Below are 57,671 nucleotides of genomic sequence, written 5' to 3'. Positions count from 1 at the left end.
GGACCGGCCGCACGGCGCGGCTGCAGGGCGTCTGCGCGCTCGATGAGCTCGACCCGGGCGCCGAGGGCGGGCGCATCGGCGTGGTGGTGCTGGCCGGCGGCCACGTCCGGACGCGGGCGGTGGACCGGATTCGGGATCTGGCGGCCGCCTCGGGCTGGCACCTGCTCGGCGTAGTCGAGGACGGGGGCGCGCGATGACCATCGCGACGACCACGGCGGTGCCCTTCTCCGTCCCGCCGTTCACCGGCGCCGCCCGCGAGGCGGCCGTCCGGGTCATCGACTCGGGCTGGATCACCACCGGCGCCGAGTGCGGGGCGTTCGAGGCCGAGCTCGCCGCCTACCTCGGCCAGCCGCACGTGGTGACCGTCGCCACCTGCACCCAGGCGATCGAGCTGAGCCTGCGGGCCTTGCGGCTGGCACCAGGCGCCCCCGTGCTGACCCCGAGCCTGACGTTCTGCGGCGCCGTGGCCGCGATCGTGCACGCCGGGTGTCGCCCGGTGCTCGTCGACATCGACGAGGACACGCTGGTGCCGAGCCCGGCGACGGTCGCCGCGGCGGTACGGCGGGCCGGCCGGTGCGCGGCGATGGTGGTGTGCCCGCTCGGCGGGTACCCGGCCGACCACGCCGCGCTCGCCGACGCGGCCGGGCTGCCGGCCCGGCGGATCGTGGTCGACGCCGCCCACGGGCCCGGCGGCGCGATCGGCCGGGCCGACGACCCGGCGAGCGCGCCGTACGCGACCTGCCTGAGCTTCTACGCGACCAAGAACCTGCCGATCGGCGAGGGCGGCGCGGTCGCCACCCATGACGGTGACCTTGCGGCCTGGCTGCGCTCGGCCCGGCTGCACGGGATGAGCCGCGACGCGTGGCGGCGCTACCTGCCCGGCGGCTCGTGGCGTTACGACGTCGTGGAGCTGGGGTTCAAGGCGAACCTCACCGACCTGCAGGCGGCGATCGGCCGGACCCAGCTGGCCGCGCTACCGGGATGGCATCGGCGGCGGGCCGAGCTGGTGGCGGGCTACGACGCGGTGCTCGCCCCGCTGGTGCGGCTGCCGCGGCGGCACCCCGGGCACTCCTGGCACCTGTACCAGGTGCGGGTCCGCGACCGCGACGCCGTCATCGCCGGCCTGACGGAGGCGGGCATCGGCACGTCGGTGCACTTCATCCCCGTGCACCGGCTGACGGCGTTCGCCGCGCTGTTCGACTCCGACGAGCGCGCCGCGCTGCCGGTCACCGACCGCGTCGGCGGCGAGCTGCTGTCGTTGCCGCTGTACCCCGACCTGACCCCCGCCGCCGTCGACGTCGTCACCGGCCGCTTGGCCGAGCTGCTCGCATGACACCCAACTGGAGGTACCGTTCGTGAACTGGCGCAGAACATCGACGGCCCGCCCCGCCGGGCTGGCGACCCTGGTCCTCGGGGCGGGCCACGCCGGCCGTGCCCTCGTCGGGGCGCTGCGCACAGCGCCTGGATATGGGCTGCGCCCGGTGGGATTTCTCGACGACAACCCAAGGCTGCGACGGGCCATGGGACTGCCGGTGATGGGCCGGCTGGACGACGTGGCCCGAGCCGCCCACGTCACCGGGGCGCGCGCCGCACTGGTGGCCATCCCGTCGCTGCCGTCGCCGCGCATCGCGCAGCTGATCGACCGGACGGTCGCCGCCGGGCTGCTGGTGCGCCACCTGCCGTCGTTCCTGGCCGCCGTCGAGCGCGACATGCGCCTGTCGGACCTGCGCGGGGTACACGTGGGCAAACTGCTGGGCCGCGACGAGATCCACGTCAGCTCCCAGCGGGCGCGCGCGCTGATCCGCGGCCGGCGGGTGCTGGTCACCGGCGCCGGCGGCTCGATCGGCTCGGAGCTGTGCCGGCAGATCCACGGCTTCGGGCCCGCGGCACTGTACCTGCTCGACCACGACGAGTCGAACCTGCACGGGCTGCACCTGGAGATCACCGGCTCCGGCGTCCTTGACTCCAACGAGATCATCATCGCCGACATCCGTGACCGGCGCCGACTGGAGCAGGTGTTCACCGAGACGCGGCCGGACATCGTCTTCCACGCCGCGGCGCACAAGCACCTGCCCCTGCTGGAGCGCCACCCGTGCGAGGCGGTGAAGACCAACGTTCGTGGCACCCAAGACCTCGTGGACCTCGCGGTCCGGCACGGCACGTCGCGGTTCGTGCTCATCTCGACCGACAAGGCGGCCGACCCCGCCTCGGTGCTCGGCGCGACCAAGCGGCTGGCCGAGATCATGGTGCAGGCGGCGGCCGGCGGCCCGACCTGCGTGGCGTCGGTGCGGTTCGGCAACGTGCTGGGCTCCCGCGGTTCGCTGCTGAGCGTGCTGGCCGACCAGCTGGCCAAGGCGCAGGCGGTCACCGTCACCCACCCCGAGGTCACCAGGTTCTTCATGACCATCGAGGAGGCGGTCGGGCTGGTGCTCGAGGCGGTGGCGATGGCCGAGTACGCCGAGACGTTCGTGCTCGACATGGGCGACGCGGTGCCGATCGTCGACCTGGTGCACCGCTACGCCGAGGCCGTGCACCTGCCCGAGGTGACGATCCGGTTCACCGGCCTGAGGCCGGGCGAGAAGCTCAACGAGAAGGTGTTCTCCGACTCCGAGACCCGCCTGGCCACCGCGCACCCGAAGATCTGGGCCACCCGGACCAGCGAGGTGCCGTCGGGCCTACCGGCCCTGCTCGACCGGCTATACGCCGCGGCCGACGACAACGACGCCCCGCAGACCCTGGCGCTGCTGCAGCAGCTGCTGCCGGAGTACCGGCGCACGCTGCACCCGCAGACCGCCGCGAGCGTCGCCGGCCCGTACCCGGACGGGTTCTGATGCGCTACCGCACCGCCGGCGAGGTGATGGACGTCGACACCGAGCTGCCGTGGGCGGCCCGGCTGGTCGCCCGAGCGCTCGGCGTCCCCCCTGGTGCAACCCCGCCACCGGACCCGACCGGCCCGCCGACGATCCGGCTGCGGATCGACGCGGGCACGGCGCTGCCCCTGCACGGCCTGCGCCCGGTGACCCGCGGCACCTGGTCCGACGGGGTCACGACCGCGCTGGTCAACGCCGGCGGATCCGGGTTCGACCTGAAGGTGACTGTCGGCGAGCCGCTGGAGATCCTGGCGCGGTACCGGCCGGGCGGGCCGCTGCGGGCGGCCAATCTGCTGCTGGGCGCGCGGTTCGGGCTGCTCGCCGGGCAGATCCTGGTGCACTACCCGGTGCTGTGGCGGGCCGGCTGGCGGGGCCGGGTCCCGTTGCACGCCTGCGTGCTGCGCGGCGGCCCGGCGACGCCGCTGCTGGCCGGGCCCGGCGGGGTGGGCAAGTCGACCCTGCTGCGCCAGGCCCTCGCCGCCGGGGCGGTGGCCACCGCCGACAACCTGTGCTGCGCCGACGCTTCGCGCTGCTTCGGCGTCGCCGAGCCGCTGCGCCTCGACGGGCCCGCCGCGCGCGGCCCGCGCGCCGGCACCTCGCACGGCCGGGTCGAGCTGCCCGTGGCTGCCCGGGAGCCGGTGCTGGAGCCCGACCGGCTGGTGGTGCTCGAACGCGGCCCGCGGACCGAGATCGACCGGCTCGCGCCCGACGAGGCGGCACGAGCCCTGGTCGCCGGCACGTATGCCGCCGGCGAACTGCGCCGGTTCTGGGCGTTCGCGGCGACCCTCGCACTGGCGACCGGCCTCGGGCCGGCGCACCCGCCGATCGAGGCGATCGCCGAGGGCTACGCGCGGCGGCTGCCGTGCCTGCGGGTTCGCGTCGGCGACGGCGATTCGGCGTCGGCCGCCAGCCTGTGCGGCCTGGCTACGTGAGGGGGACTGATGGGATGACAACGGGGGAGCTTGAAGTGGAGGGCGTACGGCTCAAGGTCGCGACGGTGATCACGCGCATGGCCGCCGGCGCCGGCGGGGTCAGCCTGCGCGGGGCGCTGGCCCTCGATCCGGACCGGTACGACATCACCTTCATCGCCGGCGGCCAGGGGATCACCGCGGGCGCGGCGCACGGCTCCGCGGAGGCGGAGGTACTCACCGGCGCCGAGGCGGTGAACGACGCGCTGGAGGGCGACCTGCTGCTCGACGCGTTCAAGGCGGGCATGCAGGTGATGCGGATGCCCAGCCTGGTACCGCAGATCTCCCCGCGCCAGGACGCCGCCGCCCTGCGGACGCTGACCCGACTGCTGAGCGTGGGCGGCTACGACATCGTCCATACGCACAGCGCCAAGGCCGGCGCGCTGGGCCGGATCGCGGCGTCGCGGGCCGGCGCGGCCCGGATCGTGCACACCTATCACGGCTTCCCGTTCCACGAGTTCCAGGCGCGCTGGCTGCGGGCCGCATACGTGCGCGCGGAGCGGCATCTGTCCCAGCGTACGCACGCCTTCCTCGCCGTCGGCGGCGCGGTCGCGGCGCAGGCGATCCGGCTCGGGCTCGCCCCGCCGGAGCGCATCCGCACCATCCCGCCGGCCGTCGCGGGCGCCGACGCCGGGCCCGGCTCGTGCTGGCGTGGGCTGGCCCGCCGCCGGCTCGGGCTGCCGCCCGGCGTCCGGCTCGTCGGCACCGTCGGCCGGGTCGACTACCAGAAGGCGCCGGAGGTGTGGATCGACGCGCTCGCCGAGACCGGCGACGACGTGTGGGGCGTGTGGATCGGCGACGGGCCGCTGCGCGGGCGGCTGCTGGCACGGGCGGCCAAGCGCGGCGTGACCGGCCGATTCCGCCTGCTGGGCCACCGCGACGACGTCGCCGACCTGCTGCCCGCCTTCGACGTGTTCGCGCTGGCCAGCCGGTATGAGGGGCTGCCCTGCGCGCTCATCGAGGCCGTCGTCGCCGGGGTGCCGGTGGCGGCGACCGCGGTCAACGCGGTGCCCGACGTCGTGGTGCCCGGCGAGACGGGCCTGCTGGTCCCGCCGGAGAACGCCGGTCTGCTCGGCCGGGCCATCCGGTACCTGCTGGAGGAGCCGGCCGAGGCCGCACGAATGGCCAGCACGGCCCGTGACCGGCTCGGCGGGCGGTACACACCCGAGGCGCTGGGCGCCGTACTCGATCACACCTACCGCTGGAGAATCGCGTGGAACTGAACCTGATCGGCCGGGCGCCGACGGTCTTCGACGGCCCGGACCTGCCGGCCGACGAGGCCGCCCTCGCCGAGGTGATGTCGCGGGTCGGCGGGGCCGACCTCGCAGCGGCCCCGGTGGTGCTGCCAGACTTCCACCACAAGTCGACCATGGAGCTTCCCTCGTCGGTGGCGGTCGCTACGGCCGGCACCATCCGCCCGACGCTCACCTCGGCGTCGGTGAACTGCGGGATGGCGTTGTTGACGCTGGACTGCGAGCGGCCCGGCCCGTCCGGGGTCGCCGAGTTCTACCGGCGAGTCCGGGAACGCTACCCCTATCCGGCCCGCAACCTGCGCGAGCTGTCCGCGCGCGAGGTGCGGCGGGCCGCGGTGCACGGGGCGCACTTCGCCGCCGAGCGGTTCGAGGTCGACGCCGCCGAGCTGACCCGCGTGGAGGAGTCCGGCCGGCTCGACCTCGACCGCTACGGCGGCGCCGACCGGCTGGCGCGGGAGCTGCCGGGGCTGGCCTACCAGCTCGCCCGGCTGCGCTTCGGCACGGTCGGCCCGTCGAACCACTTCGTCGAGCTGCAGGTCGTCGAGGAGGTCCTCGACGAGCGGGTGGCTGAGCTGCTGGGCGTGCGGCAGGGGCAGCTGACGCTGCAGTACCACGCCGGCGGCGGCGTGCTCACCGGGGAGATCGGCGCGCTGTTCGGCCGCCGCAAGCACTACCCCCGCCAGCTGCGGATGGCGATGGCGGTGCAGAAGCCGCTGTTCCACCTGGCGACCGCGCGCTCGTACCGGCAGCTGCGGGAGCGCCTGTCGCTGTACTTCTCCGGCGGCTGCCCGCCGGTGGACCGCGACAGCGACGAGGGGCAACGGCTGCTGCTGGCCAACGCGGCCGCGATGAACTACGGCTTCGCCTTCCGGATGGCGACCTACGCCGCGCTGCGCCGCATCGCCGCCACGGTCTTCGGCGGCAGTGGCGGCCGCCTCGTCGTCGACTCGCCGCACAACTCCATCTATGAGGAGGAGGTCCAGGGCGCGCCGGCGATCGTGCACCGGCACAACGCCTGCCGCGCGTTCCCGGCGTGGCGCTGTCCGCCCGGCACGGTGTTCGCCACGACGGGCCAGGCGGTGCTGCTGCCCGGCACCCACCGTACGTCCTCGTACCTGGCGGTGGCCGGGCCGGATGCGGCGGACAGCCTGCACTCGGCCTGCCACGGCGCGGGCACCCTGGTCTCCAGTTTCGCCGAGCGGGGGCTCTCCGGCCCGCACCCGGCCGGGCACGAGACCCTGCGGTTCAGCTACGACGGTGCTGCCCCCGCGCGGGTACGCCACCTCGACGACAACGGTGTCAACGCGGCGCTTGACGTGCTGGTCGACCACGGCCTGGTCCGGCCGGTCGCCCGGCTGCGCCCTCTCGCGGTACTGAACTGAGGAGGTCCGATGCCGGGCATGCGACATGACGCCCAGAGCGGCAGTCAGGGCGGCGCGCAGGCGCTCGAGCAGCGCTGGCGCCTGCTGGTGCCGCGCGGCGCGGTGGTGGTGCCCGTCGAGCGGCGCCGGGACGCGGTGCGGCGGGTCCGCGCGCTGCCCGCCGGCACCGAGGTGGCGCTCGTCGGCGGGCGGCGGCTGCGCCGGGTCGCCCGGCGCGCCGGGGTGCGGATCCGCGCCGAGTACGTGGCCCTGCCGTCGCTCGCGGAGCCGGTCACGCTGACCCAGGTGACCCCGGGCTCGCTGCACTGGACCGCACGCGCCGTGCTCACCGTGCCCAGCGGCGTGCGCCGGCTGCACGCTCCACTGTGGACGGCGGTACGCCTGGTGCGGCGTTTCCCGGGTCTGCTGGCCCGGGTGCCGGTCGGCGAGCGGCTCGTGGTCGGGGCCCGGTGACGGCGCCGACCGCGCGGGACGCCCCGCGGATTCCCGTCCGGCCGGTGCCCAGGCCGCCGCTGGAGCGGTTGCTGCGCCGGCCGGGCACCCGGGCGGTGCTCCTGGCCGGCTCGCGCGACCCGAACGCGAAGCTCACCGTGGTCCTGATCGACGACTACGGGCCATCGTTCGTCGTCAAGGTCCCGACCACCCGGGCCGCGGCCCGGGTCGTGCAGCGGGAGGGGGCGATCCTGCGGCGCCTGGCCGAGCTCGGCCTGGGCAGTCTGGCCACGACGCTGCCCCGGCCGCTGGGCTACCTCGAGCATTGCGGCCTGCCCGCGCTAGCGTGCACAGCGCTGCTCGGCACGCCGATGTCGGTCGGGTACCACGGCTGGCGCCACACCGCGCGGCGGCGCAGCGTCGGGGCGGACCTCCGCATCGCCGGCGACTGGCTGGCCGACCTGCAGCGGCGCACCGCCGGCCCAACGGCCCCGGTCACGCTGCTGGCCGACGCCCTCGACGCGATCGGGCGCCGGTTCCCGGATCATCCGGGCCTGCCGGCGGCGCTGCCGCGTCTGGCCGCGGCGGCCTGCCGCCTCGCCGCCGAGCGCACGCCGCGGACGGTGGTGCACGGCGACTACTGGTTCGGCAACCTGCTGGTCGACCGGGGACGGGTGGTCGGCGTGGTGGACTGGGAGTGCGGCCAGCCGGCCGGGGAGCCGCTGCGCGACGTCGCCCGCTTCGCCGTGAGCTACGCGCTGTACCTCGACCGGCACGTGGCCCCCGGCGCCCGGGTGCCGGGCCACCGCAGCCTGCGCGCCGACCGGTGGGGCGCCGGCATCGCCCACGCGGCGGCCGGGCGGGGCTGGTTCGGCGAGCTGGTACACGAGCACGTGTCCGGAGCGCTGGAGCGGCTCGGCGCGAACGGCGGGCGCTGGCGCGAGGTGCTGCTCGCCGGGGTCGCCGATGTCGCCGCCACGGCCGACCATCCGGGCTTCGCCCGTGATCACCTGAACCTGCTCATCGAGCTCGCGGGCGACCCGGCCGACCCGCCCGCGCCGGGCGTCGTCGCGGCCGGGGACGAATCGCCGGGGGAGGAGTCGACCGGCGTGACAGATGTGTCCGGAGACGAGCCGACCGGCGTGACCGACCCGGCCGGAGCGCTGCGGTGAGCGCCGCGAGCGCCGCCCTCGCCGGCCCGCGGCCCGCGTCGCCGACCGTCCGGCCCGGGCGCTGGCGGCTGCTGCACGTGCTCGTCTCGGCGGCCGTCGTAAGCCTGCCGCTGCTGCGCCCCTCCGGGCCGGGCAACACCGGCCTGGTCGACCTGGCGCTGCTGGCCGCCGTGTTCGTCGGCACCGTGCGGGCCTCCGCGCTGGCGCTGCCGGTGCGCCTGCCGTACGCGCTGCCGACCGGCCTGGCGATGGCCGCCGGCGCGGTCGCCGTCACCGTCAACGGCGGGCAGCCGGGCGTCGTCGGGCGCGGCGCGGTCGCGCTCGTCCAGGATCTGTTCGTGTTCGCCTGGGCCGCGGTGATCGCCACCATCGGCCGGGACCACCGGGTCCTGGACTCGCTCTGCCGCGCCTGGGCGTACAGCGCCACCGGCTGGGCCGCCCTGATGATTATCGGCGAGCTGACCGGGATCGCCTGGCTCAGCGGCATCACCGAGCGCGACGGCGTCCGCGCCTCGCTGACCCTCGGCGATCCGAACCTCGCCGCGAGCTACTTCGTGTGCGGCCTGCTGGTCATGCGGGCCGCGCGCCGGCCGAGGCACACGTGGGGGCGCCGGCTCGCGTGTGCCGTCGTCGCCACCGCGGTCGTGCTGACCCTCTCCAACGGCGGGATCCTCGCCATGCTGGTCGCCACGGCCCTGGGTGGGCTGATCACGCTGGCCCGCCGGCGCGGGGCGATCGTCGCGCTGGCGGCCGGCGCCCTGCTCGCGTTCGGCGCCGTCACCACGGTGTCCACTGTGGACGTCAGAAGCTGGGTCGACCCGGCCGGGCAGTCCTCCCCGTGGATCCGCGACTCGCTGGGCCGGGAGGCGGAGAGCAGCGGCAGCCGCTCCACGGTGGCGGCCGAGACCGCCCGGCTGTGGCTGGAGGCCCCGAACCCCTTCGGCATCGGCCCGGCGAGCACGGAGCCGACGCTGCGCGCCGCTCAGGCCCCCTACGTCAAGGAGGCCCACGACGACTATCTCGCCGCCCTCGTCGAGCGCGGCGCGCTCGGCGGGTTCGCGCTCGCCCTGCTCATCGCCGCGGTCGCCGTCCGGGCCCGCCGGATCAGCGTCGCCGACGGGGTGGGGCCGGCGCACCGCAAGGTCGTGCCCCGGCCGGAGCTGCTCGTCGCGGCGGCGGTCGCGGTCGGGCTGTCGGGGTTCATCTACGAGGTGCTGCACTTCAGACACGTCTGGGCCCTGCTCGGGCTCATCGCGGCCCTCGAGCTGTCCGGGCGGCGGCGATGACCGCGCTCGTCACCCCGGCGCCGCGGCGGGTGCGGGCCCGGCGGCTCGTCGCCGGCAACCTGGTCGCCCGGCTCGGCGCCCTGGTCTCCCTCGCCGCGGCCACCGTCCTGGTCGCCCGGGCCGGCGGGCCCGACATGGTCGGCGCGTTCACCCTGCTCCGTGTGCTACCGGGGCTGGCCGGCGTGGTCGCCGCCGCCGGGCTACCCGGCGCCGCGCCGTTCTTCCTCGGTACCCGCTCCGCCGACCCGCGGCTGCGCCCGACCCTCGTCGCGCTCACCTGGCTCGGCGCCACCGCCGCGGCGGCGGGCTGGCTGGCCCTCACCCCGGCGCTACGCCTGGTGTTCTTCCAGTCCTGGGGCGCCTCCATGGTGGCGGCCGCGGCGGCGGCCGTGTTCACCCAGCTGTTCGTCGCGGTCGGCAAGGCGCTGCTGCAGGGTTCGGGGGACCTGCCCGGCGCCAACGCGGCGATCGTCGGCGAGGAGGCCGCGTTCCTGCCGCTGTACCTCGCCCTGCTGCCGTTCGGCGTGGGCGTCTGGACGATGCTGTGGGCCCTCGTCGCGGCCGACGTCGCGGTGGCGCTCGTCATCGCCGTGCGCCTGCACCGCGTCGGCTTCTTCGCCGGCTGGGGCCGGCCGAGCCACCGGCTGGGCCGGCGGATCTGCGGGTACGGCTGGCGCGGCCAGCTCGGCGGCATCCTGGCGCTGGTCAACCTCCGCCTCGACGTGGCCGTCCTGGGCGCGCTGGCCGGCCCGGCGACGCTCGGCGTCTACGCGGTCGCCAGCAAGTACGCCGAGCTGCTGCGGCTGCCCGGCCAGGCGTTCAACTACGTGCTGTATCCGGCCTTCGCCGCGCGGGACGGGCGCGACGCCCGGGCCCGCACCCGGGCGCTGCTCGCCCCGGCGGCCGGGCTGACCGCGCTGGCCGCGATCCCGCTGGCGCTGGCTGCCGGCACCCTGCTGCCGCTGGTGTACGGCGCCGGCTTCCGCGGCGCCGTGGTGCCGGTGTGGATCCTGCTGGGCGGCCTGATCGGCGAGGGCGTGGCGGGCGTGATCACCGCCTACTTCTACGGCGTCGGGCGGCCGGGGCTCTCCTCGCTGGCCGTCGGCATAGGGGTGGCCGTGACCGTCGCCGGCGACCTGCTGCTGATCCCCCGGCACGGGGCGGTCGGCGCGGCCGTCGCGTCGAGCATTGCCTACCTGTTGACCGTCGCCACGCTGCTGGCGTGCTTCGGAATGACCCCCAGGACCCGACCCGCAGGACCTGACCCCGAGGACCTGACCCCGAAGGAGTAGACCGTGAGAAGACGGACGATCCTGTTCGGCGCGGCGGGTGCGCTGCTGGCCGCCGCCACCGGCACCGCCCTGGCGCGGCGACCGGGGACGAGCCCGCCGCGCGGGCCCGCCGCGTCCTGGGCGCCGTCGCAACAGCCGGTCGTCGGCATCAGCGGCGACCGGTACGCGGCCGCGGTGACCGCCGCACATCAGCTGGGGCTGACCGTCTGGATCGAGTCGGATCTGGTCAAGCGCTGGCTGGCCGGGCCGGACTCGTTCCGGGGTGCGGTGGCGACGGTCGCGAAGCTCGCGGCGCAGCCCGGCGTGGCCGGTATCAAGATCGCCGATGAGCTCGGCTACCACGACCGGCTCGACTCGGCGCAGCAGGTGCAGCGGTTCCTCGACGCCGCCGCCGAGGCGTTGCACGCGGCCGCCCCCGGCAAGCGCCTGCTCGTGGACCTCCTGGTACCCGAGCTGGGCTGCCTGCCGGGCCGCCCCGCGCCCCCGGGTGGGGCGGCCGCATGCGCCGGGCAGGCCCGCGCGCAGTACCCGCAGCTGACGGCCGACGCCGTTGACGGGTACCTGCGCTCCCGCCGCATCGACGTCGTGGACCTCTCGTCCGGGCTGCAGGCGCCGGCGACGTACCGCGGCTGGGGCGTCGACCAGGACACCGCCCAGCGGACGGCGTGGGCGGAGGCGAAGCGGCGCGGCTGGGACGGGCTGGCGACGCTGCAGGCGCGCAAGGCCCTGGCACATCCGGGGGCCTACACCGGGTCCGATGCCGGGCCGAGCCTCACCACGTTCGTCGACATCCCGCGCCAGCAGGGCGCTGCCGCCGTCGACGTGTGGACCTGGCGCCAGCAGTACCAGGGCGAGACGTACCGCCTGCTCGACCCGGGGCTGCGCAGCAACGCCCTGTGGGAGGGGCTGCTGCAGCGACGCGCCGCAGGCGCCCGCCTGTTCACGCACCTGTCGCCCTCGTCACTGGAGACCGACCTGCAGACCGATCTCGCGATGCTGGCCAAGGTGTTCACCGACGTGTTCCTCGCCGCCGGGACGGGGTGAGCGCCATGACGACCGAAGATCGCACCCGGTCCGCCGCGGCGCAGACCCGCCCGAGGCCCGCCCGGCGACTGCTGGACCTGTTCGTCGGCGGCGCCGGGCTGCTGCTGGCCGGCGTGCCGCTGCTGGTGCTGATGCTGGCGGTGCGGCTGGACAGCCGCGGGCCGGCGCTGTTCCGCCAGATCCGGCTGGGCGAGCGGGGGCGCCCGTTCGTGCTGTACAAGCTGCGCTCGATGCGCACCGGGGCGAGCGGGTCGGACCTCACCACGGCCGGCGACCCCCGGATCACCCGGCTCGGCGGCTTCCTGCGCCGCACGTCCCTCGACGAGCTGCCGCAGCTGTGGCACGTGGTCCGCGGGCAGATGACGCTCGTGGGGCCGCGGCCCGAGACTCCGGCGCTGGCCCGGCGATACCCGCCCGAGTGCCGCTGGGTGCTCGAGCACCGGCCGGGGCTGACCGGGCCGGCTCAGGTGCGCCTCCGCGACGCCGATGTGCTCGGCGTCGCGGAGGAAGGTACGACGGAGGGGTACCTCACCCGGATCGTCCCGGCGCGGACCGCGATCGAGGCGGCGTTCCTCGCCGACCCGACGCTGGACGCCACCCTCAGGGTGCTGGCCGATACGGTCCGGCACCTGCTGGGGCGCCCCGTTCCGGAGCGCTGACCGCGAGCGGGTCGCAGCGCGCGTTGAGGCATTCGCCCGTCTCCAGGTCGAACGCGAAGTTGTGGGCCAGGCAGTGCAGGGTCGTGCCGTCCACGACCGCGCCGAGGGCGAGGTCCTCCCCGGCGTGCGGACAGTACCGGCCGACCTTGTACACGCGGTCGCCGGCCGTGATCGTGATCCGCTCGTCGCGGTCGCGGCCGGTCTCGTACGCCTCGACGGCCCGCAGCGCCTGCTCCTCGGCGTGCTTGAGCAGCCCGATCAGGTAGTCGTTGTAGCGGTCCGGATCGCGGTGCGCGGTCAGCCGCAGCGACAGCAGGAGGTCCTCCCAGGAGATCGAGCCGGACAGGACCGCGGCGAGCCACCGCCCCTCGACCGTGAAGGTATACGCCGGCGCCGCCGCCCGGCCCGTGAGGTCGACCCGCGCCCCGTCGGCGTCCAGCCGCACGTCCCAGTCGCCGCCGTTCGGGCCCGTCACCCGGAACCGGACGGTCATGCCGATCCGCTCGAGGAAGTAGGGCGACAGCGCGCCGAGCCGCGAGAAGTGCGCGGCGAAGACGGCGCCGAAGCCGGGCCCCGGCTCGGGTGCGGCCGCGCGAACCAGCTCCAGGTCGGCGGCCCGGTCGGCGGCGTAGCGCTCGAGGTACTCGTCGAGCCCCTCGGTGTAGCTGAACCGCGCGGACACCGCGTCCGCCACCACCGCGCCGGTCGCCAGGTCGAGCACGTCGCCCGGCCGGAAGCAGGCCCAGCGCTGACCGGGCAGGTGCTCGGTCAGCCACGCGGTGGCCTGCTCGTTGTCCGGGAACACGCCCGGCTCGCGGATCGAACCGTTGAACGCCCGCAGGTCCGCGTCGAGGAAGCAGGCCGGGCCGGCGAACGGCACGGCCAGTTCCGGCCCGGTCGCCCGGACCAGGCGCAGCACCGCGCGGAACTTGCCGATCCGCTTCTCGGCCTCGATGCGGGCCCGCACCTCGGGCGGGTACGAGTAGCAGATCGGGTGCCAGGACGCGCCGGCGGTCTGCACGGTCATCACGTCGAGCCGGCCCCCCGCCAGGTGCTTGGCGCGGCGCGCCTGCGCCGCGGTCAGCCGGGCGTCGTTGCAGTCGAGGACCGCGTGTCCGTCGGCGACGATGAGCAGGGCCGAGTCGTGGCACATCGGCGACTGCTCGGGGATCGCGGCGATCCACGACCCCTGGTCGTCGAGCGGGAACGGCCGCCACGGCTCGAGCTCGATGACCCGCCCCACGCCGGCGGCGCGCAGGCGCTCGCGGAACGCCGGGCCCGGGTAGCGCGGGATGAGCACCCTCGTGTGCGGTGGCAGCCGCGACAGGACCGACAGGTCCATGTGGTCGAGATGCTCGTGCGAGACCGCGACCCAGTCCACGTCGAGCAGGCCCGGGCAGTCCAGGTGGTCGTTGCGGGGAAACTGGTGCCAGGCGCCGAGAAACGCGCCGGTACGAGCGAACCAGGGATCGGCGAGCAGCCGGAACCGGCGCGCCTGCACGCGCAGGCCGGCATGGCCGAGGAAGGTGAGCGCAGGCATACGAAGACCCTGGGTGTCCCGGCCCGTTTGGGCATCACACGCACGACGTAGCCGACGCTGCGCCGGCTGGAGGGTGCGTCACCCGCGGAACCCCGGCATCGCCCCGGGAAGCGGGCGCATGGACTAGAGTTCACGCTGGTGCAGGGTGGTGGCGCGACGATCGGGGGACGGTCGCGGAGCCCGCCGGGGGAGGAACGAGAATGGTCATGCCGCCACGATCACCGGATCGGACCATCGCGAAGACCGCGAACAAGAACGTGAACAAGGCCGCGGACAAGCCTGAGAACAGGACTGGGAACAAGGCTGGGAGCGCGGGACTGCGCACCGTCGAGCTGGAGCTCGGTGCGCCGCCGGCCGCGCGTGCGAAGCCGGGCAGCGCCGAGTGGGACCGGCTCCGCCGCCGCCGGCTCAGTCACGACATGCATCACGAGCTCGGCACCATCATGATGCTGGCCTCGCTGCTCACCACGGCGTCCGACGTCGGCGAGGAGAGCCGCAAGCGCGCGCAGCAGATCCTCGGCGAGGCCCGCTGGCTCGGCCAGCTGCAGCGGGAGTACGAGGGCAGCGCGCCGGAGTGCGACGGCCGGGACGGGCCGGCGAGCGTCCGGCCGGTCCGGCTGGACCTGGTGGCCCTCGACGTGGTCGAGGCGATGCGGTTGTGCTCGACCGCCAGCATCCGGCTCAGCGCCGAAGAGGCGTGGGCGTACGTCGATCAGCTGGCCCTCTGGCGCGCGCTACGCAACGTGCTGGGCAACGCGCTGCGCGCCACGGGCGGGTCCGGCCGCGTCGACGTCAGGATCTTCGGCACCGATGGGTGGAGCGTCGCGGAGATCGACGACGACGGCCCGGGGTTCGGCGCGATCGAGCCCGGGCTCGCCTCGCTGGGGCTCGGCATCGTGCAGGACGTCGCCACCGCGTGGGGCGGGCAGCTGGAGTGCCAGCGCGGCCGGCTCGGCGGCTGCTGCATCCGGATGCGGCTGCCGGCGACGCCCGGTGACGGGCGGCCCACATGCGGCTGCTGATCTGTGACGACCACGTGGTCTTCGCCGACGCGCTGGCCCACCTGCTGCGCACCCACGGCAAGGACGTCGTCGCGGTCACCCACCATCCCACGGAGGCGGTCGCCGCGCTTCGCGCCCGCGAGGTCGACCTCTGCCTGCTCGACGTGTTCTACGGCGCCGACATCGGCGTGCAATGGCTGGGCGAGGTGCGCGCCGCCGCGCCCCGCAGCCGGATCGTGCTGCTGTGCACCAAGACCGACGACGCGCTGGTGTCGGCCGCCCGCGCCTTCCGCGTCGCCGGCCTCGCTGACAAGCGGCAGTCGGTCGCCGAGATCGTGACGCTGCTCGACCGCGTCCACGCGGGCGAGTCCATGCTGCCCCCGCGGACCGGGGCGGCGCGCGCTCCCCGCCACACCGGCTCGGCCGAGCGCTTCCTCGCCTCCTACCTCACGCCCCGCGAGCGGCAGGCGCTCAGCGCGCTGGTCCGGGGCGTCGACACCGCCGGCGTGGCCCATATGCTGGGCATCACCCAGACGACGGCGCGCTGCCACATCCAGAGCGTCCTGGCCAAGCTGGGCGCCCACTCGCGCCTGGAGGCCGCCACGACCGCCGTCCGGCACGGCATGATCAACCCGGTCACCGGGGAATGGATCATCGCCGGTTGACCACACCGTCTGCTCGCGTCACGGCGGCTTTCCGGAGTCCGAGCTGGTCGGCGCCGCCCACGGCGCCACGGGCGTCGAGGGCTGAGCCCACGGCCCGTCGAGGTCGACGGGCAGCGGGGCGCCGGCCGGCGGTCAGCGCCGGCGGGCCGGCAGCACCAGCAGCGTGACGGAGTTGGCTGGGAACGTCGCATCGATCCGGCCCCGCCGCACCGGCAGGTCCTGACCGTGCACGATCGCGGTCAGATCGGCCGGGCTGTAGGTGAACCGCTGCGCCGTGCCGCTGCCGTTGAACCCGGCGACCGACAGCGGCGACGCCTGATCGCTGCCCGTCTTGTTGACGACCATGACGGTCACCGCGTTGTCGCACAGGCGCTGCGCACCGTACACCGCCAGCTGCCCCTGGTCGCTGCTGACCGCGGACACGCTCACGTCACCGAACCGGCTGCCCGCGCCGTCGTAGTTGCGGTACATCCGGAACGCGTAGGCGCCGGGCTGGGTCGGCTGGGGCTCGCCCCACATGGTCGCGAGGTCGAGCCCCTCCCGGCCGAAGATTCCCAGCACGTCGCTCTGCGTCAGCGCGCCGTTGATGTTGTCCAGCGCGCCCCAGTTGTACTCCGTGATGGCGATCTTCGTCCCGGGGTAGTACTGCGCGACCCACGACTTCATCGTGCGGATGAATTGCAGCGGCGGCGCGTTCACGCCGCTCGGGCCGATCCAGGACTCCTCGACGTAGGTCGGGTCCCACAGCGAGCGCGTGGAGCGCAGCCGCAGCGCATCGGCGTCAGGGTCGGTGCCGCCGCCGATCTGCGGGTAGTAGTGCTGGTCGAAATAGTTGAGGAAGCGCTTGCCGCCGTGGGCCGCGCTGAAGTCCCTCATGTTCTTCAGGTACCACTGCGAGAAGTTGAGCCCGCCGTGTGCGGCCGCGTCGGCGCCCGGTGCGCACCCGTCCAACCCGGACGCGACCCATTCGCAGTAGCCCCAGCCCGACGGGCCGAGCACCGCCGCGCTCGGATCGGCGGCCTTGACGGCGGCCGCGGTCGCGGTGCTCTTGCCGCCCAACTCGTCGTACGACACCGCGTCGGGGTGCACGTCGCGGTGCGTGGCGTTCCACAGCACCGGCTCGTTGTCGAGCTCGTAGATCGACACCCCACCGCGCGCCGCCGGGCCGAACTGGCTCACCAGATGCGACACCATCTCACCGTCGAACGAGGCGTCCACGGCAATCGACGTGTCCGTGGGCACCGCGCCGGTGAGGTTTGCGGCGTTGAGCTTACCGTTGCCGCAGTTGGGGTCCCACTGGTCGAACCCGTCCTGGGTGGGGAACCGGGTGGCGGGGAACCCGCACGCGAACGGGTGTGCGCCGGGGGAGTCCTTGGCCACCCATCCGCTCATCGGCACGGTGACGATCTGCTTGGTGCCGCGGTCCCGGTTGGTCCGGACGAACGACTCGACCGTGTTGTCGGGTCCGGCCACGATGTTCTCGAAGTACCAGTCGCTGCCGGTGTTGTAGGTGTGGTTCTTGAAGTTGTACCGAGTGCTCGCGTTGCCGCCCCAGCGGGCCACCGGCATGCCGATCTCGGCGGCGAACGCCGGGTCCGCGCCGTTCAGGCCGTAGATGTCGGGGCTGATCACGTGCCGGGCGGCGGACACGTCGACGGACAGCGTGACGCCCGTCATGGCCGCGGCGGCCGGGGCGGTCAACGCCCCTGTCACCAGCGTGAGCGCCACTCCCAGGGTCGTGGCCGAACGCAGCTGCTGTCGCCGTCCAGCGCCCATCACGGATGTCCCCAATCGACCGTCCATCGATAACAATCGACGAGCGTGACTGGGCGGCCGGGCTGCGTCAAGCCGCCCACCGCCGGTGGACGCCGGCGGCCGCGGGCCGTGAGCGTGCCGGTTGCCCTTCCGTGGAGCCGTGCCCGGCGGGATCCGGCCCGGGTGGGCCCCGGGCCGGGCCGCCGACGCAGCGGTACGACGGCCGTGAACGTTACATCCGCTGATTGGCACGTGCTGGCGATCGGCCGGCCCCTCCAAGAGACGCGGGTGGTGGACGGCGCGACGTGGCCGCCGGGTCAGCGGCTCAGGACGTTGAGGGGAAGCCCCACGCACAGGTCGGTTCCTGCGCCGCGGGGGCTGTGCAGGACGAGGTGGCCGCCGAGCGCCTCCACGCGGTCCTTCAGGCCGACCAGGCCGGTGCCGCGGGCGAGGTCGGCGCCGCCGACACCGTCGTCGCGGACCGTGACGCGCAGCACCGCGTCGGCGGGGCTCGCCTCGACGGTGACGGTGACCGCCGTGGCCTGTGCGTGCTTGGCCGCGTTGGTGAGCGCCTCGGCGACGACGTAGTACGCGCTGATCTCGACCGGCTCGGGCAGTCGCGCCTGCGTGCGCATGCATACATCGACCGGGATCGGTGAGCGCCGGGCGAGCATGCGCAGCGCCGGACCCAGGCCCCCGTCGGTCACGATGGCCGGGTGGATGCCACGCGCGATCTCGCGCAGCTCGTCCAGCGCGTCGGTCGCCCCGGCCACGGCGCTGTCGAGCTGCGCGCGGAGCGGGTCGAGTTCGGGTGGCAGCGTCGCCTGCGCCGCGCGCAGCTGCAGCGCCAAGGAGACCAGCCGCTGCTGGGCGCCGTCGTGCAGGTCCCGCTCGATGCGCCGGCGGGTCTGGTCGGCGGTGGCGACGATCCGCGCGCGGGACTCGGTGAGCTCGGCGTAGAGCTGGACGTTGTCGAGGGAGACGGCAAGCTGGCCGGCGATGAGCTTGACGCCGTCGAGCCGCTCGGCGGTGAATGCGCCGCGGATGAGGCGGTTCTCCAGCAGCAGCACCGCGCGCAGCGCGCCTCGGCTGAGGATCGGGATGGCCAGCAGCGAGCAGCAGGTGATGTCGATGAAGTACGGGTCGCGTGCGAAGCGGTCGTCGCGGGTGGCGTCGGCCACGACGAGCGGTTCGCCGGTGCGCTGGACGTATCGCAGCACGGACATCGGCACCTTGTGTTCGTGGCCGGTGCCGGCGAGCGGGATGACGCCGCCGCCGGGTGTGGGCAGCAGCCAGGCATGCCGCTCGTCGCTCCACACCAGCAGGTGCACGCCGGTGGCGCCGGTCATCGCGCTGAGCACCTCGACCAGCCGGGAGTGTAGCCCTTCGACGCTGGTCTGCGAGCTCAGCGCCTGCGTCGCGGACAGGATGCCGATCAGGTCGATCGTCCCCGCCGTGACGGTGCAGCGACGACCGGGCAGATCGCCGGGGCGGTGCCCGGCGATGGCGGTAGCCTCCGGTCGCAGGGCCGGATACGCCCAGTCCAGGTGGTCGACCTTCGCGGTCGCGCCCCACGCGAGGTACTGCTGGCGGGCCTCGGCGAGCAGGTCGCGACCGGCCTGTTCGAGGTCGTGGGCGAGGTAGAAGCGGGCCGCGTGCTCGGTGATCAGGGCTTGATGCCATGGCCGCCGGCCCTGGCCGACCTCGCGCCGGGCGGCGTCGAAGGCGACGGCGGCGGCGCGGAAGTCGCCGACCGCCCAGGCCCGTTCGGCCTCCAGCAGCCGCACCCAGTGCTGGAAGTTCGCCGGCGCGTCCGCGGCGCGGGCGGCGAGCCACCCCATGACCTCGTCCAGCTCGGACAGCAGGCCGCCGGGCTCGCCACCGGCGCCGGCCCGGACCTGCTCGGCCAGGGCCAGCCCGCGCAGCAGGCGGGCCAGGGCGGTCGCGTAGAGGCCGTGGGCGGCCGTGGCCAGCAACGACATCGCCGCCGCCGTGTGCCGGGTCAGGCCGGCCGGATCGTCGAGGATGGCGGCGGCGACGGCGCTGGCGACCTGCGCGTGGAAGAGCGCCCACGGGCTGTCGGCGTACCGGTCGAACGGGAGCGTCTCGCCGGCCGAGGCGGAGCTTTCGCCGCGCAGGACGCCGGCCAGCCAGCGGTACGACTCGAGCCAGCGGAGGGTCTGCTCGCTGCCGGTGCGCTGCAGGAAGGTCAGCGCGGTCCCCATCTCGGCGACGTAGACGTCCAGCGACGGCGCACATTCCAGCATGCCCACCGCGGTGGAGTGGTAGGTGTAGCCGGCGTTGGCCAGGTCCCCGCCCGCGATCAGCCCTTCGCGGGCCCGCTTGGCCGCCTCGACACTGCTTTCGACCGGCTCGAACCAGCAGCTCTGCAGCGAGAACAGGAAGCGCGTCTGCGAGGTGTCGGGCTCGTAGCCGCGCGCCGTGCCCAGCTCGACGAACCGCCGCAGCGTCTGGTAGCCGACGGCGTAGTCGCCGCGCACCGCCACCGCGGCGTAGCCGGCGTGGCTGGCCGGGCCGAGCAGGGTGCGGGCGGGGCCGTGGTCGATCCAGGCCTGCATCGCCTCCAGGCTCAGCCAGGCGAACGTGGCGTGGGCGGTGAAGTAGGCCGCCGGGAGCACCGAGTTGATCAGCCGGCTCGCGGCGAGCAGCGTCGGCTCGGTGGCGTCCGGCCGGGCCAGTTCGTCGGCGTCGTAGGTGTGATGGAGCCACTCGTACAGTTCGTCGAGCCGCAGGTCGAGCTCCGCGGAGAGCCGGTCCGCGGCCGGCATGGCGATCCCGAGCTCGCGCAGCGAGGCCAGGCCCAGGCCGATCGCGTCCGCAAAGCGGTTGCGGTGCGTCAGGCTGCGCACCTGCACCACCGTCGCGTCCGCCCGGTCGAACGCGGTGCTGCACAGCCCCTCGATCGCGCGGTACTCCTCGTCGGCCTCATCCAGGCGCCCCAGGCTGTACAGGGCCGCGTGCCGGCTGGTGTGCACCTCGAGGAGCGTGGTCGTCTCGGCCGGTCCGACGAGCCGCAGTGCGGCGGCCAGCAGCGCGTTCACCAGCGCGTAGTCACCGATCAACGAGGCCTGGTCGGCTGAACGCCGAAGCAGCCCCACCACCACCCGCCGCTCCGCGGGGGCGTCGACCGCGTCGACCACCGGCAGGTACTGCTCCGCCGCGACAGCGAACAGCTCCGTCACCCTGGCCAGCCGCCGCGCGATCGCCAGCTGCAGCGCGCGCCGGCGCCGCGGGTCCACCCCGCGCAGGACCATCTCCCGGATCCGGTCGTGGCGAAACCGCACCGCCTCCCGCGCTTCGGGCTCCGCAACCAGCAGGCCCTCGTCCAGCGCGGGCGCCAGCGCCTGTTCCACCTCGCCGGCCGGCGCGGCGACGGCGGTGCGCAGCACGCTCAGCTCGGCTCGCCCGCCGAGGCACGCCATCGCCTCCACCACCTGCCGGGACGCCGCCGGCACCGCCTCGACCCGCGCCGTCAGCAACCCGGCCAGCTCCGACCGGCCCAGGTGAGCGCGCACCTCCGCCGCGTCCCACCGCCACCCGGCCGCCGCCGTCAGCACGCCGTCACGGCGCAGCGCGTTGAGCAACTCCACCGTCTCGTACGGATTGCCGGACGTGTGCGGGTTGATCGCCTCGCCGAGGCCCGCAGCCGAGGCCACGTCGACGTGCAGCATCTCCGCCACCATGGCGACCGTGCCGGACACCTGCAGGTTGGGCAGCCGCAGGTGGCGCACTCCGGGCTGCTCCAGCCACCGGGACAGCTGTGCGCCCAGCAGATGCGCCGCGTCGACGTTCTCCTCGCGGTATGCACCGACCAGCAGCAGACCGTCGACCGGCGCCTCGCTCAGCACCAGGTCCACGAAGCCCAGCGGGGTGCGGCCCGCCCACTGCAGGTCATCGAGGAACAGCACCACCGGCCGTTTCTGCGAGGCGACTGTTCGCAGCATGTCCACCGCCATGCGCTGCGCCCGCACCTGCGCGGTCAGCGGATCCCCCGGATCGGGCGGCACGCCCAGCAGCGCCGCGACCTCAGGCACCACCGCGGCCATCAGACCCGCGTTCGGCCCGAGCGCCGCCAGCATCCGTTCGCGGATCTCGGCCAGCTCGTCCTCCGGCTCGGCCAGCAGCAGCCGGCCCAGCGCGCGGAACGCCTGATGGACCGCGTCGAACTCCAGATCCCGCCGGTACTGGTCGAACTTGCCCGGCACGAACCAGCCGTCCCGGGCCGTCACCACCGGGCGCAACTCGTCGACCAGCACCGTTTTGCCCACCCCCGGCGCGCCGCTGAGCAGCACCCCGCGACATCGGCCGGCCAGCGCGTCCTCGAACGCCGCCTCCAGCGTCGCCGTCTCGACCTCGCGACCGACCAGCCGCGACGGCGGCAGCAGCCGCAGCGGAACATCGTGCTCACCGACCCGTAGCGCGGCCGCCGCGCCCGGGCCGGCGTCGCGCAACCGCTCCAGGTCGTACACCACGCCGTCCGCGGTTTGGTACCGGTTGTCCGGTTCCTTCTCCAGCAGATGCATGATGATCTCGGACAACGGCGCGGGCACTGCTCGGTTCACCTGCGCCGGCGGCACCGGTACCCGGGCCAGATGGTCGTGCGTGAGCCGCAGCGGGTCCCCGGAGCCGAACGGCGGCCGGCCCATCGCCAGCTCGTACAGTGTCGCGCCCAGCGCGTAGAGGTCGGCCCGCCGATCCACCGACCGGCCGGTCCGCCCGGTCTGCTCCGGCGCCAGATACGCCAACGTCCCCACGATCTCGGTGTGGTGGGTGAAGTCGGGCCGGAGCTCGGCCAGCGACGACGCCAGCGCAAAATCCACCAGGCACGGCGTGCCGTCCGGGCGGACGACGATGTTCGCCGGCGCGATGTCCCGGTGCATCACGCCGCGCCCGTGCATCCCCGCCACCGCCCGGGCCAGGCCCACCGCCAGCCCAATCAGGTCGTCGACGGCCAGCGGCTTCGCCAGTTCGGCCAGGCACGTCCCGCCGACATCGGTGACCACCACCGCCCCTGGGTGCTGCGCCCCGTCGGCCAGCTGGGCGACGCCTTCGACGCCCCGTAGCCGCTCCAGGATCGCCAGCTCGTGCCGGCGCCGCTGCTCGACGTCCGGCCCCAGCGGCTCCTTCAGGACCAGGGCGCGCCCGGCACCGACGAGGCGCGTGATCCGCGTCCGTTCGCTCTCGTGGACGATTTCGGCCCGGATGGGCGGGTCTCGCCCCGCCTGGTCTCGTCCTGGCAGCCCTTTGCCTGCCCTCATCCGACCCACACCCTTAAAACCCCACCTGTCCTGCATACACCGATTCCAGCGCGGCGACGAAGATCGCGCCGCCGCCCGCAACCACCCCCGCCCGGCCGTCCGTCCGGGGCGCAGGGCGGGGTGCATGCCGTGGAAGGGCGGGTGCGGCCCCCGGCGGGTGGTTGCGTTGACCGTCCTGTTCGTGGTCACGGGGATCGGCGGCGACGCGGGGCGCTACGGCTGGGCGGCCGGCGGCGGGGCGGCCGGCGGGGCGAGGGCGGACAGGGCCTGGGCCGTGTGTTGCTACGGCGCGGATCTACTCTCCAGGCGACAGCCACCGCCGCGTCTTGGGTCCACCCAACCTTCGGGACTCAGCGGTGGCCGTTTGCCGCCCACGGGCAATCCACACCATCACCGCGGAGAACGGACTCCTGCTGGAGTATTAGAAGTCCCAGACGGTCCGGATTGTTGCCGCTTCGCGTTCTGCCTGCCGCTTGCCGATGTGGAGAGCCCGGCCGGCGATCTGTGGGTCCAACATTTTCACCGGCGCCTCGATGTCGCTGAAATCGGGCTCCACGGCGACCAGTCGAGTGGTTTTGCGCAACCGGGCCACTTCAGCGTTCGCCCTGATGGTCGAGGCGGACCGAGTGGTGTCGACCGCGCCACCGGGGGACCCGATGGGCAGGCAGGACAGCACCACGAGAACGTCGCTCGGCGGGGTCGCCGTGGCGTTGAGGTGGCTGAGGATGCCGCCGTCCATGTAGCGGGCCCCGTCGATGGTGACGGTGGGGAACAGCATCGGGACGACGCAACTGGCAGCGACGGCGTGCAGCAGCGGTACACCGGATGCTTCGTCCCACACGACGAGTTCGCCGGTGTCGGTGTTGATCGCCGTGCATCGGAACCCGGCCGGCCAGGCGGCACCGTCGAATGTGTCGAGCAGGCCGAGGTAGTCGTCTTCGGTGAGCGCGGTCGTCGCCTGCTGCGCCGCGGCGCCGATCGCTCGGAGCGCTTGTTGCGGGTCGTCGGCGTGGGCGGCTTGGCGCGATGCGTCCAGGAAGCTTTCCGAGCCTGCCGTCAGGCTCTTGAAGTCGACTTTCTGTCCGACTGCCGCGAGGACGGCGAGGGCGTCGGTGACGTCGCGGCCGCTGGCCAGCAGCGCGCCGACCAGGGCTCCTGCGGATGTGCCCATGATCGCCGAGGCTCCGGCCAGGTCGATGCCGGCTTCGCGCAGCCCGGTGAGCAGGCCGGTCTGCCAGGCGACCCCGACGGTGCCGCCGCCGCCGAGAACGACCGCGCGCGTCGGTGCGTCGTTTCGCTGAGAAGTCATTGCTGTTGTCCTTTCTACGTCGTTGAGAGGCTGATGCCGAAGAGGGAGCAGGCGTTGCCCGCGGTGAACTTCTCGCGGTCGTCGTCGGTGGGGGACGCGGTGAGAAAACTGCGCGACACATCAGGTCTCCCGGTCCATCGCAGCAGCCCACTCAACGCCGTTGAGCGAGACGGTACACCAATCGCTCAACGCCTGTAGAGTGAGATTCATGACCGGGACCTCGCGCGACGCCAGACGGGCCCGCACCGCACAGCGCATCCTCGATGCCGCGCGGAAGGAGTTCGCGACACGAGGCTTCGACGGCGCGACGATCCGCGGCATCGCCGCGGCGGCGGGAGTGGATGCCTCGCTGGTCATGCAGCACTACGGCTCGAAGGCGGCCCTGTTCACCAGTGCCGTTCAGCTGCCCGGCGACAACAGCAACAGCGCCGCCGAGCATCTTCTGGAGGTCCTCACCGTCCGGCTCGGCGAGCTGCCCCCGGAGACGAGCGCTCTGGTCCGGTCCATGCTCACGGTGCCCGAAGCCGGCGCCGCGATGCGGGCCCACCTCGACGAACGCGTCGACAACCTCGCCAGGTCACTGGACGGCGACGACGCACACCTGCGCGCCCTGATCACCGTGAGCGGCATCCTCGGCCTGACGATCACGAAGCACTTCCTGAAGCTGCGCGCCTTCGATGACGTCTCCCACGAGGCCCTGCTCCAAGCCGCGCGCGGCTGGATCGCACACTTGTCGGACGACTCGTGAGCCCGTCGTAGCACCGCTCCAACCGAGGACGAACCCACCCTCTGTGCCGGTCAGTACCGTCGTGACGGACGTGCGACAGGTCGACGTGCCCGGCGCGCGCAACACCCTCTCCCTACTGGCCTGATGGTCAGGGGACGAGGGCTACGAAGCCGAGTCCCGTCGTGTGTTCTGCGAGGTCGAGGGCGGCGGCCGGGTCGTCCAGGCCGACCGTCAGCAGCTCGATCGCGGAGAGGTCCAGCAGCCCGGAGCGGACCATGTTCCACACCGTGGTCACCGTCTCGTCGTCGCTCATCCAGGAGCCGCGCAGGGTGAGCCTCCGGCGCATCAGGTCGCCGTACGGGACGGTGAGGTCCTGGCGGACGCCGCCGATGAGCACAAGGGTGCCCCGCGTGCGCAAGCTGTCATAAGCGGCCATAGTCGCGTCCGCCGTCGGCGTGGCGCCGAGGGCGTCCAGAGCCACGTCCACCGGGCCGATTCCTGCCGCGTCCGTCGTGCGGTCGCCGGTCAGCCGGTGGGTGCGCACGCGGGGACCGAACTCGGCCAGCCGGTCGAGCGCCTCCTTGTCGCGGCCCACCGCCGTCACCGTCGCGGCGCCTTCCGCCAGCGCCACCAGCACCGCCGCGCCGCCTAGCTGGCCCGTCCCACCGATCACTGCGACGTCGCGGCCGGCCAGCGGGCCCGCCGCGTGCAGGCCTGTGGCGGCGATGCAGAGCCACGGCAGGAACGACAGGCGGGCGGGGTCCGGGTAGTTCTCGGCACCGGGCAGCTTGACCATCGTCTCCTTGGCGCACAGCGCGCGCTCGGCGAAGACGCCGTCGTGCCATACCGTACGCATGCGATCGGTGCGCTCGCTGCCAGCGCCGGACCCGCCCAGGCCGACCCAGCCCACCAGGATCTCGTCGCCGCCGCCCGCGTCGAGCAGCGCCGTGTCCAGCACGATGTCGCCCGGGGCGACGTGGAACACGTCGGGCGCGACGTCGGTCACCCGGGCAATGCAGGAGGGGCCGAGGGTGAGCGGCACGGGCAGGCCGCCGCGGTTCCCGTTCACCACCATGTTCGTGTACGCCGGCAGGTGCGCGGCGAGCACCTCCACGAGAACGCCACCGCCCTGGAGCGTCGGCGAGGGAACCTCGGAGAGGCGTACGGCATCGTCTTGTGAAGCAACAGTCCAAGCACGCATGAACCAAGCCTCGCACCGCAATAAGGTGGTATCCAGAATCGCTTTATTCTGGTACCGGAGGTTCTCGGGTGAGCACAGAGCTGGGCATGTTCCTGCGCAGCCGGCGCGAGCGGATAGCTCCGGCCGACACGGGCCTGCCGGTCACCGGGCGCCGCCGCACACCCGGGCTGCGCCGCGAGGAACTGGCCCTGCTGGCCGGCATCAGCGCCACCTGGCTCACCTATCTCGAGCAAGGCCGCGACGTACGCCCCTCCGGCCAGGTGCTCGACGCCCTCGCCCGGGCGCTGCGGCTGACCGCCGCCGAGCAGGAGCACCTGCGCCGCCTCGCCGGTGGAGACGCGACCCCCGAGCAGGACACGCCCGAGGAGGCCGCGCCCGAGGTCGCAGCCGTCCCGGCATTGCTCGGCGGCAACCCCGCGTACATCACCGGCATCTGCTACGACATCCTCGCGACCAACGCCGCCGCCACGGAGCTGTTCCGGGGCATCGAGCCGGGTGGCAACATCGTGCGCTGGATGTTCACCGAACCCGCCGCCCGCGAGGTACTGGTCGACTGGGAACGGGAGGCCCGCAGCATCCTGGCCCGACTGCGGGCGATCGCGGGGCGGCATCCCGACCACCCGCGCGTGACCCGGCTCGTGGCCGAGCTGACCGAGGCCAGCCCCGAGGTGCGCCAGTGGTGGCCACAGTACGACATCCAGTTCAGCCACGCCGGCCGCAAGCGCCTCCGGCATCCCCGGCTGGGCGTCATCACCGTGTCGCACACCGCGTTCCACGTCGCCGAGCGGCCCGAGCAGACGCTGGTGGTCTACCACCTGCCGGGCAGCACAGGCCCCGTTGCACGAGGCGATACCTCCAGCTGAGCCGTCCAAGGAACAGCGCCCTCACACCTCGTTCGCTACAACCCGTGCCAGCTCGTGGCGCGAGGAGATGCCGAGCTTGCGGAAGACCTTGCGGAGGTGGTAGTCCACTGTGCTCGGGCTGAGGAAGAGCTCAGCGGCGACCTCCCGGTTCGACGCACCGGCCGCAACCCGACACGCGACCGCCTGCTCCTGACCGGTCAGTCCCGCGAACTGTCGTAAGTGGCTTGTGCCGGCACGGGACGCCAGAGCTGTCCGAAGCTCGCGCCGGGAGGCGACGCCCACCGTGCGGAAGATTCCGCGCAGGTGGTGGTTGACCGTGTGCGCGCTGATGAACAGACGCGTGGCGACTTCGCGGTTGGTGGCGCCCCGCACGACGAGCTCGGCGACCTGACGCTGTTGCGGGGTCAGTTGCAAGCTGTTGCCGGCCTCGTCGATCGGCCGCGTCGTCAAGGCGAGTTCGGCCGCGGCCCGCTGTCCGTACGCCGGAGCACCGATGGCGGTGAACATCTCCACAGCGTCGGCCAGGTACGCTCGCGCTTCCGCCCGCCGGCGATGACGGCGCAGCCACTCACCGAAGACGAGCCGGGTGTACGCCCGATGTGTCAGCGTCTCGGTTTCATCGATGAGCCGAAGCGCTTGGTGGTACAGGGCCTCCGCCGCACGAGCGTCGTTCGCGAGCGCCGCCGCGCACCGAACCGACAGCGCCGAAGCAAGCGGTGTCGTACAGCGCCCGACCCATTCTCTCAGCCGGGCGAGCGCTTCCTTCGCTGTCGCGCGCCGACCGCAGCGCACGCCGGCCTCGATCATGACAACCAGAGGCGCTTTGCCCGTTGTACCCGGGTGAAGTTCCCACGCCCTGCGCGCGACCGCGAACGCCTCCGGGTAGCGCGATCGTCCGAGGTGCATCACCATCAGTCCGTGAGCGGCGGCGCGGTTGGCGGGCTCGTTGTCGAGCGCCGCGGCCGCGGCGCGCTGACGCCGGGCCGCGTGCATGGTTCGCGCATCCTCACCGCGCCAGGCGAGTAGCGGGGTACACGCGATGGAGTCAAGCTCCGCCTGCGACCACCCGGCCGACCTGGCGGCGCGCTCACTGCGCCGGGCATATGCCTCCGCATCGGCCAGACTCCCGCTCGTCGCCGCCTCGAACGACAGCTCGGCGAGTATCCGGGGAGAACGATCTGCACGCATGGTGCAGATCGGATCGCACCGCTGTGTGGACGCAGTGCAGAATCAGTGCAGGCGACCGCGGATCAGGGCGGTGTTTCCAGAAGGTTCAACCGCGCCCGCACGTACGCCACCATGTCCCGGTAGCCGACCGCCTCCTCGACGCTGGACATTTCGACCAGTTCGTGGAAGCCGTCACCGGCGATGAGAGTCTCGAACCGCTGGGACGCCTGCTCGGCGCGGACCATGTCACCGCGATCGAAGGCCGCCCTCGCGAGAACCGCGGCAGTGGCGCACAAGGGACCGTTTGACTCGCTGACTGCCTCCGCGAGCCCCCATTCGGCCACCTCAATCGCCTGGTCGAGCCGGCCAAGCTTCCACGACGCCTCGGCGACGTACCGCGCGTAGTAGATGTTGAGATGGTTGAGCCTGTCCGCCCAGACGATTGCCAAGCCTTCCTCCCCGGCCCGTCGACCGAGCTCGGTGCGCTCGAACTTCAGATGGATCTCGCTGAGCGTCAGCAGCCCCGATGCCAGAAGATCGCGTCGCCCGGCCTGCCGGGCCAATTCCACCGCGCGTTCGGCGTGGGCCAGGCACGCCGTGTCGCCCTGCACCATGTTCCGCATGGCAAGGTTGCGCGAGACATTCGACTGCCCGGCGAGATCGCCTATCCTGGCGAAGATGGACAGTGCTCGTTGCATGTGCGTGACGGCGTCCGCGACAGGTGACAACATCGCGACGCAACGTTCGAGCTCCGCTTCGACGACGGGCTCGACGATGCCTGGGGCGGCATCCAGGATGCGCTGCGCGATCGTCACATTCGTCTCGGGCGCGTGAGGTGGCCGGTCCAGTCCCGGTACCACACCCAGGACGAGGAGGGCCGCCTCCCGCACCATGCCGTGCCGCAGAGCCACCTCGGCGATGGGCCAGACCGCCGGTTGTTCGCGCGTGTACCAGTCGAGAGCCTCTTGCAGGCTTTGGCACGTCTCGGCCCACACGTCCGGTCCAGGGGCCGGGAGGACCGTGACCGGCTGTCGCCAGTACCTGGCGTAACATGCGTGGACGGAGTGCAGATAGTGCACGACGAGTCGGCGCTCGACCGCCTCGCGCTCGCCCGCTCGGTTCAGCACTTCACCGCCGTACGCCCGCAGGAAGTCGTGCAGAGAGAACCGCCCGGGCCGCGACTCCACGAGTAGGTTCGCAGCTACCAGCGCGTCCAGCCGGAGCCGGGTGTTCGTCCGGTCGATTCCCGCTGCGCTCGCCACCGACTCGAGTGAGATCTCCTGCCCGGGGTGTGCGGCCAGGACGCGAAAGATGTAGGCCGCGTCTGGTTCGAGATTGTGGTACGACCACGAGAACACCGTCCGCAGGTCATCGCCTCGCTCTACAGTGGACAGCGTGTCGAGGGCACCGGAAGGCGTGGCCAGCTGGGCCGCGATGACGCGCAACGGCAACCGGGGATTGAGGGCGGCCCGGGCGGCCACGATCGCCAGTGCCAACGGCAGGCCTGCGCATGCCGTCACGATGTCACGCACCGCGTCGGCTTCGGCGTCCGTGCGTGCCCGTTCCAGCCGGTTGACCAGGAACTCGTGCGACTCCGCTTCGTTGAGCCGGTCGAGCTGTACGTACCGGGCACCTTCGCGAGCGACGAGACTGACCATGCTGTTGCGACTCGTGACGATGACCAGGCTGCCACGGGTAGCGGGCAGCAACGGACGGACCTGCTCCGCGTCGCGGGCGTTGTCCAACAGAATCAACATACGACGGCCGGCCAGGACTGTGCGGTAGCGGGCAACCCGCACGTCCAGGCTCTGCTCGGGTGTGTCCTGTTCACCGAGCGAAGCGAGCAACGTGGACAGCGCGTCGTCCGACGACATCACCCGCCCGGTCGGATCGAAGCCGCGCAGATTCAGGTAGAGCTGGCCGTCGGGAAACTTGTCGGCGATCTCGTGCGCCCAGTGGACAGCGAGGGCGGTCTTTCCGATGCCGCCCATGCCGCCCAACGCAGTGATGACAACCGTCGTCTCGCTGAACGTGTCGGCCAACCGCTCATCGAGAATGGCGGCCACATCGTTGCGTCGTACGAAGCCGGCGACAGGTGGGGGTAGCTGGGCGGGGCGAAGGACATTTGCCGGTGCCTGTTCATCCTCTGGTGTCCAGCCACTCGCGAGCAGTTCGCGGTATGCGTCGCGCAACCGCGGTCCCGGTTCCACGCCGAGTTCTTCGACAAGCCGTCGACGCGTCTGCTCGAACACCCGCTGGGCTTCGGCCCGGTTACCGGTAGCCAGATGGGCGCGCATCAGGCTGGCCTGTAGCGCCTCATCCAACGGAGCCGCTTCGGCAATGATCAACAGCGGTGTCAGTGCTCTGTCGGCCATGCCACTCAAGATCGCGGCATCGGTCGCCGCGACCGCCACCGCGATCCGCTCCCGTTCGACCGCCACAAACCCGGCCGTATTCAGGGTCTGAACGGGAAAGCCGGCGAACGCCGGACTTCGCCCGAGCTCAAAAGCCGTGAGATACGCCCGCACGCCGGCTGTCGTGTTCCCACTCGCCACGTCTGCGCGGGCCCGGCGTACCAGCTCACGGAACATGGCCAGGTCGCAGTCCTCAGTCGCGATCAGGAACCGGTACCCGGTGCCCGCGGGCAACAGATATCGCCCATTGGAGCGGGCCGGTAGGTCAGGCTCGAGAATCCGCCGGAGTTGGCCGACATGCCGCTGAATCTGGTTTATAGCACTCGCGGGCGGGTTTTCGCCCCACAGGCAGTCGACCATGGACTCGATGCTGACGACGCCGCCGGCGGCGACGAGGAGCATGGCGAGAATGACCTGCTGGCGCCACGGACCGAGGTCGACCTCAGCACCGTCGCGGGCGGCGCGCAGTCCGCCGAACACCCTGAACTGGGAGTGCGGCCGCGATTCACCCGATTGCCCGTGTTCAGGCGCCCTCACGAACACACCCTACGTAGGAACGATGAATGCGCAACGTCCTGCCCAGGATACCCCGCCGAGGACGCTCCGAATTTCGCATGTCTCGTGTTCGGGTCGATATCGCCCGTGACGACGAGGACTACGCATCACGAGTGATTCGGCGACCGCCCCAGGGTCCGTACCTTCGGCCAGGTTCCCCTCCCCGGGGGTCGACACGGAAGGAGTACGCATGCCCTACCTAGCGGTTGGCTCGGAAGGCGCCAACCCCGTCAATATCTACTACGAAGACCACGGCAGCGGTACACCCGTGGTGCTCAGCCACGGCTACCCACTCAGCGGCCGCTCCTGGGAGAAACAACTTTCCCAACTGCTCGCGGCCGGATACCGGGTCATTACCTACGATCGGCGGGGATGGGGTAACTCCAGCCAACCCGCGACCGGATACGACTACGACACGTTCGCCTCCGACGTCAACAAACTTCTGACGCAGCTGGACGTTCGCGGCGCCATTCTCGTCGGGCACTCGATGGGCACCGGTGACATCACCCACTACCTCGGTAGGTACGGCACCGAGCGGGTCGCCAAGGCTGTCCTGCTCTCGCCGATCCCTCCATTCCTGCTTGGGACGGCGGATAACCCCGAGGGCGCGCCACAGTCGCTGTTCGATGGTTTCATCCAAGCCGCACAGGCGGACCGGTACGTGTGGCTCAAGCAGTTCCTGGAAAACTTCTACAACTTCGACACCTACGGCGGGACCCTGGTCAGCGACCAGGTGCTCCAGGCCAGCTGGAACCTCGCCGTGGCCGGGTCTCCGATCGCCGCCGTAGCGTGCATCCCCACCTGGCTCACCGACTTCCGCAACGACCTGCCGAAAATCGACGTGCCGGTCCTCGTGATGCACGGCGACCAGGACCGCATCCTGCCGATCGGGCTGACCGCCCAGCGGCTGCCCGGACTCATCAAGGACATGCGGCTGCTCGTCATCGAGGGCGGGCCGCATGCCATCGCGTGGACCCACGCCGACCAGGTCAACGCCGCCCTGCTCGACTTTATCCAAGACTGAAAGGGAACACGATGAAACTCCCCCTCCGTCGGCGGACCATCTACATAGGAGCGGCCGCTGCCGCGCTCACGTTCGGCCTGGTCGGGGTCGGCACCGCGCAGGCTTCGACCAGCCATGTGACAAGTCCTGCCCAAGCCCAGCCCAAGCCGACCGTCGTGCTGGTACACGGTGCCTGGGCCGACGGGTCCAGTTGGTCGGGCGAGGTGAGCCGGCTGCAGCACGACGGCTACCCCGTCGTTGTGGCACCGAACCCGCTGCGGGGCCTGTCCAGCGACGCCGACTACCTGCGTGACTTCCTCAGCGGAATCACGGGACCGATTGTCCTGGTTGGACACTCGTACGGTGGCGCCGTCATCACCAACGCCGCCACCGGCAACGCCAACGTCAAGGCTCTGGTCTATGTGGACGCCTACATCCCGGATGCGAACCAGTCGGTGGCCGGGCTGACCAGCGCCGACTCGGTCCTCGCACCGGCCGGCAGCAACCCCGCATCGGTGTTCAAACTGGTGACATACCCGGGCGCGCCGGACGGCATCTATGACACCTACCTGCTCCCGAAGGTGTTCGCGGCGGCGATGGGTGGCGGGCTGTCCCCGTCCCAGGTATCGGTTCTCGCGGCCTCACAGAGCCCGACCTCGCTGATCGCGCTGGGCGAGCAATCTGGCGCGCCGGCATGGGCGTCGATCCCATCGTGGGACCTCGTCGGCACGCAGGACAAGGTCATCCCCCCGGCGGCCCAGCTGTCCATGGCCGCGCACGCGCGAGCGCACGTGGTCAAGGTCAACGCCGCGCACCTGTCGCTGGTCACCGCCCCGGATGCGGTTACCCAGCTCATCGAGACCGCCGCGCGCGCTACGGCGTAAAACGGCCTCGACGCTCTGAGGTGGTGGCGCTTCTGCGACCACCGCCTCAGAGTCTCGGGAGTGCCCCCTACGAACCCGGTACTCCAGCCCGGACTCGAGACGTAGATTGCGCTGCATCCGGTCGCCCGACGCTCACCCGTCATGAGCTGTCCAGGTACGAGCGTGACGTTCGGCTGCCGACGGCAGCCGCGGTGGGCCTGACTGGTGATCAGCCGGCTGACCGGCCGCTACGAGCCGCGCAGTTCCTCATAGCGGTCACGGGTGGCCCGCTCGATGCCGACCCGGGTCTCGACCGAGTGGCCGCCGCCGACGTGGCCGTCGACGAAGCCGGCGAGCTCTTCCAGGGCCTCGATCAGCAGCCGGACCTGCGGGATGCGGCGGCCGTTGCCGAGGTCGACGTAGAAGCCGACGAGGCGTTCCAGCCAGGGCGCGTACTTCGGGTCGCCGAGCAACTCGCAGAACTCGCGGAAGCTCAGCAGCCGGCGCTCCTCGCGGTGCCACAGGTCGTGGCCGATGCTCGTCTGGGCCGCGTACGGGATGCCGCGGTCCTTGAGGAAGCCGACGTGCACCCGCAGCAGCAGCGCGCCGAGGCGGGTGTCGGCTGTCTTGGACAGGCTCAGGTAGGGCACGTTCTCCCGGACGCGGGCGATGTGCGCGAACAGGCACGCCGCCAGGTACGCCGCCGAGGTGAGGCGGATGCCATCGCCGGCGAACCAGCGGACGGGCTTGCCGGCGATCTCCTCCGGCCGGTCCAGGACGGCCAGCTCCGCGAAGCGCCCGCCGCCAGCCTCGATGCGCGGCAGCGTGTCGGCGAGGCGGAAGTAGTTCTCCACCGTGTGGAAGCGCAGCGGGTTGAGGTAGGTCTCGCGGATGAGCCGCCGCTCGGCGTCATCGGCGCCGCGCTGCTGATGGCGGGCGGTGAACTGGGCCGACAGGATGGCCACGATCACCGAGGCGAGCGCCCCGACGAGGGCGGGAACCGCCACGTTCACGGGGCCTCCCGGATCAGGTGGGCGTGCAGTTTGCGCAGGTGGGCCCGGTCGTAGCCGCGCGGGACGACGACCAGGGCGGGCCCGGCCAGGGCGGCGCGGACCTCGGCGGCCTCGGCCGGGTCGCTCAAGGGTAGGGCGTCGGCGGCGCGGCGGACTAGGTGGTCGATGCGGCCGGGCTCGTAGCCGCGCAGGACGGTGTCGAAGTCCGGGCGGTCAACGGCGTCGAAATCCAGACCCCTCATCCGGTCGACCGTATCAACGACGGGTCGCGCCCCGGCACCCTCTACAACCACATCCCCGACCTGCGCGCCGCGGACCGGGCCCGCGCGGCCGCCGCGGCGGCGGGCGGCCCACCCGCGCCGGGCGTGACGTCGCTACGGCGGGCGGTGCGCGAGACGCTGTCGCCGGGCGAGCGGTCGGCCTGCGCCGGCGCGAGCCGGCCGCGCGGGCGCACGACGTCTTCCTGCAGCGGCCGGCCACGCAACACGGCGTGGGAAGCCGATCATGCGGAGGCGTCCGTCGAGGCCGGCTGATCGAGCCATGGGTGACGTGGCATGGGCCATGTCTACTTCTCGCCCGGACTCCCGGAGCGGCTAGCCGACCTGGTTGCGCAGCCGCAGCGCGACGACGATGACGTCCGCCATCAGGTGCAGCATCCGCGAGTCGCCGGCGAGCCGGACGACCGTGCGGACGATCGGCAGCCGCATGGCGCGCGATGCGACTGGGAGCAGATCCTTGCGACGAAGCCTCTAATGAATTAAGTGACAGCAAGCCGCCAGACGATGGCCGTGTGGTCGTTGCTGGCGGTGGCCATCGTCTTGCCGCCTGAGCTGAACGCCACATCCTCCACCGTGTTCCCGTGGCCGGTGAGGTTGGCGATACGGGTAGGCGTGGCCGGGTTGGTCACGTTCCACCCCATGACTGTGTTGTCCCTGTCGCCGGTGGCCATGGTCTTGCCGTCCGGACTGAACGCCACCGAGTGCACCTCGTTGTTGTGGTCGGTCAGGGTGGCGAGCAGGGTCACAGGGGTTGTGGGCGTCTCCGTGGCAGACGCCGCGTTCGACGCCGGCAGGCTGGTGGCAGCGTTAGCGGTTGGTTTGGTGACCGGGGGCCCGGACTTCAGGGCGAACACCACAACGACAGCGATGATCACGGCCACAGCGGTAGCGGCGCCGGCGAGCAGGCGACGCTGCCGGCGTGCCGGTGCCGTCGGCGCCACGACCTCGACGGTCGTCAGTAGCTGGCCTTCGTCCGCATGCGGGGGGTCGATCGTCTCAGGTGTCCGTGTCGGCACGGTGGCCTGGACCGGTTGGCCAGCGCCCCGCTCATCTTCAGCAGCCGACTCATGTCCCACTTGCGCAGGTGGGTGAGCAGGTGTGGATGCCAGCGACATCGGTGCGGGTGGCGCTGCGGACGATGCGGGGGCAGGCGATATCGGCCCGGGCGGGTCCGGCGGCGCAGGTGCTGGCGGCGTCGGCTGCTCGACCACCACGAGTGGGGAGGCTTCCTGCGGTACCGAAGCCGGCGCTTCGTTCCTAACCGGCGGTGCCGTAGTGTGCGGGTCGGCGCCGTCAATGTGCAAGGTGCCGCCCGCCACGATCAGTTCGGGCTGTTCGATCACGGTCGGCGCGATGCCCAGCGCGCGGTGCAGCAGCGTGGCGGACAATGACATGCGGCTGGAACCGCCGACGAGGAACACTGCCGCGACCTGCTCGGTGCGGATCCCGGCATTGCGTACGGCGAGGCGGGTCGCTGTGACCGTCCGGTCCAGCAGTGGTCGGGCGAGATGGTCCAGTTGCTCCCGGCCGAGGACGGCGTCCAGGTCGAGGATCGGCACGAAGATCGTCGTCATGGAGGTGCGGGAGAGTTCTTCCTTGCCGGTGCGGACGTCGTCCCAGAAGGTGCGCGACGTTCGCCGGTCGGTGGAGGTGGCCGGGGCGGTGAGCCGGTGCCAACCCTCCGGGTCGCGCACGCCGTGGGTGGCGCCGAGATGCGCGACGATCGCCGCGTCGACGTCCAGCCCACCGGCATCCAGGATGCCCTCCTCGGCCAGCACCTCGAACCCGTCGGCTGTGCGCCGGACCACGGATGCGTCGAACGTGCCCGCACCGAAGTCGTACACCACGAGGCAATCACCCGCCGGAATCGAGTGCCCGAGGACCTGCACGTAGTACGCCGCGGCGGCGACAGGCTCGGCGACGAGCGCTGCCGGTGGCAGACCCGCGACGGCGGCGGCCTCCAGCAGCGTGTGCCGACGGCGGGCGCCCCAGCCCGCCGGGTGGGTCAGGACCAGCCGGTCGACCCCGGCACCCGCAACCCGAACCGCCTCGTCATGCACCCGGCGCAGCACCGCGCCGATGAGTTCGGCCACCGGCACCGCCCGGTCACCGAGCAGGACTTCGCCGTCGTCGATGCGAGATTTCGGGTGCGCCTCGAACGCCTCCGGCCGGCTCCGCGACGCGCGCACCGCATCGCGGCCGACAATCAGCTCACCGCCGGGCGTGACGCAGACGGCGGAAGGCAACAGCGGCGTCTCACCGAACAGCAGCGGCAGTGCCCGTCCGTGTCCATCGCCCAACCCGATGACCGCCACGGTGGACGAGGTGCCGAAGTCGATGCCCAGCGTCATCACGGCACGGTCATACCACAGCCGAGCAACAAGATCGATACGGTGTGCGAGCCGATGCCGACACCGTGTCCGTTCGGCTGAGATGGTCTCCACGGAGCGGAGAGCGTGTTCCGCGTCCAGAGTTGACGGGGTCCGTCGTCGGCGCCGACACGGGCGAGCCCGGCCCGGGCCAGCATGACCGCACCAGACCGGGTAGTCGGGGTCGTCCGGGTGCAGTAGGACTACCCTGCGGTAGATGTCTTGAGGATCGGCGTTGTCGGCTTCAGGGTTGGCGATAAGCCGCAACGATCGGGTCTGGGCCTGGCCGGCTTGGCCGCCGCCGAGGAGGGTCTTGCCCGGCTACCAGGTGGCTGCGTCAGTGTCTCGGATGCCGACGGGGCGCAGCACCGAACGGCCCCGAGTGTGGATAACTAGGGTCAATATCGCCTCGCCCTGTAGAGGCCGTGGGCACCGGAGAACGAGGTTAGGCTACGGCTAGCCGCCATAGCATGATCCTCCTGTCTTCCCCGGCAGTGGCCATGGTTTTGCCGTCTGGACTGAACGCTACCGAATACACCGGTGCATTGTGCTCGGTGATGGTGGCGGCTTTGGTCGGCGCAGCCGGGTTGGTCATGTTCCACACCCTGGCCGTATTGTCGCCAGCCGTGGTGTTGTCGATGCGGGAGGTGGTGGTTGCCATGGTTTTGCCGTCCGGAGTGAACGCCAGCGAATACACCATGCCCCTGTGTTCGGTGATGGCGGCGAGTCGGGCCGGTGTGGCTGGGTTTGTCACGTTCCAGATCATGGCCGTGTTGTCTTCGCCGCCGGTGGCCATGGTTTTGCCGTTTGGAGTAAACGCCACTGACAGGACATAGCCCTTGTGTTCGGTGATGGTGGCGAGTCGGTTCGGTGCGGCTGGGTTGGTCACGTTCCAGATCATGGCGGCGTCGCCGCCGGCGGTGGCCATGGTTCTGCCGTCCGGGCTGAACGCCACATCGAACACTGAGGACTTGTGGTCCGTGATGGTGGCGAGTCGGTTCGGCGTGGCTGGGTTTGTCACGTTCCACAGCATGAGTTTGTAGTCCAGGCCACCGGTGGCCATGGTCTTGCGGTCCGGGCTGAACGCCACCGTAAACACGTTCCGTTGGTCGGTGATGGTGGCGAGCCGGGTCGGTGTGGCTGGGGTTGTCACGTTCCAGACGATGACCCCGTCTTCGCCGGCGGTGGCCATGGTTTGGCCGTCCGGGCTGAATGCCACCGAAGACACTGTGCCTTTGTGGTCGGTGATGGTGGCGAGCCGGGTCGGTGCGGCCGGGTCGGTCACGTTCCACAGCATGACTGCGTCGCCGCCGCCGGTGGCCATGGTTTTGCGGTCCGGGCTGAATGCCACCGAAAACACCGTGGCCTTGTGGTCGGTGATGGTGGCGAGCCGGGTGGGGGTAACCGTGGCGGACGCCGCGATGGACGCGGTCGTGCGATTGGGGGCGCTGCCGGATGATTCGGTGCGCAGGGCGGTCACAACCACGGCGACCGCGGCAGCCACGGCGACGACGGCGGCCGAAACGGCGAGCAGACGACGCCGCTTGCGTGCTGGAGCTGTCAGCCCCACGACCTCGAACGTCGTACCGGGCCGGCTTGCATCCACCGGCGGGGACTCGCCCGGTTCGGCGGCGGATTCACCGATCTCCAAAGCGTCGCTTGCCTGCGTCTGTTCGGCGGCCTGGATCGGTTGGTCGGTCGCCGTCTCGACTTCGTTGCCATGCCGATGATGACGATCAGGCTCAGTCGCATCGCGAAGGTTGGGCGCGGGCGATACCGGGTCAGGGGAGATCGGTGCGTTCGGGTCCGACAGAGCGAGCGTTGGCGCCGGCGGTGCGGGCTGCTCCGCCGGCGCAGGTGTCGAAGCTTCCGACGGTACCGATTCCGGTGGTTCGGTCTTCGAAGGCGGCTCGGCGCCGTTCACGCGTAAGGTGCCGCCGGCCACGACTTGCTCGGGCTGTTCGATGACCGTCGGCGGCGTGCCCAGCGCCCGGTGCAGCAGTGTGGCGGGTAGCGACATGCGGCTGGAGCCGCCGACGAGGAACACCGCGGCGATTTGTTCAGCGGGGATTCCGGCATTGCGTACTGCGAGCCGGGTGGCCGCGACGGTGCGGTCGAGCAGCGGGCGGGCGAGGTGCTCGAGCTGTTCCCGTCCGAGGGGCGCCTCGACGTCGAGGATCGGCACGAAGATGGTTGTCATGGAGGTGCGGGACAGTTCCTCCTTGCCGGCGCGAACGTCGTCCCAGAAGGTACGGGATGTGCGCCGGTCGGTGGGGGTGGCCGGCGCGGTGAGCCGGTGCCAGCCGTCGGGGTCGCGGGCGCTGTAGGTGGCGCCGAGGTGCGCGACGATCGCGGCGTCGACATCCAGGCCGCCGGCGTCGAGGATGCCGTCCTCGGCCAGCACCTCGAACCCGCCGGCGGTGGGTCGTACCACCGACGCGTCGAACGTGCCTGCGCCGAAGTCGTACACCACGAGGCAGCCGCCCGGAGGTACGGTATAGCCGAGGACGTGGGCGTAGTAGGCCGCGGCGGCGACAGGCTCGGCTACGAGCGCTGCCGGCGGCAGCCCTGCGATGGCGGCCGCCTCGCGTAGCGTCTGCCGGCGCCGGGGGCCCCAACCTGCTGGGTGGGCCAGGATCAGCCGGTCGACCGGGGCACCTGCCACCCGGACCGCCTCGTCGTGCACCCGTCGTAGCACCGCGCCGATGAGCTCGGCCACTGGCACCGCGCGGTCACCGAGCAGCACCTCCCCGTCGTCGATGCGGGACTTCGGGTGGGGCTCGAAGGCATCCGGCCGGGCGCGCGATGCCCGTACGGCATCGCGGCCGACGAGCAGGTCACCACCCGGTGTGACACAGACGGCGGAGATCAGCAGCGGCGTCTCACCGAACAGCAGCGGCATTGTCCGTCCGTCGTCCAGCCCGAGGACCGCTACGGTGGACGAGGTGCCGAAGTCGATGCCGAGCATCACCATGGCACGGTGATATCACGGCAGTGCCGGCATGATCGATACGTTGCGCCTCCCGGCGTCACTACCGTGTCCGTTCGGCAGGGAAACCTTGTCCGAGTGGGGGGGACATTCCATGTGGATGATCGGCATGGACCGGCCCCGGAGCGGCGACGGGCCGGTCAGTGGGCGCTCGTGGACGGGCAGCCACCTCGCCGCGGAGGCGGACCTCGGCGCCGTGGCACGGGCCGGGATCGTGCGAGATGCACATGTCCTTGCGGCGCTCAGATCGCCGGCCCTGCAACGCACAGCGGCGGAGACCACACCGGCTAGCCCTCGCCGCTCGGGCAGGTTCGTGGCTGGTCTATCCGAAATGATCTGATCTGAGGTCACGCCGGTCGGTTTGCGCCAGCTGTTCCTGCCAGTAGGCGAGGTCGTTGCGAGTTGCGCACGACGCGACAGGGTGTCGAGGTGTTCGGCGCCGAATAGCCGGGTCCGGGCCTCGAGCACCGCCTGGTGCTCGGCTTCGGCGTCGTCGTAGCGGCCTTGGTCCCGCAGTACGCCGGCGAGGTTGCTGCGGCTGTCGAGGGTGTCGAGGTGTTCGGCGCAGAATAGCCGGGTCCGGGCCACGTCCATCATCCGCATGTCGGCTTCGGCCTCGGCGTAGCGGCCCTGGCCGCGAAGCACGCCAGCAAGGCGGTAGCGGCTGCTCTCTGTCGAACGTCCCGACGACGCGCCGCTGTCATGCGCGACGCAGCTGCGCGACGAAGCCCGGCACTACTGCAAGGCATCGTGCGGCTCCGGCTCAGCGCCCGCCGATCCTTCGGCGCCACCGCCCGGGTCGCGGCTGGTCATCGACATCGACTCGGTGTTGTCGGCGGGCGCCCGCACACCCCTCACCGGAGCGCACGAAGGTCGGCGCCGCCCGAGCCGAGGCCTGCCGGTCGGCATCCATCAGGCCGAGCATGTACCGGCCGCGCATGACGGCGACCCGGATTCTCGAGTTGCGCCGTTGGCGGTCACCTGCGAGCGGAGGCGCACCCGGAGGGCGCCGTGAGAACAGTGAAGCTCGGAGACATTCGGCCCTCGATGAGGACCGAACCAGGGCGATTCCCCCGGGGCCGCCGTTGCCGGCATAAGGCAATCTGAAGCGAATCGTAAGCGGCCCTCGGCAGAGTGTTCCCTGTCAGCAGCGATCACCACGACGCACCCGGGAGAGCCTCCATGCGCAAGCTCATCAACTCCACCTACCTCACCCTCGACGGCGTCATCGAGCACCCGATCTGGACGTCGCCCTACTTCGCCGAGGAAGCGACCGAGTTGGCCGCCGAGCTCACCAACGGCGCGGACGCGCTGCTCATGGGCCGCGCCACCTACGACGGCTTCTCGCAGGCCTGGCCGGCGATGGACGAGAACGATCCCACCACCGGCGCCGCCTTCTTCAACAACGTCAAGAAGTACGTGGCGTCGACCACGCTGAAGGACCCCTCCTGGAGGAACACCGAGGTGCTGGAAGGGGACCTGGTCGAGGCGGTCGCGAAGCTCAAGGAGCAGGACGGCCGGAACATCGTGCAGTACGGCTACGGTGCGGTCACCGCGCAGCTGGTCACGGCCGGCCTGGTCGACGAGGTGAAGTTCTGGATCCACCCGGTCATCGTGGGCGCCGCCAGCTTCTCCAGCGTGCTGAGCGACGTCAAGGCCACGTTCGAACTCATCGACACCCGGGTCTTCACCAACGGTGTCATCGTCGCGACCTACCGGCCGAAGGCCACCGCCTGAGCGAGGCTGAGTTTGGCGCCCTCGGCCACCAGCTCGTCGAAGCGTTCCTGGCCGAGCGCGGCAACCGCCCGTCGCGCCGCCCGGTCGAGCTCGTCCTGCTCGGCCGGGGCGGCCGGGGCGAAGTTTTGCTCGCGGGCGGTGGCCGCGGCACCCAGCAGCCGGGCCGCCACGGCCGGCTCGGCCACCGTGGCCATGCCCTCGGCCGCGCCGATGCCGTCGCGAGTGGAGCCGATGGCGCTGTCGTACGCCTCCGTGTGCAGTGCCCAGGCGGCCGCCGGGTCGCCCTGCAACTCCCGCGCGTAGGCCAGCTCGACCAGGATCATCGGCAGGTACGGCGGCGGGCTCGGCTCGACCCGGCCCTGGTCGGCGATGCGGGTCAGGTGGGTGACGGCCTGGTCGAGGCGGCCCGAGCGGCGGGCCGCGATGCCGAGGCTCGTCTCGGCGAACACCACCGCGGTGGGCGCGCCCTGCTCCACGGCCAGCCGGTAGGCGCGTTCGGCCAGCTCCCGCCCCGTGTCGTGGTCCCGGCGCTGCACCGCCAGCCAGGCCAGCCACGACAGTTTCGCGCCGACCTGCGGCGCCAGCGAGAGCTCGGTCGCCCAGCGCAGCCCTTCCCGGTGCAGGGCGGCGGCCCGTTCGTGTCGGCCGCGGAACTCCGCCAGCCCGCCGAGCCAGTCGCTGGCCCGCAGCCGCCCCCACCGGTCGCCGAGCTCGGCGAACAGCGCGTCGCTGCGGGTCGCGGCCGCCTCCAGCGCGGACAGCTCACCGGCGGCGTGCGCGATCATCGCCCGCGACGCCAGCACCGCTGCCTCGGTCCACGCGTCGTCGAACTGCTCCGGCAGCAGCTCGGCGGCGAGCGCCAAATTACCCCGGTCCAGCACGGCGTCCGCCACGAACCAGGCCGACCGTCCGGCCGGATCCAGGGCAAGCACGTCCCGGACCTCCGCGGGTACCCGCTCGCCCTGCAGCAGCGCCAGCCCGAGCCGCCAGGGCGCGGCGAGGCGCTCCTCCTCGGCCGTGCCGGTCAGCGCCAGGGCGGCGCGGGCCTCGCTGAGCCGCCCCCGCAGGACCCAGTACCAGGTGAGCGCCAGCGCCAGCCGCAAGCCGCCCCCGTACGTGAGCGCGGCCTGCAGGTTGGCCCGCTCGGCGTCCAGGACCGCGAGCCACCGCTGCTGCTCGGGGCCGCGCAACAGCGGGTCGGCGTGCTCGGCGAGGGAGCGGAAGTACCCGGCGTGCCGGCTGCGGATCGCGGCGGCGTCGGTGAGCCGCGCGGCGCCGAACTCCGCGATCGACTCGAGCAGCCGGTACCGTGGCCCCGGCTCGGCCACCACCAGCGACCGTTCCACGAGCCGGTCCAGGGCGTCCAGGCCGGCGTCGCACACCTGCTCGGCGGCTTCGGGGGTGCAGCCGTCGCGGAAGACCGACAGCCGCGCCAGCACCGCACGGTCCTGCGGGTCCAGCAGGTCCCAGCTCCACGCGATCACCGCGGTGAGGGTCCGCTGCCGTTCCGGCACGTCGCGCTGCCGGGTGGTGAGCAGCCCGAAACGGTCGTCCAGGCGGTCCACGACGCCCTGGACGCCGAGCGCGCGCACCCGGGTCGCGGCCAGCTCCAGGGCCAAGGGCAGGCCGTCCAGCCGGCGGCACAGCTGCGCCACCACGGGTGCGGTCTGCTCGTCGAGCCGGAACCCGCGGTGCTGCGCGGCCGCGCGCGCCGAGAACAGCCGGGCCGCGGCCGAGCGCCGCACCGCGTCGACGTCGGCCGGGTCGCCCGGCAGCGCGAGCGGCCCCACCTCCCAGACCTGCTCACCGCTCAGCAGCAGCGGCTCCCGGCTGGTGGCCAGCACCCGCACCCCGGCCGCGTCGCGCAGCAGCCGCCCGACCAGCGCGGCGGCCGCCGCGACCACGTGCTCGCAGTTGTCCAGCACCAGCAGCATCTCGCGGTACCGCAGCGCCGTCACCAGCCGGTCGGTCGCGGACCCGGCGGTGCCCGGCGCCTCGTGCAGGCCGAGCGTCCCGAGGACCTGCTCGGCCACCCGCGGGTCCGCCGGCGCCAGCGGCGCCAGCTCCACCAGGTGCACACCGTCCGGGTGCACCTGTTCGGCGGCGGCCGCCGCGGCGAGCCGGGTCTTGCCCACCCCGCCCGGCCCGACCAGGGTGACCAGCCGGGCGGCCGGGATCAGGGTGCGCAGTTCCGTGAGGGCCTCGGCCCGGCCGATCAACTCGTCCAGCTGGGCGGGGAGGCTGTTGCGGACGATCGCGGACTTCGGCGGTGCGGTGAGCGCAGGATCCTGTTCGAGGATCTGCCGGTACAGGGCGGCCAGTTCCGGTCCTGGGTCCAGGCCCAGCTCGTCGGCGAGCCGTTCCCGCAGCCCGGCGTAGCTGTCCAGGGCGTCGGCCTGCCGTCCCGCGGCGTACAGGGCGCGCATGTGCACGGCGCGCAGCCCTTCCCGCAGCGGGTGGAGCTCGACGAGCTCGGCCAGCTCCGCGGCGACCTGGTCGTGCTCGCCGCGGGCCAGCCGCGCCTCGGCGAGCCGCTCGTGCACGAGGAGGCGCTGCTCGGTGAGCCGGGCCGCCTCGGCGCGCGCGAACTCCTTATCGGCCACGTCGGCGTACGCCTGGCCGCGCCACAGTGCGAGCGCCGCGCCGAGCCGGTCGAGGTCGGCGGCGTCGGCGAGCGCGGCGAACCGGTCGGCGTCGACGTCGTCGGCCCGCAGCCGGTAGCCCGGCGGCCGCGACTCGATCAGGTCACGCGCGCCCGGCTCGGCGTCGTTGAGCGCCTTGCGCAGCTGCGATACCCGCACCTGCAGCGCGCCGGCGGGTTTCGCCGGTGCGTCGTCGCCCCACAGGTCCTCGATGAGCCGGTCGGCGGAGACCACCGTGTTGCGGTGCGCCAGCAGATCGGCCAGCAGCATGCGCACCTTGGCGCCGGGCACGACCACCGGTTCGCCGTCGTCGGTGGTGACGGCGAGCGGACCGAGGATCCCGAAGCGCATGACGGATCATCCTACGGCGGTAAGCCGACCGTAAGCGCGGGCCTGCACACTGCGTCGCATGCAGATGTACTTCGAGGAGCACGGTGACGGCCCGGGACGGCCGCTGATCCTCGTGCCGGCCGCGCTGTCGGGCATCCGTACGTCCTTCGGCACGCTGCTGCCGTTGCTGGCCGGCGCCCGGCGGGTCGTCGCCGTCGAACTGCCGGGGCACGGACGCAGCCCCGACTGCGACGGGCCGTACACCGTCGAGGGCTTCGCGGCCGACGTGATGCAGCTGCTGGACCGTCTCGGCCTGGCGCGGGCGGACCTGCTGGGCTGGGGCCTGGGCGCCGCGGTCGCGCTGCGGATCGGCACCCACCACCCGGCGCGGGCCGGCCGGCTGGTGCTCGCCTCGCCGGCCTTCGACCGCGGTGGCCTGCACCCCGGGCTGCTCGACGGCGCCGCGCACCTGCGGCCCGAGCACCTGTACGGCTCGGAGCTGCACGAGGAGTACCTGCGTACCGCGCCCGACCCGGCGGGCTGGGACCGCCTCGTCACGAAGATGGCCGTCCTGGACGCGCATCCGCCGCGGTGGACGGCGGCGCGGATCCGCGCCCTGCGGGTCCCCGCACTGGTCGTGGTCGGCGACGCAGACATCGTCCGGCCGGAACATGCCGTGCGGATGTTCCGCCTGCTCGGCGGCGGTGTCCCCGGCGACGTCTGCGCGATGCCGCGGTGCCGCCTCGCGATCCTGCCCGGCACCACCCACGCCTCCCTTCCGCACCGGGCCGGGCTGCTGGCCCCGCTGGTCGAAGAGTTCCTCGACGAGGACGTCGCGGACGCACTGACCGGCGGCCGAGTCGTCCGCCACGCACGCGATGCATGAAGACATTCGAGCGGGCCGGCACCCACTGGCTGTGCGCCCGCTACACATAGGTCGTCCAGCGGCTCCTGCCGCCGCTCCTCTCATCGACCGGGCGGCACCCGCCCCGTGGGACCCGGGTCGCTCCGGGGTCCCACGACGGGGCGGGTGCTGCGTGCGTGCGTACCTCAGGGCGTCTCGCTGGTCTTGGCGCGGGCCATGAAGTCCGCGTACCAGACCGGCCACTCCGGATCCTCTCGCCCGATCTCCTGCTCGTGCCGACCATGCGCGACCGCCGCGTCGCGCAGCGCCTGCTCCAGTTCCCGTGCCGAGGCGTACACGATCTCCATGGTGGTCTCCTCAGCGGCCGGGGATGCGCTCGGTGACTTCCTGCAGCAGGAAGCCGTTGCCGTCCGGATCATTGAACGACGAGAACGAGCCGTACGAGCGCCGGCCCGGGTACAGCCCGGGTGCCCGCTGCTCGGTGCCCGCGTGGTGGAAGACGCCGCCCTCGTCGTGGAAGATCTCACTCACCTCGACGCCGTTCCCGATCAGCTCGGCCCGCGCCTGCTCGATGTCGCTCACGATGAGGTGCAGGTTCTGCACCGAGCCCGGCTCCGCCGTGCTGATCCCGCTGCCGACGATGATCGAGCACTGCGAGCCCGGCGGGGTGAAGTGCACGACCCGGAAGTTCTCGCCGTCGACGTAGTCGAGGTCCTCCCGGAAGCCGATCCGCTTGTAGAACTCCTTGGCCCGGTCGACGTCCGTCACCGGTAGCACGATCACCTCGAGCTTGTATTCCATGATTGCCACTCCTCTGCGATTCCTCGATGCCGGCCGGCATCCCGTATTCAAGATCGCGCCAGCAGCGTTGTCGTCGCCCCAGGGACGGACCCTGGCGACCGCCCTGGGGCACCGGGGCACTGCTGGGGCAACTCGCGGCATGAGCCGAAGCCTTGCGCGGATGGGGTCAGGCGTTGACGCAGTGGTAGTTCGCGGCCGAGGCCGGGTCGCCGTGGCCGGTGTAGCGGGCCACCGTCGGGTACCGGCAGGTGTCGCGGGTGACACTGCGGTCAGCGGTCGTAGCGGCGAGAGTGGCCGGGGCGTTGCCCTTCTCCACCCAGTCGACGAGCGCGCCCAGGTCGTCCGTGGGCTGCGGGCCGGTACCGCCTCCGCAGTGGTTCACGCCCGGGAGCAGGAAGAGGCGATAGAAGTCGTCGACCTTATTGTCGCCGCCGAGGGTATGGGCGACCCGCTCGCGATAGTCGACGGTGCCCTGGGTGGGTACCAACTCGTCGGTCTGCCCGTGCCAGCTGAGCAGCTTGCCGCCGGCCTTGGCGAACGCGGACAGGTTCGGATCGTCGGTACCGATGATGTCGTTGAACTCCCGCTGCGAGGCGCGGAAGAGCTGGTCGAACGACCGGTAGGTCAGCTTCGTGGTGTCGAACGACGGGTCCTGCGTCACGAAGTACTTCACCCAACTGTCCGCCACGAAGAACGGCGCGCCGGGCGTGGCCAGGGCGGCGAGGCTCGCGCCCTTGTTCGGCCCGTACCAGAGCTGCTTGCCGTTCGGCGAGACCGGCCCGGCCCAGACCTTGTTCACCGCGTCGGCGGTCGCTCGGGAGATTGTGATCTCCTTGCCCTCGCAGACAATCTTGGTACCGACCAGCCGCCGGGCGTCCCAGTGGCAGTCTTGTGGGTTATCGATGATGCCGTCGCTGACCCCGTCGAGGGTGTCACAGGCCTGGACCGCGGCCGTGGTGAACGCGTCCAGCTCGCACTTGGTGGGCGCGACCTTCTCCTCGTTGAAGACGGCCTGCGACCAGAGCGTCGCGACCGCGAACCGGTCCCAGTTGATCGCCGGCGCCTTGGCCAGGATCCCGTCGAAGTCCGTCGGGTAGTCCTGGGCCTCCTCGTAGCCCTGGCGGCCGCCGGTCGAGCAGCCGTTCCAGTACGAGTAGGTCACCGGGTTGCCGTAGTACCTCCGGGCCACGTCCTTGCCGACGACGGCCATGTCGTGCAGCGAGCGGGAGGCGAAGTCCTGCAGCAGCGGGGTGTTGACCGTGCCGGCCGAGGTGAGCGCCCAGCCACTGACGTCGAGCGGGTTCGCACCGACACCGGCGTCGGTGGCCGCGGCGACGTAGCCGGCCTTCATCGCGGCGACCAGCGGCGAACCGAAGTCGCCGGCGAGATAGGCGCTGCCGCCGGTGGCCTGGAACCGGCCGGTCCAGTTCCTTCGGTCCTGGGGCAGCACGACCTTGATCGTGACGTGGTCGTTGGCTCCGGCGTGGGTCGCCGTGACCGTGACCTCACACCAGGCCGGTACGCCGGTGAGCGTCTCCTCCTGGGGGTGCAGCGGAGGAGCGGCCGGGAACGTGACGGTCCCGCCGGCGTGGGCGACCGCTGTCACGCCTTCGACTGCGGTGCCGGCGGGCGCGGAGACGGGAACAGCGGCACAGGTCGTGGCAGCGACCGGCTTTCCGTCGTGGAAGGCGGCGTTGGCGGCCATCGGCACCAATGCCGCTGCCACCGGTACCGCCGCCGCCATCAGGATGATCAGTGGTCGTTTCATGCCGACCAGACTCACCGGCGAAACCCGGGTGGCACCCCAGGGAAGCACCCTGGCGCGTACCCGGGGCGCTCCCGCTGGTTACCGGTCGCGCAGGGAAGAGGCCAACTCGCGGCGGGAGCTGATGCCCAGCTTGGTGAAGATCTTGCGCAGGTGCCATTCGACGGTGCGCGGACTGAGGAACAGCACTGCGCCGATCTCCGGATTGGTACGCCCCGCCACCGCCAGCCGCGCGATCTGCGCCTCCTGCGAGGTGAGCTCCTCGCGTACCCCAAGGGCTCGCTTGCGTACCGTCTCGCCGGTGGCCGCGAGCTCGCGCCCGGCGCGCTCGGCGAATCCTTCGGCCCCCATGGTGGTGAACGCTTCGTGCGCGGCGCGCAACTGGTCCCGCGCGTCTCCGCGCCGGCCCTCGCGGCGCAGCCATTCGCCGTAGAGCAGGCGAGCACGCGCCGTTTGCAGGCTGAGCCGGGTCGCGCCGAACTGCTCGACCGCCGCGCGGTAGTGCTCCTCGACCGACTCGGCCGGACCGGTCAGCGCGTCTGCGAGCGCCTGGGCGCCGCGTGCCCAGGCCGTGTCGACGACAGACGTACGGGCGGCGAGCCGGTCCCGTGCCTCGGCCGCGACGCTGTTCGCGCCGGCACGGACCGCAGCCTCGACTAGTTCCCCGAGCGCCCACTGCAGCACAGCGAGGTCTTCGTACCGGGCCGCCTCCAACGCCGCCTCCAACGCCGCCGGGTACTGGCCGAGCCCGTTGAACAGCACCGCTCTGCTGTATCCGGCGACGGCCAGGTTCCACCCCAGGCCACCCGCCTCGGCATACCTCACCAGAGCCTCGATGAGTTCCAGCGCCGGCTCCTCGCGCCCGCGATGCGCAGCCAGAATGACCATGCTGGCCGGATGTGGCGGCGCGCCGGTGACGTTTCCGAGGGCCTCGGCCTCGTCGAGCAGGTCCGCCGCGTCAGCGAAGCGGCCGGCGTGGATCAGCGCGGTGGCACGGAAGGTCAGTGCGGCCGGCAGGAGGGATAGCCTGCCGCTCGTACGGGCGTAGCTGACGACCTGCTCGGTTCTGGTGAGAAATGCCGCGTCGTCCCATACCTCGTGCGCCACGGCCCCGTTCAGCCAGGCCAGATCCAGGTCGTTCTCGACGGCGACCGCGGCCAGGGCACGGGTGAACAGCGGTATTGCCACCGCATGTCCCTCCAGGAAACATGCCGTCAGAGCCGCGAGTAGCAGGCCGGCGGGCTCCCCGCCGGGCGTGACGTCGCGGGCGGCCTCGGCCGCCCGACGCAGGTCGTCGCCGCCGAGTCGCCCCGCGTTCACGGCCGCGCCGATCGCCGCCAGGTAGGTTTGCCGAGCCGCGACGGGATCCAGCGCCTCCAAGCGGCGTGCGGCCGTCAGCAGTGGCGGTCCCGCTGCCCGTCCGGCGTTGAGCGCGAACGCGGCCTTGGCGCGGAGCCGCTCCACTGCGGCCTGCTGTACCGGGTCGAGCGGACCGAGTTCGGCGGCGCCCAGCAGGTCCGACACCTCGGCCAGGGCTCCGGCGGCGAATCGGGCCTCGGCGGCGGCCAGGATGCGCCCGGTGCGCTCGGCCGGATCCGGAGTGAGCTCGGCCGCGCGGGTGAGGAAGGCGGCGGCCGCGGCCCGGCCGCCACGCGCCATCGCCCGGTCGGCCGACTGCTCCAGTTCGGCGGCGACCTCTTCGTCCGGTCCCAGCGCGGCGTGCGCCCGGTGCCAGGCGCGTCGGTCGGGGTCCTGCTGGGGGTCGGTCACCTCGGCGAGCGCCCGGTGTACGGCGCGCAGCTCGGTGGGCTCGGCGGTGCGCCAGCTGGCCGAGCGGACCAGCGGGTGCCGGAACCGTACCCTGGTACCGATCTCGATCAGGCCCGCGGCCTCCGCGGGTGCGGCGGCGTCCAACCCGACGCTGAGCCGCTCGACCGCGCGCCACAGCAGCAGCACATCGCCGACCGGCTCGACGGCTGCGGTGAGCAGCAGCGTGCGGGTATCCGCCGGCAGCGCCGCGATGCGTCGCTGGAAGCCCTCCTCCACCCGGTTCACCAGAGGCGTCGTGCTCCGCCCGCCGAACCCGAACGCCAGTTCCGCCGGTGTGAGACCGCGGGGCAGCTCGAGCAGGGCGAGCGGGTTGCCGCGCGTCTCCGCGACGATCCGGTCTCGTACCCGGGCATCCACCGGCCCGGGAAGCACCGAGCCCAGGAGCTCCCGCGCGTCCGCGTCCGACAATCCCTCGACGCGCAGCTCCGGCAGCCCGTCGAGGATTTCTTCGTCACCGGGGCTGCGCGCACCGAAGACCAGGGCGACCGACTCGGCATCCAGCCGCCGGGCGACGAAGGTGAGGATCACCGCGGACATCCGGTCCAGCCACTGCACATCGTCCACGACACAGACCAGCGGCTGCTCCGACGCGGCCGCGGCGAGCAGCCCCAGCACGGCCAGCCCGACGAGCAGCGCCTCCGGTGGCTCGCCGGCGCTCAGCCCGAAGGCGGTGGCGAGTGCGACACACTGCGGCTCGGCGAGCCGGTCGAGGTAGCCGAGCAGCGGCGCGCAGAGTTGCTGCAGGGCGGCGTAGGCGATCTCGGACTCCGGTTCCACCCCGGCCGCTCGGATCACGCGGACGGCCGAAGCCTGCGCGTTCAGGTAGTCGAGCAGGGCTGTCTTGCCCGCTCCGGCCTCGCCGCGCAGGACGAGCACCCGGCTCTGCCCGGCGCGAACGTCCCGCATCAGCCGGTCGAGCGCCTCCTGCTCGCGTCGACGCCCTCGCAGCGCAGAAGCCTCGGCGTTGATGGGCACGTCACCCAGCGCTCCTGATCCCGGCAAGTCGACAAGTGGGCCCGACCACACCGGTCGGACCTCGCGGCTGCCAGTCATTGTCGCTGCTCAGATCGGCTGGCAGTAACCCGGTATGACGGGACACACAGAAGCGGGGTTACTCGCGGGACCGGCGCCTCGCCGGTGAAGGGCTGGGTCGTCGGGGTCCTCTCGGCCGGCGCGGCGCGCTCGGCGCGAGGAAAGAGGGGATGAAGTTCGCCGGGGCGACGGCGCGACCATCAGCATCCAGTGGCGCCGACACCTGTCGTCATGCGGCCTGGCGATCAGTCGCTACACGACAGTGACTGATCGCCTCGGCCCCGGAGCGCGGCGGGTCAACGACTTCCGCGCAGCGACACCTTGTTGCGGGCCTCGATGGCCTTGACCGTACTGGCCAGCGCCTTCGCCAGGACCCCCTTGGCCACCGTGCGGAACAGGAATCCGAATACCCGTCCCTTGGCGTTCTTACCTTCTCGCACCACCACGGCGTCCACGTTGGTCGTCCCGTCGGCGTTGCCGGTGATGGTGTAGACGTGTCCTGACGCACCGCCCCACAGGTTCGAATCGATCGTCTTCATGACCACTCGCCGGGGATCCGACCAGTCGTACCGCAGCCGCTCCCAGGCCTGGCTGGTGCCCTCGGTGACATCCGCGAATGTCGGTCCCTGCTCGTGCACCTTCAGGAACTCATCCGAGTCGGCACTGAACAGCTCGGATCGGCCAGGCCCAAAGTCGATCAACGCCGTCAGGACCTGCTCCGGGGTGGCGGTGGTGGTCTGGTGAAGGTGAATGGTTGCCATGTCTTCCCCCTGGCGCCGGGGGCGGTCGTGAAGGACGACCGCCCGGATGCCCAACAGCCTGCCGAGAAGCGCCGGCGCTCGCCCCCGGGTGGGCCACTGGCGTACCCCCGGGCCGGTGCCCTGGCCTCCGCAGGGTCAAGTCCCCGCAGCAAGGAACGGCGGACTGCACCACGGCCCCCGCCATGCCGCGAAACGTGCCGGTAGCCTCATCCGGGCAGCTCAGGCGGCATGCGCGAGCGGCGGGTCCCGGCCTGTCAGGTCGGCGTCGCCGGCACGGTGTCCTTCGACGACGACTTCTGAACGACGTGCACGCTCGCCCGCACCGTGCGCAGGTGCGGGGCGACCTCCTCGTCGGGGCGCTGGTCGAGGATCAGGCGGCCGTCGGCGGCCCAGTGGGTGCGCCGCAGCGCCGTGCACCGCCCGCGGGTGGTGAGCGTGGGGTGCGCGTGGAACACGACGAGCTCCACGCCGTCCTCGTCCCGGCCGAACGTGTTGTGCCCCGGCCCCCACTGGTTGAAGTGGGGGCCGGTGGCGAGGACCGGCGCCGCGGTCCGGGTCCAGGCGCCCGGGTCGAGCAGGTCGGCGCCGGCGGCCGCCTCGATCGCCCCCACGGCATAGGTCGGCCCGACCGCAGAGCCGGAGTAGGTCAGCACGAGGCGGTCGCCGTGGCGGACAAGGAACGGGCCCTCGGCGACCTCGTCGTCCCACCCGTACCCGGCGGCGAGGAGGTGCACCGGGTCGCTGGTCAGCCGCCACGGTTCGGCGGGGTCGATCGTGGCGATCCAGAGCCCGGCATCGCCGATGCGGTCGGTGATGTACCGCTGGGACCACACGACGTGGCTGCGCCCGGCGTCCTCGAAGTAGGTCATGTCCAGGCTGAGCCCGGGGTGCTCGGCGTCGCGCCGCAGCGGCGAGCCGTCGGCCCGCCGGACCGGGCGGGGCGACTCCCAGTCGCTTGCGACGACCGGGTCGCCGCCGTCGCGCAGCCGCATCATGTGGCACTGCACCCGTTTCCAGTCCGCCGCCCCGATGCACGGGGCGAAGAAGCAATGCAGCCGGCCGCCGAAATCGTGCAGCTCGGGGGCCCAGAAGCAGCCGGCGATGCCGGCCGGCCCGGTGCCGAGGATCGCGTGGTCGGCCGCGGTGGCGAGGCCGGCGATGTCGTCCGCGGTGCGGATCAGCAGGCTGGTCGGGGCGACGCAGTCCCCGCCGAGGTCGTCGGTGGCGATGAGGTACCAGCGCCCGCGGTAGGCCAGCACCGTGGGGTCGGCCCGGTCGACGACGAACGGGAACGGGTAGGCGCGCTGGCGCACCGTTCCGGCGACGACGTACTCGCCGGGCGTGCCCCACGCGACGGCGGCGAGGCCGTCCGGGTCCCAGTCGACGGGGCGCCGCGCGGTCGAGCCGTCGTCGTACGTCAGCTCCGCCCACGCCAGCTCGCGGGCCGGACCGCCCGCGGTGACGTGCAGCGACGGTACCTCGACGGCGACGCTGCGGACCCGGCCGAAGCGGCGCCGCAGCCGCTCGGCCGCCTCCTCGCTCAGCGGCAGGGCACAGACCCCGTCCGGCGCCGCCTCCCCCGGCACCTCGGGCGCGCCCGGCTCCGGGGCACCCCACGGCCCGGCCGGCGTGGCCGAGCGCGACGACCAGGCCCGGCCGGCGTCGTCCGTCCACCACAGGACGTGCTCGGCGCGGGCGCTGTCGTAGACCCCGCGCGGCCGGCGGACGCCGCCCCCGCCGGCCAGCCGGACGAGCCCGATCTCTTGGTACTCGATGAGGTCGGGCGAGTGGAACAGCAGCACCGAGGAGGCGGCGGCCGGCTCCGGCGTACCGTCGCGCAGGGCCGGGGTGGCCACGATCGTGTACCCGTCGGGGGTCGCGAAGACCCACGGGTCGGTGAGGGTGCGCACCCGGTGCACGTCGAGGTGCTCGGTCGGCACCGAGCGCGGGAACAGCACCGCGCGGTCGTCGTTGAGCCGGGTCACCGCGCCCTCCGCGGACACCAGGGTCAGGTGCAGCGCGTACGCGAGGCGGGCCGGGTACACGTCCGGGTCGGGGTCCGGCCGCCGCGTGCCGGCCAGTAGCACCGGCGCGTCCGCCGGTAGCACGGTGATCTCGAAGACCTCCGCCGTGACGAGCGCGGCGGCGGCGGTGCCCGCGCGGACGACCGGCGGCAGGATCACCCTCGTCGGCGCGGTCATCCCTTGAAGGCGCCTTCCATGATGCCGCTGACCAGCCGGCGGCCGACGAAGACGAACAGCACCAGCAGCGGCAGCGTGGCCAGGAACGAGCCGGACATGGCCAGGCCGAGGTCGATGTCCCGGCTGCTCTGCAGCGCCTTGATGGCGATCTGGATGGTGTACTGGTCCGGCGACTTCAGCACGATGAACGGCCACAGGAAGTCGTTCCAGGCGTTGACGAACCCGAACAGGCCGAGCACGAACGCCGCCGGTCGCACCAGCGGGAACGCGATGCGCCAGAAGATCTGCCAGGTCGTGGCGCCGTCGACGCGGGCCGCCTGCAGCAGCTCGTCGTCGATGGCGTGGGCGATGTGCTGGCGCATCCAGAAGATGCCGAACGCGCTCACCAGGCCGGGCACGATCAGGGCCTGTAGCGAGTCGACCCAGCCGAGCTCGGAGATGACGAGGTACTGCGGCACGACCGAGAGCTGGGTGGGCACCGTCATGGTCAGCACGACGATCAGGAACAAGGTGTCGCGCCCGCGGAAGGACAGCTTGGCGAACGCGAAGCCGGCCAGCGCGCACAGCAAAGCCTGGCCGATGCCGATCGCGGTGGCCACGATGAGGCTGTTGAGCAGCGCGTTGACGAACGGCACGATGTCGAACACCAGGCCCGCCAGGTGCAGGAAATTGCGCCCGGGCAGCACGTGCGGCGGCAGGCTGTAGGCGGTGGCCGAGTCCGTCGTGGCCACCACGAACATCCAGTACAGCGGAAAGACGCTGACCAGGACCATGACGCCGAGCAGGCCGTACACCCACCACGGGGTCCGATTGACGCGGTGGCGGCGGGGCGTGGTCGTCATGGGCGCTCCGAGCGGATCCGGCTGGCGAGTAGGTAGTTGACCGTGGCCACGATGACGACCATGACGAAGAGCGCGACGCCGATCGCCGAGCCGTAGCCGAATTGGAAGCGGCCGAAGCCCTGCTCGTACAGGAAGAGGGTGAGGGTCTGGCACTGCCGGGCCGCGCCGCAGGTCAGCGAGCCCGGGCTGGCCAGCAGCGGCTCGGTGAAGACTTGCAGCCCGCCGATGGTGGAGGTGACCACGGTGAACACGATGATCGGCCGTAGCGAGGGGATCGTGATGTGCCGGAACTGCCGCCAACCGCCCGCGCCGTCGACCGCGGCGGCCTCGTACACCTCCCGCGGTACCGCCTGCAACGCGGCCAGGTAGAGCAGGGTGTTGTACCCGGTCCAGCGCCACATCACCATCGCGGCGATCATGATGTGGCTGCCGAGGACGGACGCGGTGAACTCGACGTGCTGGAAGCCGAGCAGCCCGATCAGCCAGTTGAGCAGCCCGTAGTCGCGGTCGAACAGCTGGCTGAAGACGATCGTGGTGGCGGCGACCGAGGTGATGTACGGCACGAGCACCGACATCCGGAAGAAGCCCGCGGCCCGCAGCCGCGCGTGGTTGAGCACGTGCGCCGTCGCCAGCGCCAGCAGCAGCTGCGGAACGGTCGACAGCGCCCAGATGCTGAACGTGTTGCGCAGCGCGCCCCAGAAGCGCGGGTCGTGCAGCAGCCGGTCGAAGTTGTCCAGCCCGACGAAGGTGTGCTCGCCGATGGGGTCCCAGTCGAACAGCGCGACGTAGAAGGTGAACAGCAGCGGGAACAGCCCGAAGACGGCGAAGAGCAGGAAGAACGGCGCCACGTAGGCGTACGGCGCCAGCCGCTCCCGCACCCCCAGGTGCACGGCCCTGGCCCGGGGCGGCGCCGCCCGGGTGGCCGCCGCCGGGGTCGGGTTGAGCATGGTGGTCACGTGCGGCTCAACCCTTGACGGCGTTCTTGACGTTGGTCATGGCCGTGCCCCAGGCCTTGTCCGGCGCCAGCTTGCCCTGCTCCACGCTCGTGAGGACGTTGAGGAACTCGGTGCCGATCGGGCCGTCCTCGAGCCCGATGTAGAACGGCTTGAGCTTGGTCACCGACTCGGTGTAGATCTTGCCGACCGGCGCGTCGGAGAAGAACGGGTCGGTCTTCCCCACGAGCCTGGGGTCCGTGTACACCGAGGGCGTCGTCGGCAGCGCCCCGGTGAGCAGGAAGTGGTCGAGCTGCCCGGCCGGCGACTGCGTTTCGGTGATGTACTTCCACGCGGCCTGCGGGTTCTTCGCCCGCTTCGGGATGGCCAGGTAGCTGCCGCCCCAGTTGCCGGCGCCGCCGGGGATCGACGCCACGTCCCACTTGCCGGCGGTGGCGGGGGCGTTGGTCCGGATGGAGCCGAGCATCCACGACGGCGCGGCCACCACGGCGAAGTCGCCCTTGCCCATGGCCGCGGTCCAGCCCGACGAGAACGAGCCCTGCTTCGCGGTGATGCCGGCCGCAATGGCCTTCAGGGTCAGGTCGAACGCGTCCTTCACCTGCGGGTTCTTGTCGTAGGAGAGCTTGCGGTCGGTGTTGGTGTAGTACCGCTCGGTGCCCTGGTTGATGGCCTGGAAGTAGACGCTGGTCGGCGCGTTGTCCAGGAACTGCTTGCCGCCGGAGGCCTGCACGTAGCGCTGGCCGGTCTGGATGAACGCGTCCCAGGTGGGCCACAGCTTCGAGACCTCGTCCCGGGCGGTCGGCAGGCCGGCCGCCTTGAACAGGTCGGTCCGGTAGGCGATGGCCAGCCCGCCGACGTCGGTCGGGATGCCCACGACCTGGCCGTCCTTGGCGGTCGACTGGCTGATCACCCAGGGCAGGTAGTCGCCCTGCATCTTGTCCGCCCCGAGCGTCCGGAGATCGACGAAGTTCTCCGGCGCCTGCATGAACTTCGGCAGATCGTCGCCCTGGATCAGGACCAGGTCGGGCACCTTGCCGCCGGCCAGGGCGGCGGTGAGCGCCTGGGCGGTCTCGCTGGTGCTGCCGACCTCGGTCAGCTTGATGTTGGTCTCGGGGTGCGCCTTGGTGTACCGGTCGACGTCGGCCTTCTGGTTGATGCCGGTGAACGACCAGAACTCGAAAGTTTTGGGGTCCGACCCGCTGCCCGAACCGCCGCCGGAGCACGCCGAACTGACCAGCAGCGCGACGGCGGCGATGACCGATGTGACGATGCGGCACTTCACGTGGCGCCTCCCGGAGTGTCGTGACCAGCCAATGCCGGGAAGGTATTTCGTACGACGTTTGATGTCAATATCGAGAAATCTCCATGCAATAATGTTCCGGAACATCCGTGAAAGTTTCGGCTACGACGCGGGAGGAACCATGATGCGTGCGCCGTCCATCGGCCGAGCGCTGCTCGCCGGGGCCCTGGGGGTGCTGACCTTGACCGGCGCGGCCGCCGCGCCGACCGGCCTCGGCGGGGCGGCCGCCGCCCGCGGCCGCTACTTCGGCGCGGCCGTCCAGCCGAGCCGGCTGACCGACCCCGTCTACACCCGGATCCTCGGCCAGGAGTTCAACTCCGTCACGCCGGAGAACGCGCTGGAGTGGGATGCGGTGGAGCCCGCCCGCAACCAGTTCACCTTCAACGCCGCCGGCCGGGTGGTCGACCAGGCCCGGGCCCGGGGCGCCGCCGTCCGGGGCCGGGGTCTGGTGTCGCCGAGCGCCGACCACGTCGCCTGGTTGGCCGGGCTCGGCGCCGACGACACGCGCGCGGCGCTGCGCGTCCACGTCACCGCCACCGTGACCCACTTCCGCGGCCAGGTCGGGACCTGGGACGTGGTCAGCGAGGCGTTCTCGGACGCCGGCACCGTCCGGCCGTCGGTATTCGCCAACCGGCTCGGGCCGGCCTACCTCGAGGAGGCCTTCCGCGCCGCCCGGGCCGCCGACCCCGCCGCCCGGCTGTGCTACAACGACTTCGGCATCGAGGATCTCGCGCTGGCCAAGGCGCAGGCCGTCTACGACCTCGTACGTGACTTCAAGACCCGGGCAGTGCCGATCGACTGCATCGGCCTGGAGAGCCACTTCCCCGACGCCGCCGGGATCCCCGCCGCCTACGCCCGGACCATCGCGACCTTCGCCGCGCTCGGGGTGGACGTCGAGATCACCGAGTTGGACATCGGCGGCTCGGGATCGACCCAGGCCGACGCGTACCGGCGGGTCGTCAGCTCCTGCGTCGTGGTGTCGCGCTGCCGCGGCATCACCGTCTGGGGCATCCGCGACAGCGACTCGTGGCGCCCGGACCTGACGCCCCTGCTGTTCGACGCCACGGGCGCCCGCAAGCCGGCCTACTACGGCGCGCTCTCCGCCCTGCGCATCTGCGCGTCCGCCTGCTGACCACCACCCCGCCGGATGGGTATCTCGAAGCCGCCGGAGGCCACCCGCTGGGCCTCCAACACGACTCGGGCCAGCACCGCGGCTAACAGATCCACGACCGCTACCTCGGCGCCCAGCACCACACTGCCGTC

The 57,671-nt window shown here is 72.2% G+C and carries 44 protein-coding genes and 1 pseudogene (2 of these 45 cut by a window edge); 21 read left to right on the top strand and 24 right to left on the bottom strand.

Annotation, left to right across the window (positions count from 1 at the left end; all coding sequences use genetic code 11):
* The 12 genes in view from AB0B76_RS39960 to AB0B76_RS39905 are tightly spaced (at most 35 nt apart) and all read left to right on the top strand, a layout consistent with a single transcriptional unit that may run on beyond the window.
* A protein-coding gene (locus AB0B76_RS39960; protein WP_360385497.1) for a hypothetical protein crosses the window boundary here: on the top strand, window positions 1-197 show its 3' portion. Its footprint begins 1,078 nt before the window's first position; the window shows 197 of its 1,275 coding nt (coding positions 1,079-1,275); its start codon lies beyond the left edge, outside the window; the stop codon is at window positions 195-197.
* The gene (locus AB0B76_RS39955) at window positions 194-1,333 is read left to right on the top strand and encodes a DegT/DnrJ/EryC1/StrS aminotransferase family protein (protein ID WP_360385495.1); all 1,140 of its coding nucleotides are present in this window, start codon (window positions 194-196) and stop codon (window positions 1,331-1,333) included. Before AB0B76_RS39960 ends, AB0B76_RS39955 begins: the two co-directional genes overlap by 4 nt.
* 22 nt (window positions 1,334-1,355) lie before the next feature.
* Complete coding sequence (locus AB0B76_RS39950) at window positions 1,356-2,831, top strand: polysaccharide biosynthesis protein (RefSeq protein ID WP_360385493.1); 1,476 nt, start codon at window positions 1,356-1,358, stop codon at window positions 2,829-2,831.
* Window positions 2,831-3,802: a hypothetical protein gene (locus AB0B76_RS39945; protein WP_360385491.1), complete on the top strand. Its 972-nt coding sequence runs from the start codon at window positions 2,831-2,833 to the stop codon at window positions 3,800-3,802. Before AB0B76_RS39950 ends, AB0B76_RS39945 begins: the two co-directional genes overlap by 1 nt.
* 35 nt (window positions 3,803-3,837) lie before the next feature.
* A complete protein-coding gene (locus AB0B76_RS39940) occupies window positions 3,838-5,061 on the top strand; it encodes a glycosyltransferase (RefSeq protein ID WP_360385489.1) in 1,224 nt (407 codons plus the stop codon).
* Window positions 5,052-6,473: an RtcB family protein gene (locus AB0B76_RS39935; RefSeq protein WP_360385487.1), complete on the top strand. Its 1,422-nt coding sequence runs from the start codon at window positions 5,052-5,054 to the stop codon at window positions 6,471-6,473. The genes AB0B76_RS39940 and AB0B76_RS39935 overlap by 10 nt, the downstream gene beginning before the upstream one ends.
* An 18-nt stretch (window positions 6,474-6,491) precedes the next feature.
* The gene (locus tag AB0B76_RS39930; RefSeq protein WP_360385485.1) at window positions 6,492-6,926 is read left to right on the top strand and encodes a hypothetical protein; all 435 of its coding nucleotides are present in this window, start codon (window positions 6,492-6,494) and stop codon (window positions 6,924-6,926) included.
* Window positions 6,923-8,077, top strand: a complete 1,155-nt coding sequence (locus tag AB0B76_RS39925) for a phosphotransferase (RefSeq protein WP_360385483.1) — start codon at window positions 6,923-6,925, stop codon at window positions 8,075-8,077. Before AB0B76_RS39930 ends, AB0B76_RS39925 begins: the two co-directional genes overlap by 4 nt.
* Window positions 8,074-9,363 (top strand): O-antigen ligase family protein, encoded by a 1,290-nt coding sequence (locus tag AB0B76_RS39920; protein WP_360385481.1) that lies wholly within the window; start codon window positions 8,074-8,076, stop codon window positions 9,361-9,363. The genes AB0B76_RS39925 and AB0B76_RS39920 overlap by 4 nt, the downstream gene beginning before the upstream one ends.
* A complete protein-coding gene (locus AB0B76_RS39915; RefSeq protein ID WP_360385479.1) occupies window positions 9,360-10,655 on the top strand; it encodes an oligosaccharide flippase family protein in 1,296 nt (431 codons plus the stop codon). The genes AB0B76_RS39920 and AB0B76_RS39915 overlap by 4 nt, the downstream gene beginning before the upstream one ends.
* Window positions 10,656-10,658: 3 nt before the next feature.
* Entirely contained in the window at window positions 10,659-11,699 is a 1,041-nt protein-coding gene (locus AB0B76_RS39910) for a hypothetical protein (RefSeq protein WP_360385477.1), read from the top strand.
* Between the two features lie 5 nt (window positions 11,700-11,704).
* Entirely contained in the window at window positions 11,705-12,358 is a 654-nt protein-coding gene (locus AB0B76_RS39905) for a sugar transferase (protein WP_360385475.1), read from the top strand.
* On the opposite strand, the gene AB0B76_RS39900 is transcribed toward AB0B76_RS39905, so the two are convergent.
* Window positions 12,300-13,898, bottom strand: coding sequence for a Rieske 2Fe-2S domain-containing protein (locus AB0B76_RS39900; protein WP_360385473.1), 1,599 nt, complete (start codon window positions 13,896-13,898; stop codon window positions 12,300-12,302). The two genes, AB0B76_RS39905 and AB0B76_RS39900, sit on opposite strands and share 59 nt — an antisense overlap.
* 206 nt (window positions 13,899-14,104) lie before the next feature.
* Between AB0B76_RS39900 and AB0B76_RS39895 the strand changes: the two genes are divergently transcribed.
* Window positions 14,105-14,920, top strand: coding sequence for a HAMP domain-containing sensor histidine kinase (locus AB0B76_RS39895; RefSeq protein ID WP_360385471.1), 816 nt, complete (start codon window positions 14,105-14,107; stop codon window positions 14,918-14,920).
* Window positions 14,908-15,564 carry a response regulator transcription factor gene (locus tag AB0B76_RS39890; protein WP_360385469.1) on the top strand — a complete coding sequence of 219 codons (657 nt, stop codon included), beginning with the start codon at window positions 14,908-14,910 and terminating at the stop codon, window positions 15,562-15,564. The genes AB0B76_RS39895 and AB0B76_RS39890 overlap by 13 nt, the downstream gene beginning before the upstream one ends.
* A gap of 132 nt (window positions 15,565-15,696) precedes the next feature.
* Here the strand turns inward: AB0B76_RS39890 and AB0B76_RS39885 are convergent, their stop codons facing one another.
* From AB0B76_RS39885 to AB0B76_RS39875, 3 genes are all read right to left on the bottom strand, one after another.
* The gene (locus AB0B76_RS39885; protein ID WP_360385467.1) at window positions 15,697-17,340 is read right to left on the bottom strand and encodes a glycoside hydrolase family 44 protein; all 1,644 of its coding nucleotides are present in this window, start codon (window positions 17,338-17,340) and stop codon (window positions 15,697-15,699) included.
* A gap of 296 nt (window positions 17,341-17,636) precedes the next feature.
* On the bottom strand, window positions 17,637-22,598 hold the full coding sequence (locus tag AB0B76_RS39880) for an AAA family ATPase (RefSeq protein WP_360385465.1): 4,962 nt from the start codon (window positions 22,596-22,598) through the stop codon (window positions 17,637-17,639).
* A 421-nt stretch (window positions 22,599-23,019) separates the two neighbouring features.
* The gene (locus AB0B76_RS39875; protein ID WP_360385463.1) at window positions 23,020-23,907 is read right to left on the bottom strand and encodes a patatin-like phospholipase family protein; all 888 of its coding nucleotides are present in this window, start codon (window positions 23,905-23,907) and stop codon (window positions 23,020-23,022) included.
* Window positions 23,908-24,115: 208 nt separating this feature from the next.
* Here AB0B76_RS39875 and AB0B76_RS39870 point away from each other — a divergent pair, with 208 nt between their 5' ends.
* A complete protein-coding gene (locus AB0B76_RS39870; protein ID WP_360385461.1) occupies window positions 24,116-24,655 on the top strand; it encodes a TetR family transcriptional regulator in 540 nt (179 codons plus the stop codon).
* A gap of 127 nt (window positions 24,656-24,782) precedes the next feature.
* Here the strand turns inward: AB0B76_RS39870 and AB0B76_RS39865 are convergent, their stop codons facing one another.
* Window positions 24,783-25,748, bottom strand: coding sequence for a zinc-binding dehydrogenase (locus AB0B76_RS39865; RefSeq protein WP_360385459.1), 966 nt, complete (start codon window positions 25,746-25,748; stop codon window positions 24,783-24,785).
* Between the two features lie 155 nt (window positions 25,749-25,903).
* Here AB0B76_RS39865 and AB0B76_RS39860 point away from each other — a divergent pair, with 155 nt between their 5' ends.
* Window positions 25,904-26,698: a helix-turn-helix transcriptional regulator gene (locus AB0B76_RS39860; RefSeq protein WP_360385457.1), complete on the top strand. Its 795-nt coding sequence runs from the start codon at window positions 25,904-25,906 to the stop codon at window positions 26,696-26,698.
* 21 nt (window positions 26,699-26,719) lie between these two features.
* On the opposite strand, the gene AB0B76_RS39855 is transcribed toward AB0B76_RS39860, so the two are convergent.
* Window positions 26,720-27,691, bottom strand: a complete 972-nt coding sequence (locus AB0B76_RS39855) for a helix-turn-helix transcriptional regulator (RefSeq protein WP_360385455.1) — start codon at window positions 27,689-27,691, stop codon at window positions 26,720-26,722.
* A 257-nt stretch (window positions 27,692-27,948) separates the two neighbouring features.
* On the bottom strand, window positions 27,949-30,816 hold the full coding sequence (locus AB0B76_RS39850) for a BTAD domain-containing putative transcriptional regulator (RefSeq protein ID WP_360385453.1): 2,868 nt from the start codon (window positions 30,814-30,816) through the stop codon (window positions 27,949-27,951).
* A gap of 208 nt (window positions 30,817-31,024) precedes the next feature.
* Between AB0B76_RS39850 and AB0B76_RS39845 the strand changes: the two genes are divergently transcribed.
* Both AB0B76_RS39845 and AB0B76_RS39840 read left to right on the top strand, forming a co-directional pair.
* Window positions 31,025-31,858 (top strand): alpha/beta hydrolase, encoded by an 834-nt coding sequence (locus AB0B76_RS39845; RefSeq protein ID WP_360385451.1) that lies wholly within the window; start codon window positions 31,025-31,027, stop codon window positions 31,856-31,858.
* Between the two features lie 11 nt (window positions 31,859-31,869).
* Complete coding sequence (locus AB0B76_RS39840; protein WP_360385449.1) at window positions 31,870-32,721, top strand: alpha/beta hydrolase; 852 nt, start codon at window positions 31,870-31,872, stop codon at window positions 32,719-32,721.
* A gap of 227 nt (window positions 32,722-32,948) precedes the next feature.
* Here the strand turns inward: AB0B76_RS39840 and AB0B76_RS39835 are convergent, their stop codons facing one another.
* The 6 genes and pseudogenes from AB0B76_RS39835 to AB0B76_RS39810 form a co-directional block, all read right to left on the bottom strand.
* Window positions 32,949-33,713 carry a hypothetical protein gene (locus tag AB0B76_RS39835; RefSeq protein ID WP_360385447.1) on the bottom strand — a complete coding sequence of 255 codons (765 nt, stop codon included), beginning with the start codon at window positions 33,711-33,713 and terminating at the stop codon, window positions 32,949-32,951.
* Window positions 33,710-33,955 carry a hypothetical protein gene (locus AB0B76_RS39830; protein ID WP_360385445.1) on the bottom strand — a complete coding sequence of 82 codons (246 nt, stop codon included), beginning with the start codon at window positions 33,953-33,955 and terminating at the stop codon, window positions 33,710-33,712. Before AB0B76_RS39830 ends, AB0B76_RS39835 begins: the two co-directional genes overlap by 4 nt.
* Window positions 33,956-34,470: 515 nt before the next feature.
* Window positions 34,471-36,342 carry an Hsp70 family protein gene (locus AB0B76_RS39825; RefSeq protein ID WP_360385443.1) on the bottom strand — a complete coding sequence of 624 codons (1,872 nt, stop codon included), beginning with the start codon at window positions 36,340-36,342 and terminating at the stop codon, window positions 34,471-34,473.
* A 463-nt stretch (window positions 36,343-36,805) separates the two neighbouring features.
* The gene (locus AB0B76_RS39820) at window positions 36,806-39,334 is read right to left on the bottom strand and encodes an Hsp70 family protein (RefSeq protein ID WP_360385441.1); all 2,529 of its coding nucleotides are present in this window, start codon (window positions 39,332-39,334) and stop codon (window positions 36,806-36,808) included.
* A 12-nt stretch (window positions 39,335-39,346) separates the two neighbouring features.
* Complete coding sequence (locus AB0B76_RS39815; RefSeq protein ID WP_360385509.1) at window positions 39,347-39,943, bottom strand: tetratricopeptide repeat protein; 597 nt, start codon at window positions 39,941-39,943, stop codon at window positions 39,347-39,349.
* A gap of 12 nt (window positions 39,944-39,955) precedes the next feature.
* A pseudogene (locus AB0B76_RS39810) lies at window positions 39,956-40,009 on the bottom strand (hypothetical protein); the annotation flags it as partial.
* Window positions 40,010-40,531: 522 nt separating this feature from the next.
* On the opposite strand from AB0B76_RS39810, the gene AB0B76_RS39805 reads away from it, so the two are divergent.
* Window positions 40,532-41,086: a dihydrofolate reductase family protein gene (locus AB0B76_RS39805; protein ID WP_360385439.1), complete on the top strand. Its 555-nt coding sequence runs from the start codon at window positions 40,532-40,534 to the stop codon at window positions 41,084-41,086.
* Here the strand turns inward: AB0B76_RS39805 and AB0B76_RS39800 are convergent.
* Entirely contained in the window at window positions 41,062-44,079 is a 3,018-nt protein-coding gene (locus AB0B76_RS39800; protein ID WP_360385437.1) for a BTAD domain-containing putative transcriptional regulator, read from the bottom strand. The two genes, AB0B76_RS39805 and AB0B76_RS39800, sit on opposite strands and share 25 nt — an antisense overlap.
* 58 nt (window positions 44,080-44,137) lie before the next feature.
* Between AB0B76_RS39800 and AB0B76_RS39795 the strand changes: the two genes are divergently transcribed.
* Window positions 44,138-44,944 (top strand): alpha/beta fold hydrolase, encoded by an 807-nt coding sequence (locus tag AB0B76_RS39795; protein WP_360385435.1) that lies wholly within the window; start codon window positions 44,138-44,140, stop codon window positions 44,942-44,944.
* Window positions 44,945-45,108: 164 nt separating this feature from the next.
* Here AB0B76_RS39795 and AB0B76_RS39790 read toward each other — a convergent pair whose 3' ends face one another.
* From AB0B76_RS39790 to AB0B76_RS39750, 9 genes are all read right to left on the bottom strand, one after another.
* The gene (locus tag AB0B76_RS39790; RefSeq protein ID WP_360385433.1) at window positions 45,109-45,270 is read right to left on the bottom strand and encodes a hypothetical protein; all 162 of its coding nucleotides are present in this window, start codon (window positions 45,268-45,270) and stop codon (window positions 45,109-45,111) included.
* A gap of 10 nt (window positions 45,271-45,280) precedes the next feature.
* Window positions 45,281-45,724, bottom strand: coding sequence for a VOC family protein (locus AB0B76_RS39785; RefSeq protein WP_360385431.1), 444 nt, complete (start codon window positions 45,722-45,724; stop codon window positions 45,281-45,283).
* A gap of 166 nt (window positions 45,725-45,890) precedes the next feature.
* Window positions 45,891-47,492 (bottom strand): tannase/feruloyl esterase family alpha/beta hydrolase, encoded by a 1,602-nt coding sequence (locus AB0B76_RS39780; RefSeq protein WP_360385429.1) that lies wholly within the window; start codon window positions 47,490-47,492, stop codon window positions 45,891-45,893.
* 78 nt (window positions 47,493-47,570) lie between these two features.
* The gene (locus AB0B76_RS39775) at window positions 47,571-50,294 is read right to left on the bottom strand and encodes an AAA family ATPase (protein ID WP_360385427.1); all 2,724 of its coding nucleotides are present in this window, start codon (window positions 50,292-50,294) and stop codon (window positions 47,571-47,573) included.
* A gap of 353 nt (window positions 50,295-50,647) precedes the next feature.
* Window positions 50,648-51,112 (bottom strand): hypothetical protein, encoded by a 465-nt coding sequence (locus AB0B76_RS39770; protein WP_360385425.1) that lies wholly within the window; start codon window positions 51,110-51,112, stop codon window positions 50,648-50,650.
* Window positions 51,113-51,366: 254 nt separating this feature from the next.
* Window positions 51,367-53,313: a family 43 glycosylhydrolase gene (locus AB0B76_RS39765; RefSeq protein WP_360385423.1), complete on the bottom strand. Its 1,947-nt coding sequence runs from the start codon at window positions 53,311-53,313 to the stop codon at window positions 51,367-51,369.
* Window positions 53,310-54,155, bottom strand: a complete 846-nt coding sequence (locus AB0B76_RS39760) for a carbohydrate ABC transporter permease (RefSeq protein ID WP_360385421.1) — start codon at window positions 54,153-54,155, stop codon at window positions 53,310-53,312. Before AB0B76_RS39760 ends, AB0B76_RS39765 begins: the two co-directional genes overlap by 4 nt.
* Window positions 54,152-55,102: a sugar ABC transporter permease gene (locus AB0B76_RS39755; RefSeq protein ID WP_360385507.1), complete on the bottom strand. Its 951-nt coding sequence runs from the start codon at window positions 55,100-55,102 to the stop codon at window positions 54,152-54,154. The genes AB0B76_RS39760 and AB0B76_RS39755 overlap by 4 nt, the downstream gene beginning before the upstream one ends.
* A gap of 16 nt (window positions 55,103-55,118) precedes the next feature.
* The gene (locus tag AB0B76_RS39750; RefSeq protein ID WP_360385419.1) at window positions 55,119-56,390 is read right to left on the bottom strand and encodes an extracellular solute-binding protein; all 1,272 of its coding nucleotides are present in this window, start codon (window positions 56,388-56,390) and stop codon (window positions 55,119-55,121) included.
* 139 nt (window positions 56,391-56,529) lie between these two features.
* On the opposite strand from AB0B76_RS39750, the gene AB0B76_RS39745 reads away from it, so the two are divergent.
* Entirely contained in the window at window positions 56,530-57,540 is a 1,011-nt protein-coding gene (locus AB0B76_RS39745) for an endo-1,4-beta-xylanase (protein ID WP_360385417.1), read from the top strand.
* On the opposite strand, the gene AB0B76_RS39740 is transcribed toward AB0B76_RS39745, so the two are convergent.
* On the bottom strand, window positions 57,495-57,671 hold the 3' portion of the coding sequence (locus AB0B76_RS39740) for a hypothetical protein (RefSeq protein WP_360385415.1). 138 nt of this gene lie beyond the right edge of the window; only the last 177 of its 315 coding nucleotides appear in the window; the start codon falls outside the window, past its right edge; its stop codon occupies window positions 57,495-57,497. The genes AB0B76_RS39745 and AB0B76_RS39740 overlap by 46 nt on opposite strands.

Source organism: Dactylosporangium sp. NPDC049140, assembly GCF_040648435.1.
This window is presented reverse-complemented; position numbering and strand designations above follow the sequence as displayed.

Excerpts from the sequence above, each read along its gene's own strand:
- AB0B76_RS39955 (WP_360385495.1), top strand. The coding sequence starts at position 194 with ATGACCATCGCGACGACCACGGCGGTGCCCTTCTCCGTCCCGCCGTTC.
- AB0B76_RS39945 (WP_360385491.1), top strand. The coding sequence starts at position 2,831 with ATGCGCTACCGCACCGCCGGCGAGGTGATGGACGTCGACACCGAGCTG.
- AB0B76_RS39930 (WP_360385485.1), top strand. The coding sequence starts at position 6,492 with ATGCGACATGACGCCCAGAGCGGCAGTCAGGGCGGCGCGCAGGCGCTC.
- AB0B76_RS39915 (WP_360385479.1), top strand. The coding sequence starts at position 9,360 with ATGACCGCGCTCGTCACCCCGGCGCCGCGGCGGGTGCGGGCCCGGCGG.
- AB0B76_RS39905 (WP_360385475.1), top strand. The coding sequence starts at position 11,705 with ATGACGACCGAAGATCGCACCCGGTCCGCCGCGGCGCAGACCCGCCCG.
- AB0B76_RS39900 (WP_360385473.1), bottom strand. The coding sequence starts at position 13,898 with ATGCCTGCGCTCACCTTCCTCGGCCATGCCGGCCTGCGCGTGCAGGCG.
- AB0B76_RS39895 (WP_360385471.1), top strand. The coding sequence starts at position 14,105 with ATGCCGCCACGATCACCGGATCGGACCATCGCGAAGACCGCGAACAAG.
- AB0B76_RS39890 (WP_360385469.1), top strand. The coding sequence starts at position 14,908 with ATGCGGCTGCTGATCTGTGACGACCACGTGGTCTTCGCCGACGCGCTG.
- AB0B76_RS39885 (WP_360385467.1), bottom strand. The coding sequence starts at position 17,340 with ATGGGCGCTGGACGGCGACAGCAGCTGCGTTCGGCCACGACCCTGGGA.
- AB0B76_RS39880 (WP_360385465.1), bottom strand. The coding sequence starts at position 22,598 with ATGAGGGCAGGCAAAGGGCTGCCAGGACGAGACCAGGCGGGGCGAGAC.
- AB0B76_RS39875 (WP_360385463.1), bottom strand. The coding sequence starts at position 23,907 with ATGACTTCTCAGCGAAACGACGCACCGACGCGCGCGGTCGTTCTCGGC.
- AB0B76_RS39870 (WP_360385461.1), top strand. The coding sequence starts at position 24,116 with ATGACCGGGACCTCGCGCGACGCCAGACGGGCCCGCACCGCACAGCGC.
- AB0B76_RS39855 (WP_360385455.1), bottom strand. The coding sequence starts at position 27,691 with ATGCACGCGGCCCGGCGTCAGCGCGCCGCGGCCGCGGCGCTCGACAAC.
- AB0B76_RS39845 (WP_360385451.1), top strand. The coding sequence starts at position 31,025 with ATGCCCTACCTAGCGGTTGGCTCGGAAGGCGCCAACCCCGTCAATATC.
- AB0B76_RS39840 (WP_360385449.1), top strand. The coding sequence starts at position 31,870 with ATGAAACTCCCCCTCCGTCGGCGGACCATCTACATAGGAGCGGCCGCT.
- AB0B76_RS39830 (WP_360385445.1), bottom strand. The coding sequence starts at position 33,955 with ATGAGGGGTCTGGATTTCGACGCCGTTGACCGCCCGGACTTCGACACC.
- AB0B76_RS39825 (WP_360385443.1), bottom strand. The coding sequence starts at position 36,342 with ATGACGCTGGGCATCGACTTCGGCACCTCGTCCACCGTGGCGGTCATC.
- AB0B76_RS39820 (WP_360385441.1), bottom strand. The coding sequence starts at position 39,334 with ATGGTGATGCTCGGCATCGACTTCGGCACCTCGTCCACCGTAGCGGTC.
- AB0B76_RS39815 (WP_360385509.1), bottom strand. The coding sequence starts at position 39,943 with ATGGACGTGGCCCGGACCCGGCTATTCTGCGCCGAACACCTCGACACC.
- AB0B76_RS39805 (WP_360385439.1), top strand. The coding sequence starts at position 40,532 with ATGCGCAAGCTCATCAACTCCACCTACCTCACCCTCGACGGCGTCATC.
- AB0B76_RS39800 (WP_360385437.1), bottom strand. The coding sequence starts at position 44,079 with ATGCGCTTCGGGATCCTCGGTCCGCTCGCCGTCACCACCGACGACGGC.
- AB0B76_RS39795 (WP_360385435.1), top strand. The coding sequence starts at position 44,138 with ATGCAGATGTACTTCGAGGAGCACGGTGACGGCCCGGGACGGCCGCTG.
- AB0B76_RS39790 (WP_360385433.1), bottom strand. The coding sequence starts at position 45,270 with ATGGAGATCGTGTACGCCTCGGCACGGGAACTGGAGCAGGCGCTGCGC.
- AB0B76_RS39785 (WP_360385431.1), bottom strand. The coding sequence starts at position 45,724 with ATGGAATACAAGCTCGAGGTGATCGTGCTACCGGTGACGGACGTCGAC.
- AB0B76_RS39780 (WP_360385429.1), bottom strand. The coding sequence starts at position 47,492 with ATGAAACGACCACTGATCATCCTGATGGCGGCGGCGGTACCGGTGGCA.
- AB0B76_RS39770 (WP_360385425.1), bottom strand. The coding sequence starts at position 51,112 with ATGGCAACCATTCACCTTCACCAGACCACCACCGCCACCCCGGAGCAG.
- AB0B76_RS39765 (WP_360385423.1), bottom strand. The coding sequence starts at position 53,313 with ATGACCGCGCCGACGAGGGTGATCCTGCCGCCGGTCGTCCGCGCGGGC.
- AB0B76_RS39760 (WP_360385421.1), bottom strand. The coding sequence starts at position 54,155 with ATGACGACCACGCCCCGCCGCCACCGCGTCAATCGGACCCCGTGGTGG.
- AB0B76_RS39755 (WP_360385507.1), bottom strand. The coding sequence starts at position 55,102 with ATGCTCAACCCGACCCCGGCGGCGGCCACCCGGGCGGCGCCGCCCCGG.
- AB0B76_RS39745 (WP_360385417.1), top strand. The coding sequence starts at position 56,530 with ATGATGCGTGCGCCGTCCATCGGCCGAGCGCTGCTCGCCGGGGCCCTG.